The sequence below is a fragment of the Aureimonas altamirensis genome (assembly GCF_001463885.1).
GTDB classification, from domain to species: Bacteria; Pseudomonadota; Alphaproteobacteria; order Rhizobiales; family Rhizobiaceae; genus Aureimonas; species Aureimonas altamirensis.
In genome coordinates this window covers 113484-170698 of sequence record NZ_BBWQ01000015.1, presented here as the reverse complement: position 1 = coordinate 170698, position 57215 = coordinate 113484, and the positions used below count along the sequence as shown (strand labels likewise).

The window sequence follows — 57215 nt, the reverse complement described above, 5'->3', positions numbered from 1 at the left end:
TCCGGCACGCATCTCGTGGGCCGCTCGTTCAAGTATCATCGCCCGCGCGGCATCCTGACCGCCGGCAGCGAAGAGCCGAACGCCCTTGTCGGCGTCGGCCGGGACGAGACCCGCTACACGCCCAACCTGCGCGCAACGCAGGTCGAGCTGTACGAGGGCCTGAAGGCCGAAAGCCAGAACCGCTGGCCATCCCTGGAATGGGATGTGGGAGAGGTCAACGACGCGCTCGGGCGGTTCTTCGCGGCGGGCTTCTACTACAAGACATTCATGTGGCCGCGTGCCGCCTGGGACAAGCTGTACGAGCCCATCATCCGCAAGGCGGCGGGGCTTGGACGCGTGGCGCGGGCGCCCGACGCGGACCGCTACGCGCAACGCTACGCCCATTGCGACGTGCTTGTGGTGGGTGCCGGCCCCGCCGGGCTGGCGGCGGCGCTGGCCGCCGCCGAACAGGGCAAGCGCGTGATCCTGTGCGACGAGCAGGCCGAACTCGGCGGCAGCCTTCTGCATGAAAACGCCGCCGTCATCGACGGCATGGCCGCCGATGAATGGCTGGCGGAATCGCTGCGCGAACTGTCGGGGCGCGGCAACGTCACGCTTCTGCCGCGCACGACAGCCTTCGGCTTCTACCCGCACAATTTCGTCGGCCTGAACGAGCGGGTGAGCGACCATCTGGCAAACCCCACGCCCAACCAGCCACGCGAGCGCCTGTGGCAAGTGCGCGCCGGCCAGGTGATCTTCGCCACCGGCAGCATCGAGCGTCCGCTGACCTTCCCCGAAAACGACCGGCCCGGCATCATGATGGCCGAGGCCGCAAGGCTTTACCTCAACCGCTACGGAGCCATCCCCGGCGAGACGGCCACCGTCTTCGCCGCCAATGACAGCGCCTACCGCGCGGCATGGGACCTGAAGCAGGCCGGCGTGGAGATTGCGGCCGTTGCCGATCTGCGCGTCAATCCGACCGGCCCGTGGGTGGAGCGTATCCGCGCGGCCGGCATTCCGGTCTATGCGGAAACGGCCATCGTCGGCACGCGCGGCCGGCTGCGCCTCGGCAGCGCCATCCTTGGCCGCGTCGGCTGGCGAAGCGGAGAGACGGTGCCCTGCGATACGCTGATCATGTCGGCCGGCTTCACCCCCACGGTATCGCTGTTCTCGCAGACGCGCGGCAAGCTGAAATGGAGCGAGGCGCTGGGCGCCTACCTGCCCGCCCATTCCGTCGAGGGGGAAAGCTCCGTCGGCGCGTGCCGCGGCACCTTCGGCCTTGCAGCCGCCCTTGCCGAAGGCTGGGCCGCTGGTGGCGGCACGGGGCGCGAGTTTTCCGTCGAGGCCGACCCGGTGGGCGAGGACGGCTTCCGGGGCGCGACGCCGCATCGGCGCAAGCCGTCTTCCGTCAAGGCCTTCGTGGACTTCCAGAACGACGTGACGTCCAAGGATATCAAGCTGGCCACGCAGGAAGGCTTCCACTCGATCGAGCATGTGAAGCGCTACACCACGACGGGCATGGCGACCGACCAGGGCCGCCTGTCCAACATCAACGCGCTGGCCATCGTGGCCGACGAGCTGAAGCGGCCGGAACCAGCCATCGGCCTCACCACCTTCCGTCCGCCCTATACGCCCACGACATTCGGCAGCTTCGCAGGACAGTCGCGCGGATCGCTGTTCGATCCCGTCCGCCACACGCCGATCCACGATTGGGCGGCAGAGCATGGCGCCGTCTTCGAGGATGTCGGCATCTGGAAGCGGGCGCATTACTTTCCCCATGCCGGAGAGGACATGCATGCGGCCGTCGCGCGCGAATGCCGCGCCGTCCGAAGCAAGGTGGGCCTGTTCGATGCGTCCACCCTCGGCAAGATCGAGGTCGTCGGTCCGGACGCCGCCGAATTCGTCAACCGCATGTACACCAACCCCTTCGCCAAGCTCGCCACCGGGCAGTTGCGCTATGGCGTGATGCTGCGCGAAGACGGTTTCGTCATGGATGACGGCGTTATCGCCCGCATGGCGGAAGACAGGTTCCACGTCACCACGACGACGGGGGGCGCCCCCCGCGTGCTGCATGTGATGGAAGATTACCTGCAGACCGAATGGCCCGATCTCGATGTCTGGCTGACCTCGATCACCGAGCAATGGGCCACCATCGCGGTTCAGGGCCCGGATGCGCGCAAGGTGCTGGAGCCGCTGGTGGAAGGCATCGACATATCGCTCGCTGCGATGCCGCACATGAGCTGGCGCGAAGGCAAGGTGGCGGGTATCCCCGCGCGGCTGTGGCGCGTTTCCTTTACCGGCGAGCTCGGTTTCGAGATCAACGTGCCGGCCGGCTATGGCCGGGTGGTCTGGGAAGCGGTCCATGCGGCGGGAGAGCCATTCGGTATCACGCCCTACGGCACCGAAACGATGCACGTGCTGCGGGCCGAGAAGGGCTACATCATCGTCGGACAGGAGACGGACGGCACGGCCGTTCCAGACGACGTCAACCTTGGCTGGGCCGTCGCCAAGAAGAAGGAAGACTTCGTCGGCATGCGGTCGCTGATGCGGCCGGCGCTCCAGGCCACCGACCGCAAGCAGCTTGTCGGCCTTGTGACCGACGATCCGAAGGTGGTGCTGGAGGAAGGCGCGCAACTCGTCGAGCATGCCGGCGATCCGGCCGCGCCGGCGCGCATACCCGCCCTCGGCCATGTCACCTCGTCCTACCCGTCGGCCAGCATGGGCCGTTCCATCGCGCTGGCTCTGGTCAAGGGCGGGCGCGCCCGCCTGGGCCAGCGGCTGGACGTGCCGATGCCCTCCGGACGCATCGGCGTCACCATCGTGGACCCCGTCTTCTACGACGCAGCCAATGAGCGACTGAATGTCTGAGTCCCGTTTGCACAACCCGCTCGACGCGCTCGCCGCGACCAGCCGCCGCTCTCCTGCCGTGGCGCTGGACCTCGTCCAGGCGCGGGCGCGTTTCAGCTTCCGGGCGCGCAACGCCGCCGCCGTGGACGCCGCCGGCGCGGCCTTCGGCGTTGCCCTGCCCCGCCAGGCCTGCCGCTTCGAGGAGGCGGACGGCAAGCGCGCTCTGTGGCTTGGGCCGGACGAATGGCTGCTCGTCATGCCGATGGCGGACGGAACGCGCCATCTGGAGGTGCTGGAAAAGGCGCTTGCCGGCACGCCCTCTTCGCTGGTGGATGTCAGCCATCGCTCGCTGGCCTTCACGGTGGCCGGACCGCAGGCCGCGGCGATCCTCAATTCCGGCTGCCCGCTCGATCTGTCATCGGAGGCGTTTCCGGTCGGCATGTGTACGCGCACGGTGCTGGCGAAGACCGAGATAATTCTGCTACGCACCGCGGAAGACCGCTTCCTGGTGGATGTCTGGCGCTCCTTTGCGCCCTACGCCTGGTCGTGGCTGGAAGAAGCGCGGCGCGAGTTCGTCTGATCGTTCCGCGCCGACAAATTCCCGGATTGCTCGAGGTCGGTGCGCAATGGTGTCTCTGTTCGAACTCTTCAAAGTCGGCATCGGCCCGTCCTCGTCGCACACGGTCGGGCCGATGCGGGCCGCCGCGCAGTTCGTGGAGCGGCTCGGCGAACGGCAGGGGCATGGCGAAACGGCCCGGATCGAAGTCGTGCTCTATGGCTCCCTCGCCTGGACGGGGCGCGGCCACGGAACGGCGGAGGCCGTCCTGCTGGGCTTGTGCGGCCAGCATCCGGAAAGCATCGACCCGGACGCGGTCCATGGGCTGGTGGCCGCGATCCGCGATAAAAGGCGGCTTGCCCTGCCCGGTGGCGCCACCATCGAATTCGACGAGGAAAGAGACCTTCTCTTCGATTTCGTCACGGAAGCGCCGGTCCATCCCAACACGCTGAGCTTCGCCGCTTTCGATGCAAACGGCGGCCGGATCGCCGAAGAACGATGGTGCTCCATCGGCGGGGGCTTCGTGGTGCCGGAAGCCGAGGTGGGCCTGGTATCCGAAGAAGCGGCGCAGGTGCCCTTCGGCTTTTCCAGCGGCCGCATCCTTCTGGATGTCGGCCGTCGCACCGGCCTGTCCATCTCCGAGATCGTTCGCGCCAACGAACATGCCCTGCGCGACCCAAAGGCCGTTTCAGCCCATCTGGCCCGTATCGTGGACGTCATGATGGCCTGCATCGACAGGGGGCTTGCCACCGATGGCGAGTTGCCCGGAGGCCTGTTCGTGCGGCGGCGCGCAAGGGCGCTGAAAGCCAAGCTGGAGGCCGACCATCTGCGCAATGCCCGCCACCCGCACGAGATCATGGATTGGGTGAGCCTCTATGCCATCGCCGTCAACGAGGAGAATGCCTCGGGAGGGCGCGTCGTGACCGCGCCCACCAACGGCGCGGCCGGCGTGGTGCCGGCCGTCCTGCGCTATTACCGCGATCATTGTGCCGGCGCCTCGCATGCCGGCATGGAAACCTTCCTGCTGACGGCGACGGCGGTGGGCGCGCTCTTCAAGCAGAACGCCTCGATCTCCGGCGCGGAAGTCGGTTGCCAGGGCGAAGTGGGTGTCGCCTGCTCCATGGCGGCGGCCGGGCTGGCCGCCGCGCTGGGCGCGACGAACGAGCAGATCGAGAACGCGGCCGAGATCGGCATGGAGCATCATCTGGGCATGACCTGCGACCCGATCGGCGGCCTGGTGCAGGTGCCCTGCATCGAGCGCAACGCCTTCGGGGCCGTAGCCGCCGTGCAGGCCGCCTCGCTGGCCATGCGGGGCGACGGGCAGCACATCGTATCGCTGGACAAGGTCATCGTGACCATGCGCGAGACCGGCCGCGACATGGCGTCGAAGTACAAGGAAACCTCGCAGGGCGGCCTGGCCGTCAACCATCCGGAATGCTGACGGACACCCCATCCCGGCACATCCATTTTGCCTAAGTTTAGGGCATGTCGCGAAAGCGCCAATATTCGTCGCTTGCAGTAAAGTAACCGGATAAGAATGGCTCCAGATTGAGCCGATCCGCCGGGCGCTTTCTGGAGGCGAAGCCCATGCTAGACCGCATCGACACATCCCTTGCCGCCCTTATCGCCCGACGCGTTCCGGGCTACTCGCTGGAAGCGCCCTTCTACACCAGTGAAGAGGTGTTCGCGGCGGACATGGAGGCCGTGTTCGAAACGACATGGCTCTTCGTCGGGGTAGAGCCCGACGTGCCGGAGCCCGGCGACGTGATGACGGTCGATATCGGCCGCAACTCCATACTGATCGTGCGCGACGACGACATGAATGTCCGCGCCTACCACAATGTCTGCCGCCATCGCGGCGCCCGGCTCGTGCTGGAAGAGAAGGCGACGGTCGGAAACCTCGTCTGCCGCTACCATTCCTGGACGTACAATCTGGATGGCGACCTTATCCATGCCGAGCATATGGGCGAGGGCTTCGACCGCTCCTGCCATGGCCTGAAGCCGGTTCATATCCGCTCGCTCGAGGGGCTGATCTTCATCTGCCTCGCCGACGAGCCGCCGGCCGACTTCGACGCCATGGCCGACGTGATGGGTCCCTATCTCGCCCCGCACAATCTGCGCGATACGCGGATCGCCTACCAGCACGACTTGATCGAACCGGGCAACTGGAAGTTGACGATGGAGAACAACCGCGAGTGCTATCACTGCGGGGCGAACCATCCGGAGCTGACGGTCCCGCTTTTCGCCTACGGCTTCGGTTTCGCGCCGGAAGAGCTCGACGAGGTGGAGCGCGCCCAGGCCGAACGCTATGGCTGCATGGTCAATGACAGCCACGGCGAATGGGAAGCGGCGGGCGTGCCCTCCGCCTGCGTCGAGCATCTGGACGACATGGTGACGGGCTATCGCACCGAGCGCCTGCCACTGGACGGCGCGGGCGAAAGCCACACGATGGACACCAAGGCGGCATGCCGCAAGCGCCTCGGCACCATGCCGAGCGACAAGATGGGCGCGCTGCATTTCTGGACGCAGCCCAATAGCTGGCACCATTTCATGGGCGATCACGCGGTGGTCTTTTCCGTCATCCCGCTGGATGCCCATCGCTCGCTTCTGCGCACCAAATGGCTGGTGCACAAGGATGCCGTCGAGGGGGTGGACTACGATCTGGACAACCTCATCGGGGTCTGGATGGCGACCAACCAGCAGGATTCCGACCTGGTCGGCTATTGCCAGCAGGGCGCGATGTCGGCCGCCTACCAGCCCGGCCCCTACTCCCCGCATACCGAGATGCTCGTGGAGAAGTTCTGCAACTGGTACATCCAGCGCATGAAGGCCCATTTCACGCCGGGCCGCGCCGGCGTCGATGCGCCCCGCGCGGCTTGAGACGGGAAGGGCCTTGAGTTGAGCGCCATGGATACCGCCCCCCTGCCAGCCCCCACCGGCTATTACGAGTGGGACCCCAACGAGGACGACGTCCTCATCTGCCGCGCCGTGCGGGCCGAGACGCACGATGTGAAGACCTTCGTCTTCGCGCCGCGCAAGGGCCGGCATTTCACCTACAGGCCGGGCCAGTTCCTGACGTTCGAGTTCGAGATCGATGGCGAGACGATCTATCGCTGCTACACGATCTCGTCGTCGCCGACCCGGCCGGATACGGTATCCATCACCGTCAAGCGCGTATCCGGCGGCCCCGTCTCCAACTGGCTGCACGACCATTTCCGGCCCGGCATGATGGTGCGGGCAACCGGCCCGATGGGCGAATTCTCCTGGGCCGAGGCGCCCTCCCAGCCGAAATATCTTCTCCTGTCCGGCGGCAGCGGCGTCACGCCGATGATGTCGATGGCGCGCAGCGCCTACGACCTTGCCGAAATCCGCGATACGCTTTTCGTCCATGCCGCCCGCTCGCCGGCCGACATCATCTACCGCGACGAGCTGGATTTCATGTCGCGGCGCAACCGCTCCATCCGCGTCGCCCATATCTGTGAAGAGGACAGCCCCCACGAAGCGTGGAGCGGCCTGCGTGGCCGCCTGACGCGCCCGATGCTGGAGGCGGTCGCGCCCGACTTCATGGAGCGCATCGTCTTCGTCTGCGGCCCCGCACCCTTCATGACCGCCGTCCGGGAGATGCTGAAGACGGTGGGCTTCGACATGACCCGCCACTTCGAAGAGAGCTTCAACTTCGAGGAGTTGCCGACGCAGGACAGGGAGGCGGTGGAGGAAGCCGCCGAGGAGCTGTCGAGCCAGGTGGCCACCTACCGGGTGGAATTTGCCAAGACGCGCCGTGTCGTCGAATGCCCGGAAAACCTGACGATCCTGGATGCGGCGCGCCGCGCCGGCATGCGCCTGCCATCGAGCTGCGCCAAGGGCCTGTGCGGAACCTGCAAGTCGAAGAAGCTGTCCGGCGAAGTCGAGATGACGCATCAGGGCGGCATCCGCCAGCGCGAGATCGACCAGGGCATGGTCCTGATCTGCTGCTCCAGGCCGCGCTCCGACGTCGTCATAGACCGGTAGGGGATATCGCATGGGAGCCCCGCCCGATATCGCGTCACTCACCAGCTTCGGCTTTTTGACGTTGCCGAACTATTCGATGATCGCCGCCAGCTCGGCCATCGAGGCCTGCCGTATCGCCAATTACGTGGCGGGCGGCGAAATCTATCGCTGGCAGGTCCTGAGCCTGTCGGGCGAGCCGGTGGAAGCGTCCAACGGCCTGTCGCTGGCGCGCACCGGTGCGCTTTCGGGGCCATTCCGCCCGGACATCCTCTTCGTTTGCGGGGGCGTCGATATCCGCTCGGCGGTCGACCGCCGGACGCTGGAGGAGCTGCGCCGCATGGCGCGGCGCGGCCAGCCGCTGGGGGCCTTGTGCACCGGCAGCTTCGCTTTGGCGGAAGCCGGCGTGATGGACGGTTATCGCTGCGCCATCCATTGGGAAAACCTGTCGGCCATCCGCGAGGAATTCGCCGAGGTCGAATTCGTGGAAGATATCTTCGTCATAGACGGTGACCGCTTCACCTGCACCGGCGGCACCGCCCCGATGGACATGATGGCGGCGCTGGTGGAAGCGCGGCTGGGGCGCGGCGTCAAGCAGCGGCTGGCGGAACAGTTCATCCTGGAAAGGTTGCGCGGCGAAGGCGAAAGCCAGCAGCCCCCGGTGGCGCGCCACGGCCCGGCCCATCCCGCGCTCGATTACGCCGCCATGCTGATGCGGCGCACGATGGATGCGCCGCTTGCCGTCACCGCCATCGCGGCGCGCGTCAACCTGTCGTCGCGTCAGTTGGAGCGGCTGTTCCGCCAGCATACCGGCGTCGGCCCGGCGGAATACTATCTGTCGCTCCGCCTGTCCCATGCACGCGATCTGCTGCGTCAGTCCGACATGAGCGTCACGGCGGTCGGCATCGCCTGCGGCTTCGTTTCGCCGGCCCATTTTTCGGCGGCCTACCGGCGGCGCTTCGGCCATGCGCCGCGCAGCGAAAGGGCCCTGCCCCCGCAGCCCGACAAGCGGGCGCGACCTGCCCCGGGGGCGGCGCGCCCAACCGAGGATATCCTGTCATGATCGCCAATGCCGACGCGCTCCTGAAGCCGCTGACGATCAAGGGCCTCACCATCCGCAACCGGGTCATGTCGACCAGCCATGCGCCCGGTTACGGCAAGGACGGCAAGCCGCAGGAGCGGTACCAGCTCTACCACGAGGAAAAGGCCAAGGGCGGCATCGGCCTGACGATGTTCGGCGGCTCTTCCTCGGTTGCCATCGACAGCCCGGCAACGCCCTGGGCGCAGGTGTCCGTGGCGGATGACAGCGTCATCCCGTTTTTCCAGGAGTTTTCCGACCGCATCCACCGGCACGGCGCCAAGCTGATGATCCAGCTTACCCATATGGGACGGCGGACCAAATCCGATACCGACAACTGGATGCCCACCATCGCGCCGTCCATCCGCCGCGAACCGGCGTCGCGCTCCGTGCCGAAGGAAATGGAGCAGGAGGATATCGACCGCGTGGTGCATGCCTTTGCCCAGGCGGCGCGCCGCTGCCGCGAGGGCGGGCTGGACGGCTGCGAGATTTCGGCGGCGCATGGGCATCTGGTGGACCAGTTCTGGAGCCCCTCCTCCAACCAGCGCACCGACGCCTATGGCGGCAGCCTGGAAAACCGGATGCGCTTCGGCATCGAGGTTCTGGAAGCGATGCGCATGGCGGCGGGCGACGATTTCGTCATCGGCATCCGCATGTCCGGCGACGAGATGGTCGGCGACGGCCTGTCGCAGGACGACCTGACGGCGATTGCGGCGGAGTACGCGCGGCGCGGGCTGGTGGACTTCCTGAACATCATCGGCGGGCAGGCACGCGACCATATCGCCCATGCCGTATCCCTGCCGAACATGAGCTTTCCCGTTGCGCCCTTCCTGTACCTGCCGAGCGCCATCAAGCGCGAGGTGGACATACCGGTCTTCCACGCCCAGCGCGTCACCGATCTTGCCAGCGCGGCCCGCGCCGTCGCCGAGGGCCATGTCGACATGGTGGCCATGACGCGCGCCCATATTGCCGACCCCCATTTGGTCCGGAAGCTGCAGGAGGGCCGTGCCGACGATATCCGCCAATGCGTCGGGGCCGGCTACTGCATAGACCGCATCTATGTCGGCGGCGACGCCCTCTGCATCCAGAACGCCGCCACCGGGCGCGAGGCAACCATGCCGCACGACGTGGCACCCGGCACGACGCGCAAGAAGGCCGTGGTGATCGGCGGCGGCCCGGCCGGGCTGGAGGCTGCCCGTGTGCTGGCGCTGCGCGGCCACTCCGTCGTCCTGTTCGAGAAGCAGGCTTCCACCGGCGGGCAGATCTCCATTGCCGCCAAGGCCACGTGGCGGGAGGCCCTGTCCGGCATTTCGCGCTGGCTGAATGCCCAGGTGGTGAAGCTGGGCGTCGATATGCGGCTGGGACAGGAAGCAACGGAAGAGGCGGTGCTGGCGGAAAAACCCGACATCGTCATCGTGGCCACCGGCGGCAGGCCCAACCATGGCCATGCCAAGGGCGCCGACAGCTTCGCCGTGTCCACCTGGGATGTCCTGACCGGAGCGGTGGAGCCGACCGGCTCGGTCCTCGTCTATGACGAGCAGGGCCAGCACAATGCGTCCTCGACCGCCGAGCATCTGGCCAAGCGCGGCTGCCTGGTGGAAATCGCCACGCATGACCGGATGGTGGGCGAGGAAATCGGCACGACCAACCAGCCGATCCATCTTCGCGAGCTGTACAAGCTCGGCGTGGTGATGTCGCCCAACATGGAGCTGATCGAAATCTATCCAGAGGGCAACCGCCTGGTTGCGGCCTTGCGCAACACCTATACCGACACCGAGGAAGAGCGCGTCGTGGACCGGGTCGTGGTCGACTATGGCAGCCTGCCGATGGACCAGCTCTATTTCGGCCTGAAGGAAAAATCCCGCAACCACGGCCAGACCGACCAGGAGGCGCTTGTGGCCGGGCGGCCGCAGCCGGGCGACGGCGAAGGGTTCGCGCTCTATCGCATCGGCGATGCCGTGGCGGGCCGCAACATCCACGCGGCCATCTACGACGCGCTGCGCCTCTGCAAGGATATCTGACCATGGGCCGGGGGTACGCAGAATGACCTCCGCCCTGGGCATCGCCGTCATCGCCATGCTGGTCGTCGCCGCGCTGCGCCTTGCCCCGCGCATCGCCATATGGCGCCGGGGGGCACCGGCAGCGGTGGCGTGGGCTTCCGGCCTTGCGGCGATGCCGCGCCGCTATCTGCACGATGTTCATGCCGTGGTCGCACGCGACCCCTTCACCGCGCGGATGCACGCGCTGGTGGCGGGCGGGTTGCTTGCCGGTTCCGCCCTCGGTCTCATCGGCCTGGCGACGCCGCTGGGGACACTGCCGGCGTTCGGCTGGCTGACCGCCCTCGTCTTCGCGGCGATGCTGGCAGGTGCGGTCATGGTGGGCCTGCGCCGCCGTCCGCCCACGCCGAAGCGCCTGTCCAGGGGGGCGTTCCAGCTATTGCCTGTTCTGCTGCTGGCCTATGCGGCAGGTGGCGCCATGGCCGCACTGCCGCTGTCCCCGGCAGTCAACCTGTTCGGTTTTGCGCTGGCGCTGGCCGGCGGGCTCGGCCTTGCCTACCAGACAGGCGCGGGCCCGATGCGGCATGCCGTTGCCGGTGCGCTGCACCTGGCCGCCCATCCAAGGCCGGGGCGTTTCGACGGCGGGCTGTCCACCGCTCTCCAGGCAGTGGATCTTGCCGATGCCAAGCTCGGCATCGAAACGCCGGCCGATCTGCCGTGGAACCGGCTCTTGTCCTTCGATGCCTGCATCCAGTGCGGCCGGTGCGAAACGGCCTGCCCGGCCTTTGCGGCGGGCCAGCCGTTGAACCCGAAGCGCTTTATCCAGGATCTGGCCGCGGCGTCGACGCCGGGCGGCGACCCGTCCTACGCCGGCAGCCCCTACCCCAATGCCCGCCCCGTTGCCGGTATCAGCGGCATGCACGCGCCCATCATCGGCGCGGAGGGTCTGGTCCACCCGGATACGCTGTGGTCCTGCACGACATGCCGCGCCTGCGTGGAAGAATGCCCGATGATGATCGAGCATGTCGACGCCATCGTCGGCCTGCGGCGTTTCCAGACGCTGGAACTGGGCACCGTGCCCCCCAAGGCAGAGGAAAGCCTGGCCCGCCTGCGCACCGACGACGAAATCGGCGGAAGGCCGCTGGCGGCGCGGGGCGATTTTGCCGGCGGGCTCGCCCTGCCCCTCATGGCCGAAAGGAAACAGGCGCACATCCTGCTGTGGCTCGGCGAAGGCGCCTACGACCTGCGCTATCAGCGCACTCTGCGTGCGCTCGTGCGTCTGATGCATCGTGCGGGCGTGGATTTCGCCGTGCTCGGCGCGGAAGAGCGCGACTGCGGCGACACGGCGCGCCGGCTGGGCGACGAGGCCACCTTTCAGCGGCTGGCGCTCCTGAACATCGCGACCCTGTCGCGCTATCGGTTCGGCCGTATCCTGACGGCAGACCCCCATGCGCTGCATGTCCTGCGCAACGAGTACCCCGCCTTCGGCGGGCATTACGACGTCGTCCATCACACCGCCTTCCTGGACGAGTTGGCGGAAGGCGGCGCCTTGTCCCTGTCCGACCTGTCCGGGCAGGCCGTTACCTACCACGACCCCTGCTATCTCGGCCGTTACAACGGCGAGGTGGAGGCACCGCGCCGGCTTCTTTCGCGGATCGGCATCGAAGTGAAGGAAATGACCCGGCACGGACGCCGCTCCATGTGCTGCGGCGGCGGCGGCGGCGCGCCGCTGGCGGATGTGGAAGGAGACCGCCGCATACCCGATATCCGCATGGAGCAGGCCCGCGATACGGGCGCGGCGGTGGTGGCCGTGGCCTGCCCGCAATGCACGGCCATGCTGGAAGGCGTCGTCGGCGACCGGCCCGACGTTCTGGACATCGCGGAACTGGTGTTGCGCGCGGCGGAGCGCGCCGAAAACCGCATTCCGGTGCTTGCATGAAGCGGGAGCGGAAAGACCCGAGACTGGAGCTTGCACGGCAACTGGTGCCCGGCACAACGCGGCCGCGCTACGACAGGCGCGGCGGCGAGGCGACCGCGCGACGACGGGTAGATCCGAGGGCCGAGAAGATCGCCCAGATGGTGGCCGCCGCGCCGCGGCTGCGGCTGGATCGCGGCCAGCACGCCGGCCTTGTATCGGTTATGCCGCAAGCCGGCGCAGTGGACCCGGGCGCTGAGCGTATCGTGACGATCGAAAATCCCGATTTCTGGGTGCTCGTTTTCGCCGACCCCGGCGATGGACGGCTGTCGCCTGTCGACCGCCAGGTGCTGGGTGCGGCGCGGCAACTGGCCGGCGCAGGCGGCGGCGTCGCTCTGGCGGTCGAGGGGTCGCCCACCGACGCCGGCGTTGCGGGCGCGGACAGGGTGATCACGCTCGCACGGACCGCCCACCCGGAAGACAGGGCGCGGCTGGCGCTTGCCCTCATCGACGCCGTCCGGCCCCGTCATGTGCTGGCGGCCGAGACCGGCGATGGCGGTGACCTTGCCCGCCGCATCGCCGCCGAACGGCAGCAGGCCTTGTTTGCCGGCGTCGAGCAGATATCGGCGCGCGGTGTTGTCCGCGCTCTGCCCGGGCGCGGGCTCGATCAAGTGGCCGAAGCTGCGCCGATCATGACGATCGCGCCCGAGATGATCCTGCCGCACGGCGCCGACCGCCGCGAGGCGCGTCCGATGGCGATCAGCGATCTTCCTGATGGCCGGCAGATGGCAGAGGTGATCCGTCCGCAGGCAGGCTCGCTGCCGCTGGGCGAGGCCGGCTTCGTGGTTTCGGCCGGCAACGGAGTTCATGATTTCGACCTGTTCCGGCAGGTCGCTTCCTTGCTGGGCGGAACGCCGGGCGCAAGCCGCGTCGTCTGCGATGCCGGCCTCATGCCACGCACGGCACAGGTGGGCGCATCCGGAACCGTCCTTGCGGCAGACTGCTATCTTGCGCTCGGTATCGCAGGCGCGCCCCAGCATCTTCAAGGCATCGCCGGTTGCGAGCATGTCGTGGCGGTGAACACCGATCTGCACGCGGCCATGATAGAGCGGGCCGGCCTTGCCATCGTGGCCGATGCGCAGCCCGTGATGGAGGCGCTGAAGCGCCTGCTGGAAGCGGAGCGGCAGCCATGAAGGCGCTGGTACTGCTATCTGCCGGGCACAGCCCAACAACCGGCAACCCCGCTCCCCCAACGGCAGAGCTCTGCGCCATACGACTTGCGTCCGATCTGGGTGCGGAAACCACCGGGCTTCATGCCGGCCCGCACGCCGATGCCGTGCGACCGGCTCTCGGCCATGGCTTGAGTACAATCCGGCATCTGATGGTGCCGGCGCAGGCGGATGTCCTGCCCGTTCTTGCAGACGAGATTTCGCGCATCGGCCCCGATCTCGTGCTGGCGGGCAACCGCGCCACGGGCGGCGGCGACACGGGTCTACTGCCCTATCTTCTGGCCAGGGCGCTGGACTGGCCGATCCTGTCCGATGCGGTGCGCCTGTCCCCGGCAGGCGACGGGGAACTGGTCGTCGAGCAGGCGCTGCCCAAGGGACTGCGGCGCAGGCTGCACCAGCGGTTTCCGCTGTTGGTGACCGTACACCCGACGGCGCCCGCCGCCTTGCCCTACGCGTTCGGTCCGGCACGGCGCGGACACATCGACACGGTGGTTGCCACGCCTGGTTTCACCGAAACGGATGTCGACGGGGAGATGCGGCCGCACCGGCCCAGAGCCCGCATCATGCGCGGCGCGGTCAGCGGCGGCAGCGCAGCCGACCGCCTCAAGGCCGCGACGGCGTCCGCCGCCGGCGGCGGAGACTTGATGGTGGAACCCGATCCGGAAACCGCCGCACGCGCCATACTGGTCCATCTTCGCAAGATCGGCGTGTTGCCGGACTAGATGAATTCTATGCGGCAGAGGGGGCCTCCGCGTAGGCGGATGCCTCGCCGGCAACCAGATGCCCGCCCCCGACATCGTGGAGGACAAGGCGCTGTGGCGCATCGCCCGGCTTGCGCACCGCACTCGGGATGTCTCCGGACTGACGTGGAAAGGCGCTGCGACGGCGGGCCGGGTCCGGCACGGGCACGGCCTCCATCAGCCGGCGCGTATAGGCATGGCGCGGATTGCCGAACACCTGCGCGGCGGTGCCCATCTCCACGATCTGGCCGAGATACATGACGGCCACGCGGTCGGACATATTCTCCACCACGGCCATGTCGTGGCTGATGAACAGATAGGCGATGCCGAATTCGCCTTGCAGCTCCCGCAACAGCTCCAGCACCCGCTTCTGGACGGAGACATCCAGCGCCGAGACGCTTTCATCCGCGATGATGAGCTTCGGCCTCAGCGCCAGCGCCCGTGCGATGCAGATGCGTTGGCGCTGCCCGCCCGAGAACTGGTGCGGATAGCGGCGCATTCCATCGGTGGAAAGCCCGACGCGTTCGAAGAGGGTGGCGACACGGTCACGGCGCTCTTGCGGCTTGCCGATACCGTGGATGGCCAGGGGCTCGGCCACCAGATCGCCCACCGTCATGCGGGGATCGAGTGAAGCGAACGGGTCCTGGAACACCATCTGGACATCGCGCCGCAGCGCCTTGCGCTCTGCGACCGACAGGCCTTCCGCCGGCCGACCGTCAACGGATATCCGGCCGCAATAAGGAACCAGCCCGGCAATCGCCTTCGCGGTCGTCGACTTTCCGCAACCGCTTTCCCCGACGAGGCTCAGCGTCGAGCGTTCCGGAATGTCGAAGGAAACGCCGGCGACGGCATGCACCTCCGCCACGGTGCGGCCCAGCATGCCGCCTTTTATGGGAAAACGCACCGTAAGGTCGCGGATTTGCGCAACGGGCTGGCCGCCCTGCACGGCCAGGCGGGCGCTGCCATCGCCCATGCGCGGGACGGCCGCCAGAAGCTCCCGCGTATAGGGCGTCGAAGGGCTTGCGAAGAGCGGGCCGACATTGCCGCTTTCCACGGCCCTGCCTTGCCGCATCACAACCACCCTGTCGGCCATTTCCGCAACCACGCCCATATCGTGCGTGATCAGGATGACGGAGGTGCCCCGCGCCTCCTGGATCTCCTTCAAAAGGCCCAGCACCTGCGCCTGTATGGTGACATCCAGCGCCGTCGTCGGCTCGTCGGCGATCAGGACGTCCGGCTCCAGCGCCAGGGCCATCGCGATCATCACGCGCTGGCGCATGCCACCGGACAATTCATGTGGATACTGGTTCAGCCGCCGTGCGGCTTCCGGCATGCGCACGGCCTCGAGCGCTTCCAGTGCCAGCTTTCGCGCATCTCCAGCGCCGACGTCGCGATGCGCCTCGATCGCCTCCGATAGCTGGCGGCCGATCGACAGCACCGGGTTCAGCGAGGTCATCGGCTCCTGGAAGATCATGGCGATGCGATCGCCCCGGATGCGCCGCATGGCCCTGTCGGGCAGCCGCGTGATGTCCTCTCCGCCAAGGCGGATATGGCCGCTCGCCACGACGGGGCCGGGTTGCGGCAAAAGCCCCATGATGGCCAGCGACGTCAGCGATTTACCGGAGCCGGACTCGCCGGCGATGCACAGCGTCTCGCCGCGGTGCAGGTCGAAGCTCAGCCCTTCGACCAGCATGCGCGATCCGACCCTGATGCCGAGGCCGTCGACGGAGAGGATGGGGTCTCCCGTCACTCGAACACGACACGCGGAAAGTAGAACGAGACCACCCAGTTGGGCATGTCCACGATCTCGGAGATGCGCAGATCGCCGCAGGTGGACACCAGCATATAGGCATCCACCGGGTTCATGCCGTAGCGCGCAGCCAGAAGCTCGACCATGTCGGCAACGGCCTGACGCGCTCCCGTCATCAGGTCGGGGCCGACGCCTGTCGTCACCTCGTAGCCCTTGGCGTCCAGATGCCGCGTCACCGGGCCGGAGGTGGTGAAGCGCGGCATTGCAAGGTTGGCGCCCTTGACGAGATCCAGCGTCAGCACCGCATTCATCGGGCTTTCGATGGCCGTTCCGCAAACCTCGCCGTCGCCCTGGGCGGCATGGGTATCGCCGACGGAAAACAGCGCGCCTGCAACCTCGACCGGCAGATACAACACCGTGCCGGCGGACAGGTCGCGGATGTCCAGATTGCCGCCAACGCGGCGCGGCGGCACCACGGAGTGGTGCCCCGGTTCCGCAAGCGCATTGCCGATCGTGCCGGCAAAGGGCTTCAGCGGCACGCGCCCATGCGCGCCGAACGCCGCGGGCTCCATGGACTGGGCGTCGTAGCGCCAGATCGTCAGCGCCGGCTCGGTGAACTGGTCGGCCAGAAGGCCGAAGCCCGGAATATTCGCCGTCCAGCCGAAACCGGATGGCTTGAACCCCTCGATCGTCACCTTCACCGCATCGCCCGGCTCGGCCCCATCGATGTAGATGGGGCCGGATACGGGGTTGATCTTGCCGAAATCGAGCGTCGTCACGTCTTCGACGGTGGAGTCGGGCGTCAACTGCCCGGCCGAACTGTCCCGGCACTCGAACTCGATGGTCGCCCCCGGCGCCACGCGGAGCGCCGGTTCGATTGTGTTGTCCCAGCCGAAATGATGCTGGCGACCGTGGATCGTATAGTCGCAGGCCTTGCACATGCTAATTCGTCTCGACGTAACGGTAGTTCATCGGCGTGTTCACCGGGTCGATGTACAGCGCGTCGTCGCCGCCCATGCGGGCCGAGCGCATCGTGTAGCGCTTCTCGTTGAAAACAGGCACCCAGGGCGCATCCGCCATGACGCCCTCATAGACCTCGCCCCAGGCCTTGGCGCGCTCCTCGGCCTTGGCGGGGTCCACCATGGCGTCGGCGGCGGCGGCCTTTTCGTCCAGTGCCTCGTTGCAGTATTTGGCCCAGTTCCAGCCGCCTTCGAGCGCCCCGGCACAGCCGAGGATCGGACCATAGAAATTGGACGGATCGGGGAAATCGGCGATCCAGGCCATGCCGCCAGACCAGATCATCGGCGCGCCTTCGGCAGAGCCGCCGGCCGCGATCACGTTGGCCTGTGCAAGGCTCTGGATGGAAGCCTTGATGCCGATGGCGGCAAGATCCTGCTGGATGGCCTGCGCGATGCGCGGCTGCGGATCGACATTGGCCACGAACAGCTCGGTCTCGAAGCCATCCGGGTGGCCGGCCTCTGCCAGCAGCGCCTTTGCCGCCTCGACATCGTATTTGTAGCCTTCATACCCCTCGACATATCCGGGCATGGTCGGCGGCAGCGGCTGGTTGGCGGGCGTGGCGCGGCCATTGATGATCTGCACGATGCGATCCTTGTTGATCGCCATGTTGACGGCCTGCCGCACCTTGAGATCGTCGAAAGGCGCAGCCTTGGTGTTCATCGTGATGTAGCCGGTGTGTAGCTGCACGCCCTCCACCACCTGGGCGGCCTGCTCGGGATTGTCCATCACCTCGCGGAACTTGGCCGGCGGAATACCGTCGCCCGGTACGTCCACCTCGCCGTTCTGGACCCGCAGCAGGGAAACGACCGGCTCCTGCCCGATCTCAAAAGCGATCTCGTCCAGTTTCGGCGCGCCTTCGCGGTAGTAATCCGTGTTCTTCTGCAGAACCAGTTTCTGGCCGAGTGTCCATTCGGCAAGCTTGAAGGCGCCGGTGCCCACCGGGTTGCGGCCGAAATCGGCGCCGGACTTTTCCACTTCCTCCTTCGGTACGATAAAGGAGAAGTTCAGCGCCATGACGGACAGGAACGTCGCGTCCGGGCGCGACAACGTCACCTGAACGGTCTTCGGATCGAGGATCTCGACACCCGAAAGCGACGTCGCCTCGCCGGCCTGCATGGCATCGAAACCGTCGATGGAGGCAAGGAAGCCGGCGCCGGGAGACTGGGTAGCCGGGTTCACCGTACGCTCGAAGGAGTACTTCACATCGTCGGCCGTCATTTCGCGGCCATTGTGGAATTTGACGCCATCCCGCAGCTTGAAGGTGAAGACCTTGCCATCGGGCGAGATTTCATAGGACTCGGCAAGGCCGGGGCGCAGCGTGGCGGTGCCCGGCTCGTAATCCATCAGCCCGTCGAAGATCGCCTTGATCATCGAGAAGTTCTGCCAGTCGTAGCCGATGGCAGGGTCCAGCGTGGCGATATCGTCCTTGTAGGTGACGGTGATGGAGCCGCCATCCTGTGCGACCGCGGCAGAGGGGGCCGTCAGCAGCGCGGCGGAGATTGCAAGCGCCGCGGCGCCGGCCTTGAGGAAAGAAAGCATGGGTGAATCTTCCTTGTTACTGGAGCTTGATGCGAGGGTCGACAAAGGGTGAGACAAGATCGGCCAACAGATTGCCGAGCACGATGGCGAGCGCCGAAACCAGCGTCACGCCCATGATGATGGGCAGGTCGACGCGCTGGATGGCCTGCCAGGCCAGTTGGCCGATACCCGGCCAGCCGAAGACGCTTTCCACCACGACGATGCCGCTCATGAACAGGCCGATATCGATGCCGATCATCGCGATCACCGGCAGGATGGCGTTCGGCATGGCGTGCCGGGCAAGGATGGTGAAGCGGCGCAGCCCCTTGGCGCGCGCGGTGCGGATGTAGTCCTGCCGCAGCACGTCCACCATGGAAGAGCGCATCATGCGCGCATACCAGCCCGCGCCGAGAATGCCCAGCGTGACGGCCGGCAGCACGAGATGCGAAAAGGTGCCGTAGCCTCCGATGGGGAACCAGCCCAGCCGCACCGCAAAGACATAAAGCAGCAGAAGACCGACCACGAATTGCGGCGCCGACACGGTGACGAAGGACGTGACCATCAACGCATGGTCGCTGGCCTTGCCGCGCCGCACGGCGGCCAGGATGCCCATCGTCACGCCGAGCGCGATTTCGCATGCGATGGCCGCCACCATCAGCAAAAGGCTGGCCGGCAGGCGCGCCAGGATAAGGTCGGACACCTGCGAGCGTTGCAGATACGAGCGGCCGAGATCGCCCTGCACCAGATTGCCGAGATAGCGCAGATACTGCACCGGAAAGGGCTGATCGAGGCCGAGCTGGGCACGGATGTTGGCAACCTGCTGGGCAGAGGCGGTCCGCCCGGCGATCTGCCGTGCCGGGTCGGCCGGCAACAGGTACAGAAGCGCGAAGGTGATCAGGCTGACGCCGAGCAGGATAAGAACCGATTGGCCCAGCCTGCGGGCAAGATAGGGTGCCATCAGTCGCGCCCCTGTTCGGTTGGGTCGAGAGCGTCGCGCAGCGCGTCTCCGACAAGGTTGAAGGCCAGCGCAACCAGAAGGATCGCTCCGCCGGGGAAGAACACCAGCCAGGGAGCCGCCTGGAAATAGGTCTGGTTCTCGAAGATGATGTTGCCCCAGGAGGCGTCCGGCGGCTGTACCCCGACGCCGAGGAACGACAATGTCGCCTCCAGCAGCACCGTGGTGGAGATGCCGAGCGTGCCGTAGACGATGACCGTCGAGGTCAGATGCGGCAGGATATGGCGGAACAGGATGCGCGCCGACCCGGCCCCCAGCGTCTTTTCGGCCTGGATAAACTCGCGCTCGGCCAGCGAGCGCGTCTCCGAATAGACGACGCGCGCAACCTGCACCCAGTTCACCAATGCGATCACCAGCGCCACGATCCACAGGCTGGGCCGCAATACGGCGGCAAGGCAGATGGCCAGCAGCAGCGCCGGAAACGCCATCATCAAATCGGTGAAGCGCATCAGAAGCGTGCCGACGATGCCGCGATAATACCCCGCGACGACGCCGACCAGCGTGCCGATCGTCAGCGCGGCGCCATTGGCGACGATGCCGATCAACAGCGACGTGCGCGCGCCGTAGAGCAGACGCGACAACAGATCGCGGCCGAGCAGGTCCGTGCCCAGCCAATAGGTTTGCGACGGCGGCAGCGGCGCGCCCTCGATGGTGAGGCCATCGAAGAACTGCTCGTTGGGGTCGAAGGGGGCGATATACGGGGCAAGCAAAGCGGCGCCCACCACCAGAAGGATCACCAGTAGCCCCAGCACCGCCAGCTTGCGGCGGAACAGACGGCGCAGGACCCCCTCGCCGCCCACCGGCGCCGAGGGCGGTATGGTCGCCTCAGGCCCGATAAGGACGCTCATCAGAGGCCTCCTTGATGGTGCGATCCTTCAGCTCGATCACGCGGTGGGCGGCAAGTTCCATCGTCACCTGCCAGCTCATCGCCAGCGCCCGCAATTGCGCATAGGCCTGCTCTTCGCCGATGCCCGCCGCCGCAAGCGCAACGACGGCGCGCACGATGACCTGTCGTTCGGATACGCGCTCGCGCAGGCAGTCTATTTCCCGCTCCAGCCGCCGGCGCTCGTCGAAGGCGCGCCGGGCGATCAGCAGCGCGGCATAGACACCGGCATTGCCGACCGGCTTCACAAGCTGCGCGTCGGCGCGCTGCGACAAACCCCATTCGATGCGGCCCGGTGCTTCCGAGCCGATCAGCGCAACCAGCGGCATTGGCGCTTCGCCGGGCTTCCAGGGAAACTGCTCGTCGAAGCCGTGGTCCACGTCGAAAAACAGGAAGTCCGCGCCGGTCGCCGATGGCGGCAGGTCGGGCCAGGCATGCTCGACATTCAGGCCGATGGCGGCAAGCTGGCGGGTCAGGCCCTCCACCGCCGCATGCGGCCGGTGCAGGACGACGGCACAGGCGCCACCGAGGTTGATGCGCGGGCGCCGGGTCATCGCACCAGCCTCAATGCAGGTTGATACAGCGTGGCGGGGTCGTATCGCGACAGATAGGGGTCGGGCTCGACCGCGCCCGAACTGGTTTCCAGCATCTCGAAACGGGTGCCGGCGATCCGCCCGATCCTGGCCGGCAAGGCGCAATGCTGCGTCGGCATGTCGATGCGGATGGGGCCAAGCGCGGTCTGGTGCGTGCCCTTTGCCAGCGCCAGGCGCACTGCCGGCGGATCGTCCGTTCCGGCGGCCTCGATGGCGTCGGCCAGCACCGTTACGGCCGCATGGGCAGCCGCCTCGAAGGAAGAGCGCGGGCCGGCCCCACCGCGATACATGAAGGGCAGACAGGACAGATGGCCGTCGCCATGCGGCGCTATGGAGGGCAGTTCCTGCTCCGTCATGTTGCAGGACAGGATCGGCCGCAACTCGGGTGAAAAGCGCGCATCCTCCCGCCCCAAAGCCGCGTAGGCGGCATAGAAGGCATAGGAAGAGGCGCCGATGAGGTTGTTGAGGATGAAATCCGGCTCGCAGGCGCGGATTTCGGCGATCAGCCGCGCCACATCCGTATCGCCGAGCGGCAGATAGCGCTCTCCCTTCGGATGGCCGCCCGCATCGGCGACGAGGTCGCGCGCGATGCGGTTCATCTCCCATCCCCAGATGTAATTGGAGCCGACGAGAAACCCGTCCCGGCCGTAACGCGCGGCGACATGCCGGAACAGCGGCACCAGATGCTGGTTCGGCGCGGCGTTCATGTACACGACGTGGTCGTTGGCCTCGTAGCCCTCGTAGGGCGCCGGATACCAGAGAAGGCCATCATGCTTCTCCAGCATGGGGATGACTTCCTTGCGGCTCCAGGAGGTGATGCAACCGACGAGGTGTCGCACGCCGGACCGGTTCAACATGTCCACGCAAAGCGGGGCATAGGCATCGATGCGCCCTTCGGGGTCGGCCTCGACGGCGTCGAAGGCGATGCGGCGGGACGGATCGGCATTGACCGCCGCGATGGCGCCCAGCGCACCGTCGCGGCAGGCCTGCCCGAGGAGTTCGTAGGCACCGGAACTGGAAAACAGAACGCCAAGTTTGATGCGTGTCTTCAACGGTTGCGATCCGCCCATAAAAAAAGCCCTGCAGGGCCAGCGCGGAACGAAAATCCGTGCGGGACCAGTCAGGGCTTGCTTGCCATCCAGCGGTACGAGGCTGGTATCCGGGGCGATCCTGCTCCGGGCACAACCACGCGTCAAGATGGAATTTTGGGCAGGCTCAATTTGTTTGCATAGGGCGTCAAACGCCCTTGCGGTTTCCCCACATCAACACGTGGAGTTGCGGCAGTACGCAGGCCGAAAACCAGCCATCTTCCACAACGCGTGCGACAAGGTTACGCATCGCGGCCATCAGGCCATCGATGTCCGCCGCCGCGGCTTCATTGCCTATGGGGTTACCGGGCTGCAGAAAGACCGGCAGATGGGGATAGCGCGCGGACGCGGCGCGCGCATAGGCATAGTCGGCATCGTCGAACACCACCATCTTCAGGACCACGCGGGGCCCGTCGCCCGCCGCATGAAGGCAGGCATCGAACGCCGACCAGTCGGTGGCCATGCCGCTCGACGGCGGCTTGGGGCTGAGAACCAGCGTATCCAGTTGCCGGAACCAGTCCTTGGCAACAGAGCCCTGCGTTTCCAGTGCGAAGCCGTACCCCGCCGCGCGGCCAAGGGCGATCAGCGGCCCGAAAGGCTGGATCGCCGGGTTGCCCCCGGACAAGGAGACGGTCAACGGGCGACCGCCGGAAAGCTGGACGATCCGCGCAAAGATGGTCTCTGCCGTCATCGGCAGCCACTCATGCCGGTATTCGCTGTCCACCGCGTGCAACGTGTCGCACCAAGCGCAGCGATAATCGCAACCGCCGCTGCGCACGAACACCGTCGGCTGGCCGATCAGCGCGCCTTCGCCCTGTATGGTCGGCCCGAAAATCTCGCTGACGCGGATCATGCGCTCGGCACTCATGCGCGCGCCAGCGGGCGGTATTCGGCCCATGTCTTCGGTGTTTCGCTGACGCGGACCGCGCTTGTCTCGGGAAAGCGCTCGCTGCACCAATTGTAGAAATGCAGGGCCAGCGCTTCGGCGGTCGGGCTGTCGTGCCCCAGGACATCGTTGATGTGCCGATGGTCGAAGGTTTCGTCGACGTAACGCTTGAAGGCGGACAGGTCGCGATAGTCGCGCACGAAGCCGAAGGCGTTCAATTCCGACGCCTGAAGCTCGATCTCGACGATGTAATTATGGCCATGCAGCCGTGTGCAGGGGTGGTCCTCGGGCAGGCCGGCCAGCCGATGCGACGCCGAGAATTCGAACCGCTTGGTGATTTTGAACATCAGGCGCACCGCCTGGAGACGGCGTCGCGCCAGAAATCCGCATCGGCGTAGACGGTCGGATCGCTCACCCCCGCGATGTCGAAAGCCTCGCGCCGCTCCACACACGTTCCGCAGCGGCCGCAATGAACGTCGCCGCCCTTGTAACAGGACCAGGTCTGCGCGAAGGGCGTGCCGGCCTCTGCACCGGCGCGTACGATATCCGCCTTCGACCGTTCCACAAACGGCGCCAGCAGGCGCACCTGTGCGAAACCGTCAAGCGCCCGGGCCTGCATGGCGGCAAAGTTGTCGATGAAACCGGGCCGGCAATCGGGGTAGATGAAATGGTCGCCGCCATGAACGGCGATGGCGACGGCATCCATTTTCTGGGCGGCGGCCAGCCCGAAGGCGATGGTCAGCATGATGGCATTGCGGTTGGGTACGATGGTGGCCTTCATCGTATCCTCCGCGTAATGGCCGTCCGGCACATCCACGGCGTCGGTCAGGGCGGAACCGCTCAACACGGCGCCGATGGGCTGGATATCGATGAGGTGGAAGGGCTTCCCGAGCCGCTCCGCAGCCCGGCGCGCAAAATCGATTTCGCGCCGGTGCCGCTGGTTGTAGTCGAAGGTGACGATAGCGCCGAGGTTACCCTGTTCCGCCAGGACATAAGCCAGCGAAACAGAATCGAGTCCGCCAGAGCAGACGACGAGCGTGTTCATGTCGGTGTCCTTGTTTTGTCCGGGTAGGCTGCGACCGGTTGAAGGCCGCAGGCACTAACCGAACGGACACGGCATGTAAACGTCCGTTGCCGCCGAAACCTATCGAAGGAACTCGATCAGATCGGCGTTCAGGCGGTCCGGAACCGTAGCGAACAGGCCATGCGGCTCGCCGTCATACTCGATCAGCCGTGCGCCGGAAATCGCGCCCGCCGCTGCCCGGCCCGTCAGCTCGATCGGCACCGTATCGTCGCTCGTCCCATGGATCACCAGCGTCGGCACGGTGAAGGAGGCGAAGTCGGGGCGGAAATCGGTCCGGCTGAATGCATCGACGCAGTCGATGGTCGCTTTCGGGCTGGCCATGACGCCCAGCACGAAGGACCAGTCCAGGACGCCCTGGCTCACCGGCCGGCTGACCAGCCCGACACCGTAGAACTGCTTGGCGAAGCTCTGCAGGAAGGCGAAGCGGTCGGCGCGGATCTGGCTCTTCATGTCCTCGAAGACGCTGGCATCGACGCCATCGGGATTGGTGTCGTCCTTCAGGAGATAACCGGCCACCGAGGCGACCAGCACCGCCTTGCCGACACGCGATGCGCCATGGCGGCTGAGATAGCGGGCGATTTCGCCGCCGCCCATCGAGAAGCCGACCAGCGACACGTCGTTGAGGTCCAGCCCTTCCAGCACGGCCGCCAGATCGTCGGCGAAGGTATCGTAATCGTAGCCGGCGGACGGGTGGCCGGACTGGCCGAAGCCGCGGCGATCATAGGTGATCACGCGGAACCCCGATTCCAGCAAGGCAAGCACCTGGTATTCGAACATGTCGCCGGTCAGCGGCCAGCCGTGGATCAGAACCACCGGCCGCCCCTGCCCCATGTCCTTCACATGCAGGTTCGTGCCGTCTTTTGCCTCTATGAATGCCATGTATGAACTCCCTGTTGAGACACATCAACTGTCGATGGAAGATGACGTTCCGTCGCCAAATCGGGCAGGCGTTTGCCGCTGGCGTCTAGGAGTCCAGTTTGAGCTGCTGGCGCAGCGCGTCGATGCGCTTGGACGCCTCGGCCTTGTTGATGTCGGTATCGAATTGGTCCGGCGCATGCGCCTGCTCGGACAGCGTCTTGAGATAGGACGCCTGGGCGTCCGTCATCGGATCGTCGCCGGTCGTCCAGTCGGACGGGTCTTTTTCAAGGTTGGAATTGGGGCCGGGCTCGACCTTGGGATTGTCGTTGGCAGACATTGGGAAACTCCTTTGTTGTTCCCCTAATGTTCACCTGGCCAATTCCGTTCCCCATGCTGACGGTAGACAAGCACTCGCGACTTTCAGCCGGCTGCCATATCCGCCAGAAATTGCGCGCGTACCGCCTTGACGCCTTCGCTGTCGTCCTCATTCATCGTCTTCATCATCATGATCATCGCCGGACACAAATCCGGTGAATCCGGTTGCGGACTTGTCAGGGCGCCGAGCTGGGCCGTGGTCGCGCCGTGCGCAAGCATCAGGGCGATGATCTGCCTGAAATCCTCGTCGGTCGAATCGCGACGATAGGTCGGCATGCGCTTCGCACCTGCGATGGCACGGAAGAGCGACAGCGCCTGATCGTTGAAACTATCCATGATCGGCCCCTTCTGCACCCGAGCGGCAAGCGCCGATGGCCCCGCGGTTGCGAAGGCCGGGCATTTTTCCGGGTCGGCGCCCAACACAGCCTGGTATGTGCGGATTTGCGTATCGAGAAGGGCGGCCTGGTCCGCATCGCTGGCCAGCCTGACCATCGGAGCATATTTGTGCCGCAGCGCTTGCGTTACGGATGCAGACTGCTGCACAAGGTCGTCGATGGTCACGCCGGATGCCATCAGCTCGGTCATCTGCTGCATCATCGATGCGTAATCCTGAGGAAACTCCGTCTCCAGGAGATCGATGAACTCCGGGCTCTGATCCTTCAGCAACCGGCCGGCAATTTCAGGCGTCAGCAGCTGCCTTTGCAGAAGTCCGCCGATGTGGCCGCTGCCGACGACCGTTGCGGCCATGATAATCGGCATGATCGCAGCGTGGCGTACCGTCTTGAAGCCAAAACGGGCCATTGCCGCAACGATGACGCTGGCCAAGCCCGCAACCATCGCGCCGAATACCATACCGAGAAGCCAGTTCGGCGCGATCAGAATATAATATATCATATGACCCCCACATCTTTTGGATGTGGATTATCATGCGCAAGTGCAGATCGTCATCGGCTTTTCGTTGCGGACGCAACTTTTTCAGCGACTACCTCTGCGCCGTCTGCCAGTTTTCCGCGCGCTCGTATTCCACGTCCATGCGGGGCAGCATGGGGACGCCGCGTATATGGTCGGCAGCCTTTTCGGCCAGCATGATGGTCGGCGCGTTCAGATTGCCGGTGGTGATCGACGGCATGATGGACGAATCCACGATGCGCAGCCCATCCAGGCCGATGACCCGTGTCGTCTCGTCCACCACCGCCATCGGGTCGTCCACGCGGCCCATGCGGTTGCTGCAGGATGGATGATAGGCGCTTTCGACATGCTCCCGCACGAAAGCATCGATCTCGGCGTCGCTCTCGACATCCGCGCCGGGCGAAATCTCGCGGCCGCGATAGGGGTCGAATGCCGCCTGCGCGAAGATTTCGCGCGTCAGCCGCACACAGGCTCGCATCTCCACCCAGTCGTCCGGATGGCTCATGTAATTGAACAGGACCGATGGCTTGGCGGCAGGGTCGGCCGAGGCCAGCCGCACGGCCCCGCGCGATTTGGACCGCATCGGCCCGACATGCGCCTGGAACCCGTGCTCGGACGCCAGGCCCTTGCCGTCATAGGTGACGGCCAGCGGCAGGAAGTGAAACTGGATATCGGGATAGGCGACGCCCGGCCGCGAGCGGATGAAACCGCAGCTTTCGAAATGGTTGGTCGCGCCGAGACCGTTCTTCATCAGGAGCCACTGCGCGCCGATACGCCCCTTGGCAACCAGCCCCTGCGCCGAATAGAGCGTGATCGGCTCCCTTGAGGCGATCTGGAAGTAGAATTCCAGATGGTCCTGCAGGTTCTCGCCGACGCCGGGCCGGTCGGCCACAACCTCGATGCCGTGGCCGGCAAGCTCGGCCGCCGGGCCGACGCCCGACAGTTTCAACAGCTTCGGCGAATTGATCGACCCGGCCGACAGGATCACCTCCCGGTCGGCCCTCGCCACGTGGCTGGTGCCGTCGCGCCGCCATGAGACGCCGACGGCGCGCCGCCCTTCGAAGAGGATGCGCTCGACGAAGGCGTGGGTTTCGACCTTCAGGTTGGGGCGTGACATCGCCGGCTTCAGATAGGCGTTGGCGGTGGACCAGCGGCGGCCATTATGGACCGTCATGTCCATGCGCCCGAACCCCTCGAAGCGCGCGCCATTGTAATCGTCCGTCACCGGATAGCCGGCCTGCCGCCCTGCCTCCACGAAGGACGTGTAAAGCGGATTGGCCATGCGGCCGTAGCTGGTATGCAACGCGCCCTCGCCGCCGCGATAGGTGTCGCCGCCGTCTTCCCGCGCTTCCGCCCGGCGGAAATAGGGAAGGACATCGGCATAGGACCAGCCATCGGCGCCCTCGGCCTGCCAGCGGTCGAAATCCTGCGGGGCGCCGCGCACATAGACCATGCCGTTGATGGAGGAAGAGCCACCCAGCACCTTGCCGCGCGGCAGGTTCATCCGGCGCCCGCCCAGGCCGGGCTCGGGCTCGCTCTCGTAGCCCCAATTGTACTTGTCCATGTTCATCGGAATGGACAGCGCGCTCGGCATCTGAATCAGCACCGAGCGGTCCGAACCGCCGAACTCCAGCACCAGAACGCGCGTGGATGGATCTTCGCTCAGCCGCGCCGCCAGCACCGAGCCCGCAGAGCCCGCGCCGATGATGACGTAATCGAAATGTTCAACAGCCATGGCGCAGTCCTCAATAGGGCGACTCGACCGAACCGAGATTGACGTAGACGCTCTTCACGCGGGTATGCGCATCCAGCGCGGCGCGGCCGTTTTCCCGGCCGAGGCCCGAGCGCTTGACGCCGCCGAAGGGCAGTTCGATGGGCGTGATATTGTAGTGGTTGATCCACGTCGTGCCGGCGTCGAGCCGCGCGATAACGCGGTGCGCGCGGGCAATATCGCGCGAGAACACACCCGCCGCCAGCCCGAAATCGGTGTCGTTGGCCCGTGCGACCACCTCGTCCTCTTCGCGGAACGGAAGCACCGACATGACCGGACCGAAGATTTCGTCCCGCACGATGCGCATGTTGTCGCGGCAGGCATCGAAAACCGTGGGCGCCACGAAGGCCCCGGCCGCCAGCGCACCTTCCGTTACCCGGCTGCCGCCGGCAACCGCGCGGGCACCCTCGCGCCGGCCGATATCGATGTAGGACAGAACCTTCTGCATGTGCTGGTGCGAGATCAGCGCGCCGATCTGCGTGGCGGGGTCCAGCGGATCGCCGACCACCAGCCGCTCCGTCCGCTCTTTCAAGCGCTTCAGGAATTCGGCGTGCACGCCCTCCTGCACGAAGACGCGCGTTCCGTTGGAGCAGACCTCCCCGGCCGAATAGAAATTGGCCAGCATCGCCGCCGAAACCGCATCGTCCAGGCTGGCATCGTCGAAGATGACAAGCGGCGACTTGCCGCCGAGTTCCAGCGTGACCTGCTTCAGCGTGGCGGCCGCATCGGCCATGACCTTCTTGCCGGTGCCGACCTCGCCCGTCAGCGAAATCTTGGCGATCTCCGGATGACGCGTCAGAAGGCGCCCCGTCGACCCGTCTCCCTGCAGCACGTTGAAGACGCCGTCCGGCAAGCCGGCCTCGGTGAGGATCTCGGCAAGCCGCACCGCTGTCGTGGGCGTCAGCTCTGCCGGCTTGAAGATCATCGCATTGCCGGCCGCCAGCGCGGGCGCCGCCTTCCAGCAGGCGATCTGCATGGGATAGTTCCACGCGCCGATACCGGCGACGATGCCCAGCGGCTCGCGCCGCGTGTAACCGAAGGCCGTGGGGCCGAGATCGACATGCTCGCCGGCGAGGCCGGCGGCCAGCCCGGCAAAATACTCCAGGCAGTCGGCGCCGGAGGCAATGTCGACGGCGCGCGTTTCCTGTACGGGCTTGCCGGTATCCAGTGTCTCCAGTTCGGCCAGTTCGTCATTGCGCTCGCGCAGCAGGGCGACCGCGCGGTTCAGCACGCGGCCGCGCTCGGCCCCCGTCATGGCGCCCCATACGGCCTGGCCCTTGCGGGCAGCGGATACGGCGGCGTCCACCTCGTCCGCGCCGGCAATGGCCACCTCGGCAATGGCCTCGCCGGTGGCCGGATTGATGTTGGCGAAGCTGCGCCCGCGTCCGGAGCGCACCGAGCGCCCGCCGATATGGCTGGATACGAGCGGCAGGCTTTCGCCGATATGCGGCCGTGACAGCTCCGCCTGCGGAGCCGCCGGGCGCGCCGCCGCGATCTCGCGGTCGACGAAGTCGCTGGCCATGCGGCGCGCGGCCTCGCTATCGGTTTCCATCGTCTGCGACAGGGTGGAGCGGAGCCACAGGCCGTCGATGACCGCCGCGATGGACAGCGCCACACGCTCGGCATCCTCGCCGGATACGAGCTTGCGCAGATCGTGACGCAGATTGGACAGCATGCGCTGCTGATAGATGCGCTGCACCCGGCGCAGCTTGGCCGAATGCAGGACCTGGCCCCAGAAGGCAAGCCAGACGCTGCCGGTACGCTGGTCGAACTCTTCCGGCGCAAGATTGGCATCGATGACGGCCTGGATACGCTCCCGCGGGGAGCCGGCATCGCGCAGGCGGATCAAAACGGCATCGGACACGCGGTTGGCCAGATGGCGCAACGTCGCCTCGAGCAGGCCGTCCTTGTCGCCGAAATAATGCGAGACGAGGCTGGGGGCAAAGCCTGCGCGCCCTGCAATCTCCGACAGGCTCGCGGCAGCAAACCCGACGGCCGCCAGCGCGTCCACCGTGGCCTCTATCAGTTGGCGACGGCGCTCTTCCTCGACGCCGGAGCGCGCTGCGTTCAATGCTCTGCTCATGACAACTCCTTGCTGGGAGCCAGAATAGCAGGCGTTGAACGATCATTCAACAAAACTAACCCACCACCGCCGGAGGCGGGTTATGTCCGCTGTTTGCCTAACTTTGGGCAGCTAGGACTGCTGAATGGTTGTTCAGGCAGTTGACAGATAGCAGGATCGTGACAGAGTTGGCGCAGACAGGCATGCACTCTGCCGACGGATCGGACATAAGGGTCGACACGTCGTCATACCAAGTGATCCGAAGGAGAGACAATGGATTTCCGAACGCGTCGTCGCACCCCTGCCCTTCTGGCGGCCCTGGCCCTTGCAGCCATTCCGGCAGCGGCGCTGGCCGCCGAGCCGGACTCCTGCCGCACGGTGCGCCTGGCCGATGTCGGCTGGACGGATATCACCGCCACGACGGCCACCGCCTCGGTCGTTCTGGACGGGCTCGGCTACGAGCCGCAGACCAGCATCCTGGCCCTGCCCGTCACCTTCACCTCGCTTGCCAACGGCAATATTGATGTCTTCCTGGGCAACTGGATGCCCACCATGGAAGCCGATATCGGGCCCTATCGCGACAAGGGCGAGATCGAGGTGATCCGCACCAACCTCGAAGGCGCAAAATATACGCTGGCAGTGCCCCGCTATCTGTACGACGCCGGCCTGAAAAACTTTGCCGATATCGCCAAGTTCCGCGAGCAGTTGAACAATCGCATCTACGGCATCGAGCCCGGAAACGACGGCAACCGGCTGATCCTCGACATGATCCAGAAGGATACGTTCGGGCTTTCGGGCTTCGAGCTTGTGGAATCGTCCGAGCAGGGCATGCTGTCTCAGGTATCGCGCCAGACGCGGGGCGAGCAGCCGATCGTCTTCCTCGGCTGGGAGCCGCACCCGATGAACTCGAATTTCGAGCTCGCCTATCTGGAGGGCGGCGACGACGTCTTCGGCCCCAATTTCGGCGGCGCGACGGTGGATACCAACACGCGAAAGGGCCTTGTGGAAGCCTGCCCGAACCTCGGCCAGTTCCTGAAGAACCTGGAGTTCACGTTGCCGCTCGAAAACGAGATCATGGGCGCCATCCTGGACGACAGCAAGGAGCCCGAGCAGGCGGCGCGCGAGTGGCTGGCCGCCCATCCGGACACGCTTGGCCCATGGCTTGAGGGCGTAACCACCTTCTCCGGCGAGCCGGCACTGGAAGCGGTCAAGGCCAAGCTCGGCTCGTAATCAACGGCAGGTCGACAGGAATGTGACCATGCCGAAATTCCAGACGGTGGCGGCAAGCGCCAGCGCCGTCAGGACCGCACCGACGGCCATGAGCGTCGATGCGGTCCGGGCCGTCCAGAGGCGATATTGCAGAAGCAACATCGCCGCCAGCGGCACCAGGGATGCAAGCCACGCTCCCACCAGAACGGCCCGCTGCAGCGACGTGCCCGCAAAGGGCCTCGCGTCCCACCCATAGGCGCAGCCCACCGACAACAGCGCGTAGAGCGCCAGGAAGACCGCCCCCCACCAGGCGAAGCCGCCCGCCAGCATCCAGAAAACAGCGCGCGCGTTGCGTTCGGGCCCGGTCATGGCAGCGGCACCTTTTCCACCAGCATGGGTATGACGGCGAGCAGAATGCTCGACAGGATGGCGATCAGCAGGGTGAAATCCTGCCACAGCCTCGCGATGGTGATCGGTGCGGCGCGGGACGCCGATACCAGGCCCGAGCGCCCCCGCAAAAACGCGGCGGCGCAAAGCAACCCGCCCACGAAGGCCTGCATCAGCCCATAGCAGACAAGCGCCAGGTTGGCGGCCGCGTAGGCATGGGCGAACGGATCGGGCAGATGATAGCGGATCAGCGCCGCCAGGATGGCGATCATCGCCAGATTGCCTCCGAAGCCGACCGCCAGCCAAAGCTGGCGCGTGTCGCGCTTGTCCCGGTTTGCCGCAGCCGCCATGCGCACCGCCACCATGGACACGCCGGCCGACACGATGACGAAGGCGACGAGCCCGAACCCGCTGTTCATCAGTTGCGGTGGCGGCCAGCCGGGCGCGACCAGCCACAGGAAGAGCGCACCGAAGGCCAGCGAGGAAAACAGCGAAAGATTTGCGATCAGCGTTGCGCCCATCGCCCACACGCTGGGCGGATCGGCGGTTTCGCCGGCCGTCAGCGCGGTCTGTCCCCGTCCGATGGGCAGCCGGCCGTAATCCACGCGGGCACCCTGCCCGCGCGTCCATAGCATCAGGACGGCAATCGTTGCGACGAAGGCCAGAGGCGTAAGCCAGTAGAAGCCGAACAGCAGCGACAGGAAGATGGTGGAGGTGACGAGCGCGCTCCACAGCGGCAGGAATGTCGGCCGCGGCAGGATGATGATGCTCTTGATCGCCCCGGTCACGGGGTGGATGCCCAGCGTTTCCTGCCAGCCATTGCGGGCAAAGCCCAGATATCCCTCGCCGCGCGCCAGCTCCGCCCCGAGTTGCGGCGTCAGCGGATCCCGGCTGTCCACATGCGGAAGCGATGCGAAGGCATAGGATGGCGGCGGCACCGGCGTTGCCCATTCCAGCGTGGTCGCGCGCCAGGGGTTGCGCCGCGTGCGCCGGCCGAAGCCGACCTGCGTGACGACATCCACCAGAAACAGCGCAAAGCCCATCGTCATGATGAAGCCGCCGATGGAGGACAAAAGGTTCAACGCCGTCCAGCCAACCACATCCGGATAGGTGTCGACGCGCCTCGGCATGCCCCGAAGGCCCGTCAGGTGCATCAGGAAGAAGGTCAGGTTGAAACCGGTGAAGATCAGCCAGAACGCCGCCTTGCCGAGCCCGAAGGATGTGGTGCGCCCCGTCACGTGCGGCAGCCAGTAATAAACGGCCGCAAGCATGGGAAACACGAACCCGCCCACCAGCACGTAATGCAGATGCGCCACCACGAAATGGGTGTCATGGACCTGCCAGTCGAAGGGCACCACCGCCACCATGACGCCGGTGAGACCGCCGCAGACGAACACGACGAAGAAGCCGAACAGATACAGCATGGGCAGCGAGAATTGCGGCCTGCCCGATAACAGGGTCGCAAGCCAGGCGAATATCTGCACCGCCGTCGGCACCGCCACCAGCGCGCTCGCCGCCGAAAAGAAGGCCAGCGCCAGATGCGGAATGCCCACGGCGAACATGTGGTGGACCCACAGGCCGAACGACAGGAAGCCCACCGCCACCACGGCAACCACGATCCAGCTATAGCCGACCATCGGCCGGCGAGCGAGCGCCGGCAGCATGGTCGATATCGCACCGGCCGCCGGCAGGAAGATTATGTAGACCTCCGGATGGCCGAACAGCCAGAACAGATGCTGCCACAGGAGAGAGTCGCCGCCGCGCGTCGGGTCGAAGAACGGGATATCGAAGGCGCGCTCCACCTCCAGCATGATCGAGCCGAGGATCAGCGGCGGAAAGCCGACCAGCATCATGCCGGCGGTGACGAGCAGATACCAGCCGAGCAGCGGCATCTTCACCAGCGACATGCCCGGCGCGCGCATGGTGAGGATGCTGACGGTGATCTCAACTGCGGCTGCGACGGCCGAAATCTCCACGAAGGTGATGCCGAGCAGCCAGACATCGGCGTTGATGCCGGGCGAGTAGACGCCGGAAGACAGCGGCGTATACATGAACCAGCCCGTATCGGGCGCAACGCCGGCCAGCATCGCCACGATAAGGATGGAGCCGCCGAACACGTAGCACCAGAAGCCATAGGCGCCGAGGCGCGGAAAGGCCAGGTCCCGCGCACCGAGGATCTTGGGCAGCATGTAGATCGCGAAGCCCTCGAACATCGGTATGGCAAACAGGAACATCATCACCGTGCCGTGCATGGTGAAAATCTGCCCGTAGATCTCCGGCCCGACAAAGCCGCTTCCGGGCGTTGCAAGCTGCGCGCGGATGATCATCGACAGGACGCCGCCGATCCCGAAGAAGATAAACGCCGCCACCATGAAGCGCCGGCCGATGATGGTGTGGTTGACGGCTGCCAGGCGGCCCCAGCCATGCTGCGTCCGCCAGATGGCATGCAGCGCCTTGTGAAGCTGGATGGGGCTGCCGGCAATCGGCGCCTGCGATGCGGCCCGCACGATGTCTTCCCGTTCGGCGCTCATCGGGCGGCCTCCCCGGCAAAGGCGGCGAAGTCGTCTGGCGCCAGGGCCTCGATGGTGAATGTCATTCCGGCGTGTCCGATGCCGCAATATTCGGCGCAGACGCCGCTGAAACGGCCCGGCCTGTCCGCTTCGATACGCAATGTGTTGCGGTGGCCCGGGATCGCGTCGAGCTTGCCTGCCAGTCGCGGCACCCAGAAGCTGTGGATCACGTCCTGCGATACGATCTCGACATCCACCGGCCGCCCGGCCGGAATGGTTGCAAGGTCGATCGTCTCGGCAAGCTCCGGCCGGTCGGGATAGCTGAAGCGCCATTGCCAGCGCTCGCCCCGCGCCTCGACGCGCCACACGTCCGGCGCGGGGTGCGCCAAAAGGCGCTCGCCGGCGATCAGGGCGTAGATCATCAGCGCCGTCAGCACCGTCATCGGCATCACCAGGCCGCCCCACAGGATGAAACGCGTGTGCCCGGCCTGCGCCCAGGCGGCGTCGCTGCCCCGGAACGCATAGGCGAAGAGACCGAGCACCAGTGCCATCAGCACCGTCGCCCCGGCCAGCATGACCCACCAGATGGTCGCGATGGTACCGGCCACCGGCCCTGCGGGATCGAGCGTCGACAACGGTCCGGCGCAGCCGGCCAGCGCCATGAGCGCGCCAAGGCTCCCCAAGCGCATGATGCGGCCTATGTTCAGGCCATCAGACGAAGGAGCCCGCGCATGTCCGACGAAACCAAAGCCGAAAACCCGGTCATTGCGGATATCAAGAAGTACGATCTGCAATCGGCCATCGCGGTGGCGGGCCACCCTCTGCATGCGATGAGCGTTCATTTCCCCATTGCCCTGGTGATCGGCACGCTGGTCCTCGATCTTCTCTACTGGTTCTTCGCCGACCCGTTCTTTCTGCGGGCCGGCACATGGGCGGCCGGAGCCGCCTTCCTGACGGGCGTCGGCGCGGGCATCGTCGGAACGGCGGAGCTGATCCTGGTGAAGGGCATCCGCATCCGCGCGGCAAGCTGGTCGCATGCCGTGGCGGCCATGACGCTGCTGTCCATCGCCGGCACCAATTGGGGCCTGCGCCTCGTCAACCCGGATGCGGTCCTGCCGCTGGGCCTTTTCCTGTCGGTGGTCGGCGCGGCGGTCACGGGCGTTGCCGGATGGTACGGAGGCAAGCTGATCTTCGATCATGGCGTCGGCATCCTCATATCCGACGACCACTGATCGAGGCCCAGCAGCTCGGCGAGGCCGCCCGGCCGCATCAGCCATTCCGGCAGCGACAGGGCGGCCAGCGAGGGTTTCCACAACACGACCGTTAGAATGCACGTCACGATCAGCACGCCGATGACGACGATGGCGATCATCTTCCAGGCCGGCAGGTGGTTGCCCTCCTTGAAGATTTCGATGACCGCGGTGCCGACGCGGATGTGCAGCTTGGCCAGCATGCCCACCAGCACCAGCTTGATGGCGAACCACGCGGTGAACGTCTCCATGGCGAAGATGAGTGCCGTGCCGGTGCCGATGGCGATGAAGGCGGCCGGCGAGACGATGGACACGAAGACGAAGCGGGTCACCTTCTGCACGCGGAACAGAGACTCCCCCGTTGCGCCGATTTCGCGCCGCGCCAGCATGAAGGGCGCCGCCATCAGCCCGGAACACCAGATCGACAAAGCGATGATATGCGCGACCTTAAGCCATACCACCGTCACGGGCGGGCATCCGCTTCGTCGCGGCCAAGCACGCGGGCAACGATGATTAGCGCCGCCAAAAGGTAGGGCAAGGCGCCCGGCGCCCACATGATAAGCCCCGCCAGTTGCTGATCGGCCAGGGCCGTCATGCCGAAAGCCTCCGGCGGCAGAAAATGCGCGGCATAGAGGGGGCGCGGCGCAAAGGTGATCAGAGCGCCGAGAAGCCCCATCTGCATCATCGCCGCCAGCATCATCAGGCCGGCCTCGATGCCGGCATTGCGCGGCTCCAGCACGGCGGCCCAGAACAGGAATGCGCTGGCGATCAGGCTGAGTTGCATGAGCCAGTAAAGGCCGTCATCGGCCAGGGCCGCGGCATAGGGCATCGGCGCATGCCAGAACCACAGAAGCAGCGCATGCATCAGCAGCCAGAAGCCCGGATGCGACAGGCGCATGCGGCCACGCAGCGGATTGGCCAGCGCAAACAGCGGCGCGGCAACGGCCACCAGCAGAACGTGATGGGCCACCCGCGCCGAAAAAAGAGCGGCGCTGAGCGCACAGAGCGGCGATACGAAAGCCACCACCAGCACCACCCAGCCGGCAGCGAACAAAGGCACGGAGCCGGGATGGCCGCTGTACCGCCGCAGCCACAGGAACAGAACCGGCAACGCGGCCAGGCTTGCCAGCAGGGCCGGGTCCAGCGCCCAACGCGTCATAAGCTCGGCCGGAACGGGCGGTGTGCCGCAGAACGGTATCGAAATCGTCGTCTCCATACGGGCGGGTCCCTCGGTGCTGCTTTTGCGTCTCCCGCAGGGGCAACTAGAGCGGCAGCACCGTCCGTCGCCATGCAAGGCTGGAACAATTCGATAAAAAATCGGTGGGGTTCTAGCGGTTAGATGGCTTTTAGGCGCTATTTGAACGTGAGGATTAGTTGACTTTTCCATTCATGATTTCATAACACCGGCAACGAGGTTACCGGGGCTCTTGCGGCCCGACCACTCCAGACCCATCGAAGGATGCGGGATCATGATCGAACGAATCCGCGCAGGCGCTCTCGCCCTGTCCCTCACCCTGGCCGCAGGCACGGCATTCGCCCAGCAGGACGGCACTCCGACGCCTCCCGCCGCGCCGCAGGCTCCGGCATCCGTCGAGACTGCACCCGCCCAGCCGGCGCAGCCCGTGCAGCCCGTGCAGCAGGCACAACCCGTACAGCAGGCGCCGGCACCAGCCGCCACGGCGCCGCAGGCAGGCGAGGCACCCGTGGCCGCCGAGCCCGCCACCCCCGGCGAGACGCCGTCGGCCGCCACCCCTGCAACGACGGTTTCCCCAGCCCCCGCTGCTGCGGCGACGCCGCTGGAGCCGGTGGCAGAGCAGAATCCCGCGCTGCCGCACGATTTGTCGCCCTGGGGCATGTTCATGGCGGCCGACTGGGTGGTGAAGGGCGTGATGATCGGCCTGGCCTTCGCCTCTCTCGTCACCTGGACCATCTGGCTGGCCAAGGCGCTGGAGCTGCGTCTGGCCACGCGCCGCGCCCGACGCTGCGTACGCCAGATCGAGGCCGCACCCGAACTTGCCAGCCTGGAGGCCGGCCGCTCGGGCGCGCTGCGGCGCGGCCCGGTTGCCGCCATCCTGCAGACGGCGCAGGACGAGCTTGCCCGCTCCGGCGGCCTGCCCGCCGACGGCGTCAAGGAGCGCGTTGCCATCGCCGTCTCGCGGATCGAGGCCCGTGCCGGGCGCTCCATGACCAAGGGTACGGGCGTCCTCGCCACGATCGGCGCGACGGCCCCGTTCGTCGGCCTGTTCGGCACGGTCTGGGGTATCATGAACTCGTTCATCGGCATCAGCCAGGCCAACACCACCAACCTGGCGGTCGTCGCGCCGGGTATCGCCGAGGCGCTTCTGGCAACGGCCATCGGCCTTGTGGCCGCCATCCCGGCCGTCATCATCTATAACAGCTTCGCGCGGTCCACCGCGGGCTACCGCGCGCTTCTGGCCGACGGGTCGGCAGCGGTCATGCAGCATCTGTCGCGCGGGCTGGACCGGCGCGACGCCGCTGTGACGCCCAGCCGGTTCCACGCGGCGGCGGAGTAAGCTGGATGGGCGTGAACCTGAAGGAATCGGGCGGCGACGACATCGGCGAGATGGCCGAGATCAACGTGACGCCTTTCATCGACGTCATGCTGGTGCTTCTGATCATCTTCATGGTGGCCGCACCCTTGTCCACGGTCGACGTGCCCGTCGACCTGCCGGTATCGAATGCCCGTCCGGCGGACAGGCCGGATGAGCCGGTCTACCTGACCGTGCAGGACGATCTTCGGCTCGTTCTGGGCGAAGCGGAACTGGAGCGGACCGATCTGCAGGCCCGGCTGGACGCACGCACGGAAGGCAACCGCGAGCAGCGCATCTTCCTGCGCGCGGACGGCGCCGTGGCCTATGGCGACCTCATGGAAGTGATGAACGCGCTGCGCGCCGCGGGCTATCTGAAAATCGCCCTTGTGGGGCTGGAAGATACAAACGCTGCAGCCGGCGCTGGAGAGCCCGCCCCGCAATGACCGGCAAAGGCCCTTACGCACGTTCGCTCGAAAGCCATGGGCGCCTGTCGGCGCTGCGCTGGGGCGTCGCCGGCGCCGTCGTGCTTGTGCTCCATTCCTCTGCTGCATGGTACGGCCTTGTCCGGACGCCGGCGGCAGCGCCGCCGCCCGGTGCCCCGGAAGCCGCGGTGCTGATCGATCTTGCGCCGCCGGCGGCCTCGCAGGCATCGGCGGCCGTCGAAGGCGATGTCGAGGAACAGCCGAACGAAGCCGAACCCCTGCCCGAGCCACCGGAACCGACGCCCCCCGAGCCGGTGGAAGAGCCGCAGCCCGAGCCGGAACCGGTTCCCGAACCAGAGCCTGAACCAGAGCCGGAGCCGGAACCCGAGCCTGAGCCGGAACCGGAACCCGAGCCAGAACCGGAGCCGGAAGTCGTTCCGCCTGAATTGCCGGAAATGGAAACCCAGTCGGACGCGATCCTGAACGCGCCACGGCCGACGGCCCGCCCGACGCCGCCACCTCCGGTGCGGCAGGCACAGCGAGAGCGTCCGCGCCAGGAAACCCGCCGCGAGACCCGGCGCGAGCAGCCGCAACGTCAGCAGCGGCGGCCGGCTGCCTCGGAGGCGTCTGCCGCCTCGCAGGGGCAGCGGAACCGCGAAGCCAGCCAGGGCTCACGCGCCTCGTCGGTGTCGCCGGCACGGTGGCAATCGCAGGTCCAGGCACGTCTGAACCGCTTCAAGCGGACACCGCCGGGCGGCGGCCGTGGCACGGTTGCCATTGCCTTCAGCATGGATGGCGGTGGCCGGTTGACGGGTGCCCGGGTGTCCCGCTCGGCGGGCAACCCGGTGCTGGATCAGGCTGCATTGCAACTGGTGCGCCGCGCCAGCCCCTTCCCGGCGCCGCCGGGCGGCAATCCGGTATCCCTGACCGTGCCCATTCGCTTCGACTGACGGCAAAACGTCCGCCGCCGTTTCCGGCGGCGGGCGTACGCTTGTAACGCCTTAACGGTTCAAAGCGGCTTCAGGCCGGCTTCGATCTCGGCCCGGCGTCCTTCCAGGAAGGGCGGCAGCGACAGGCTTTCGCCGAGCGTTTCCATGGGCTCGTCCGTTGCAAAGCCTGGCCCGTCCGTCGCGATCTCGAACAGGATGCCGTTCGGCTCGCGGAAGTAGAGGCTCTTGAAGTAGAACCTGTCCACCGGCCCGCTTTGCGGCAGGCGCAGATGCGCCAGACGCTGCGTCCATGCATCGTAATCCCCGTCCGGAATGCGGAAGGCAACGTGATGCACGCTGCCGGCTCCCGGCCGTGCCGCGGAGAGGTTCGGTTCCACGGCGACGTGCAGTTCCGCTGCCGGGCCGCCGTCGCCCATCTCGAACACAAGCGTCTGCGCGCCGTCGATGCCCTCGTATTCGCGCACCTTGCGCATGCCGAGAACCTCCTTGACCACCAGCTCCGTCCGGCTTGCATCCGGAACGCTCATGGTGATGGGGCCAAGGCCGCGGATCTGGAACTCGGCCGGCACCGTGGACGCATCCCACGGCGTGGACGAGCCTGCTCCGCCATCGTCGACAAGCGACAGCCTCTGGCCCTCGGGGTCTTCGAAGTCGATCGTCGACCGGCCGTCGCGCAGGACGATGCCGCCATTGGCGACGCCCTCCTCGGCAAAACGGGCGACCCAGTATTCGAGCGCCTTCTGCCCTGCGACGCGCAGCCCGGTGCGGTTGATGGAGTGGGTGCCGCGCCGCTCCCGCTCGACCGGCCAGTCGAAGAAAGTGATGTCGGTTCCGGGGTTTGCCTCGCCGTCCGCATAAAACAGATGATAGGCGCTGACATCGTCCTGGTTGACCGTCTTCTTCACCAGCCGCAGACCGAGAACCCGCGTGAAGAAATCGTGGTTGCCGCTGGCATCGGCCGTAACGGCGGTCAGATGATGAATTCCGGTAAGTTGCATAAGTCTGCCCTCCGATTCTGGCGGCCAATACCGCGCTGTCTTCGTTGGATGGCATATGGCCCCGGCGGCGGGCCCTTCACATTGTTCACCTTTTCAACACACTGTTCAACGGAGCTGATCAATCGCGACGGAAACGGGGTTCGCGCTTCTCGATATAGGCGGCCATTCCCTCTTTCTGGTCCTCCAGCGCGAACATCGCGTGGAAAAGGCGGCGCTCGAAACGCATCCCTTCCGAAAGCGATACCTCGTCGGCGCGGTGCACCGTCTCCTTCAGCATCATGGTCACCAAGCGCGACCGCTCGGCGATTTCGGCAGCCATGGCGATGGCCTCCGCCTCGAGGTCGGCAGCGGGAAAGACGCGGGCCACCAGGCCGCTGCGTTCGGCCTCGGCAGCGTCCATCATGCGTCCGGTAAGGCACAGCTCCATCGCCTTGCTGCGGCCGACAAGCCGCGTCAGCCGCTGCGTGCCGCCCATGCCGGGCATGACCCCCAAGCGGATTTCCGGCTGGCCGAAGCGGGCCTTGTCGCCGGCAAGGATGATGTCGCACATCATCGCCAGTTCGCAGCCACCGCCCAGCGCATAGCCGTTGACCGCCGCTATGGTGGGAATGCGTATCGCGGTGAAGCGGTCCCAGGTTGCAAACCAGTTTTCGCGGATCATGTCGCGAAACTCGGCCGGCTGCATTTCCTTGATGTCGGCGCCGGCGGCAAAGGCCTTGTCCGAGCCGGTGACGACGATGCAGCCGATATCCGGATCGCGGTCGAAGCCTTCGGCGGCTTCGGCGATCTCTTCGGCGACCGCGCGGTTCAACGCGTTCAACGCCTGCGGCCTGTCGAGGCGGATGATGGCCACGCGGCCCTGTGTCTCTGTCCTGATGGTGGCCATCTTGAATCTTTCCGTCTGCAGTCAGTGGGCCCCGCGCAGGGCCGCGGGCAACTGGGCCGGGCCGAGGTCGGGTAAAAAGTCCGGGTCCGCGACGCCGGGTACGGGGTCGAGGCCATCGGCTTCAAGCGCATTGTCCAGCCCGTTGGAGGCCCATTTCGGGTTGCGGTCCTTGTCGATCACCGCGGCGCGAACGCCCTCGAGATAGTCGGGGCTGGCCAGGCAGCGGCACGCGGCATGGAATTCGTTGACCAGGCATTCCGCAAGGTCGCCCGCCTGCCGGGCCCGGCGCAACAGCTCCATCGTCGCCAGCAGGCTGCGCGGCGAGCGCCTGTGTAGTGTGTCCAGCGTCCGCGACGCGAAATTCGTGCTGCGATTGCCGAGCGCCTCGATAATGTCCGGAACGGCATCGTGCCGGAACGCGCGCGAGATTGCGGCCTCATGCTCGGCGAACAGGCCGGGCTCCGGCCGGGTGGCGAAGCGCCCGATGGCTTCGTGCAGGCCATCCTCGCCATGGACGAGCGCCTGCCGCAGGGCGGGCAGGCTTTCGGCCGGCACATGCACATCGGCAAGCCCGGCATGGATCACGTCCGCCGCGCCGAACGTATCGCCCGTCAGGGCCAGGTAGCGTCCCGTTTCGCCGGAAGAGCGCGCCAGAAGAAAGGTGGAGCCGACATCCGGCACGAAGCCGATGCCGACTTCGGGCATGGCGAAGCGCGTCGCATCGGTGACGATGCGGTGCCGGACATGGATGCCAAGCCCCGCGCCGCCGCCCATGACAATGGCATCCATCAGCGCCACGACCGGCTTTGCCGACCGCGCCAGGGCCAGCACCAGCGCATATTCGCGCCGCCAGAATTCTTCCGCCTGCCCATCGCCGGAGCGCGCGCTGGCCGCGACGAAACGGATGTCGCCGCCCGCGCAGAACGCGCGCCCGCCGGCACCCTCCAGCAGCACCAGCTCCACCTCGATGTCGGTTTCGAAGGTGGCGAGCGCCCGCAGCGCCGCATCGACCATCTCGATGTTGAGCGCGTTCAGCGCGGCCGGGCGATTGAGCCTGATAATGCCGGCCCGCCCCTCGACAAAAGCGATAACGGGCGCTTGGTCGTCTTTTCCGGTCATCGACACTCCTCCCCTGTTTCGATCTCCGGACGGCAGGATTAGAGCCGGATGACTACGCTTTTTCAACAGTGGGGAGGGAGCGCCCTGGCCGGGCGTCGCGATTTTGCCGCATAAGCCCCACAGAAAAGTTACCCGTGGTCAGAGAATGTGCGACTGAATTCATCTGTGGTAAAGGAAACCTTTACGACCTCGCCCTACCCTGGAGCCTCGCTGACGATCTGATCCCGACCGGAGGAGACCTATGCTGGGAATCGCACCATCGAGAAGAGGCTTCATCAAGACCGCGCTCTTGTCCATGACGCTGCTGGCCGGCACCGGCGTGCCAGCCCTTGCGGACGCCGGGTTTCAACGCTGGATCGCCAACTTCGAGAAGACGGCCACTTCCAACGGCATCAGCCGGCAAACCTATCGCGCCGTGTTCGCCGGCGTGACCGAACCCGACCATGACGTGATCCGCTCGGCGCGCTTCCAGCCCGAGTTCCGCGACAATGCGTGGGACTACATGGATAATCGCGTCAACGAGGAGACGGTCGCCGACGGCCGTCGCCTGGCGCAGCAGCACAAGCGCCTTCTGGACGTGATCGAGCAGCGCTTCGGTGTCAGCCGCTACATCGTCCTGGCCATCTGGTCGATGGAATCCAGCTACGGCAAGGCGCTGGAAAAGCCCGGCTCGCTGAAGCACGTGCCGCAGGCGCTGGCCACTCTTGCCTATCTGGACGAGCGGCGGGCCGGCTTTGCCCGCCAGCAATTGATCGGCGCGCTGAAGATCGTGCAGGCGGGGCATGTGTCCCCGAAGGGGCTTACGGGCTCTTGGGCCGGGGCGATGGGGCATACCCAGTTCATCCCCACCAGTTACCTTGCCTACGCCGTCGACATGGATGGCGACGGGCACCCCAATATCTGGACATCGGTACCCGACGCGCTCGGCACCGCAGCCAACCTTCTGTCGAAGAACGGCTGGCGCACCGGGCGCACCTGGGGATACGAGGTGGCGGCCCCGCGCGGCACGAACCTTGCGGGGCTTGAGCGCGCCAACAAGACGCTGGCGCAATGGCAGCAGCTTGGCTTCCGCCGCGTCAACGGGCAGCCCTTTGCTGCACCGTCCGATAACGCCAACCTGCTCATGCCGGGCGGGCCCAATGGCCCGATCTTCCTGATGACGCGCAATTTCTTCGTCATCAAGCGCTACAACAATGCCGACCGCTACGCCCTCGCGGTGGGCCATCTGGCCGATCGCATCGCCGGCGGCGGCGAGTTCGCCCAGAGCTGGCCGCGCGGCTATACGCCGCTCAGCGTCGCCGAGCGGTACGAGTTGCAGCAGCGCCTGTCGCAGCACGGCTTCTACGATGGCGTGATCGACGGCAAGATCGGCTCCGGATCGCGCGGCGCCATCAGCGCCTATCAGCGCCAGCGCGGCGTGGCGGAAGACGGCAACGCGTCACGCGCGCTGCTGGACCTGTTGCGGAGGCACTGAGGCATGCGGCGCGCCAAGCCGGCCGGGCTGAAGACCGGGCTGTCCATGGCGCTCGCCGCTGCCGTTCTCGTGACCGGCGTGGGGTTGCCCGCGCCGGCCGCCGCGCAAGAGCAACGCCCCCGCAACATACTGGAAATGCTGTTCGGCACGCCGCGGCAGGCAGAGCCTCCCCGGACGATCCGGCGCCAGCAGGCCCCACGAAAGCAGACGCGCCAGCGGCGGCCGGCCCAGCCCTCGCGCAGCCAGGCCAGCCGCCCGGTTGCGCCGGCGCCGGTTGCGGTGGCCAAGGCCGAGGATGCGCGCCGTATCCTCGTGGTCGGGGATTTCATGGCCGCCTCGCTGGCACGCGGTCTGGCCGACACCTTTGCCGACGATCCGAACGCCCTGGTGATCGGCAAGGCCAATGGCTCGTCCGGCTTGGTGCGTGACGACTTCTACGACTGGAACGAGCAGCTTCCCAAGCTGATCGAGGGTGAGAAACCCCAGCTTATCGTCCTTATGCTGGGCGGCAACGACAGGCAGGCGATAAGAAGGCCGGAAGGCTCCATCCCCGTCCGCACGCAGGCGTGGACCGACGAATACGAAAAGCGCGCCGCAGCGCTGGCCGAGCTCGTCGCCGGGGAAGACATCCCCTTCATCTGGATCGGCCAACCCTCGTATCAGTCCGACAGGATGGCCGAGGACATGGTCTACCTGAACGGCATCTACCAGAAAGCCGCAACCGCGGCCGGCGGCGAGTTCGTCGATGTCTGGGGCGGGTTCACCGATGCCGGCGGCTCGTATATCTCGTCCGGGCCGGACGTGGAAGGGCAGCAACGCCGGCTGCGCAATTCCGACGGCATCACCATGACACCGGCCGGCGCGGCAAAGCTGGCCTTCTTCGTGGAAAAGCCGGTTCAGCGCATTCTCGGCCTGGCCGACCCGGCATTGGCGCCCACCGCCGGCGATACGCCCGGCCTTCTCGAAGCAGCACCGAAGGTGGACCCGGCCAACGCCACGCGCGTTGCGCCCGTATCCTTCGGCGACCCGGCCTTCGACGGCGCCGACGGCCTGCTGGCCGCACCGGCCCAGCAGCCGGGCCCCAGCGAAACGCCCTCCCCGCGTGAGAGGCTGGTGCGTTCCGGGGTCGCGTCCGAGCCTGGCGCCGGCCGCGCCGACAGCTTTGCCTGGCCGCGCGACGGTGGTTAGGTAGCGGCTGCCGCGATGCGCGGATATCGAGCCGGCCCACAGAGGAACCGGGCTTTGTTGCCGCGCATTCGGGTTGAGACGATCCATTCGCAAGGAACCGATGATGCTACGACAGACTCTTACGCCCGCCGCGATCGCACTGATGCTGACGACGGGCGCAATGGCTCAGTTTACCGGCCCATCCGATGTCGCACAGGCACAAAGCCGCGAATATCCCCCGACCACGGTTCGAGAGATCAAAGCCGACCCGAAGGACGATTTGAAGGCAACCCTGGAGGGGCGTATCCTGCGCAAGGTTGCGGACGAGGAGTATCTGTTCAGCGACGACACCGACGAAATCCGCGTCGAGATCGACGATGACGACTTCCCGCGCCAGCCCGTGTCGGAAACGACGCGCGTCCGGCTGGAAGGCGAAGTCGACACCCACCGCTACAAGGAAGTCGATTTCGACGTCGACAGGATGACGATCCTACCGTAACGGGCAGCGGGGTGGCCACGGCCACCCCTTTTGCCGTCAGCGCGGCAGGGTCGTTGCGCCGGTCAGCGCAAGGTCGATCGCGCGTGCGGCCTGGCGCCCCTCGCGGATGGCCCACACGACAAGAGATTGCCCACGCCGCACGTCGCCCGCCGTGTAGAGCTTGTCGACGGAGGTGGTGTAGTCGCTGTCATTGGCCTTGACCGACACGTTGCCACGGCGGTCCGCCACGGTTTCGAGCCGATCTCCCATCTCGGCCAGCAAGCCCTTCGGGTCGGGGCCGGCAAAGCCGATGGCGATGAAGGCGAGGTCGGCGCGGATGACGAATTCCGTCCCCTCGACAGGACGCCGCTTCTCGTCAACCTGCGCACAGCGGACGCCGGTCAGCTGGCCGTCTTCGCCGACGAAATCCAGCGTCGCGATCTGGAATTCGCGCACCGCGCCTTCCGCCTGGCTGGACGAAACACGCATCTTGGTGGCCCAGTAGGGCCAGCTCGACAGCTTGTCTTCCTTTTGCGGCGGCATGGGCCGGATATCGAGCTGCGTCACCTTGACGGCGCCCTGCCGGAAGGCGGTGCCGACGCAGTCGGAAGCGGTGTCGCCGCCGCCCACCACCACGACATGCTTGCCGGCGGCCCATATTTCTGGCGCGTCCCACAAGTTGCTCGCGATGTTCTCACCGCCGACGCGGCGGTTCTGCTGCACCAGATAGGGCATGGCGTCGTAGATGCCGTTGAGCCCGTTGGAGGGGATGCCGGCCTCGCGCGGGCGCTCGGCGCCGCCGCAGTACAGGACGGCATCATAGGTGGCCAGAAGCTCTTCCAGCGGCTTGTCCTTGCCGATCCAGACGCCGCAATGGAAGGTGACGCCCTCGCCGCTCATCTGCTCGACACGACGGTCGATCCAGTGCTTCTCCATCTTGAAGTCGGGGATGCCGTAGCGCAGCAGGCCGCCCGGACGGGACTCGCGCTCGTAGACATCCACGGCATGGCCCGCACGGCCAAGCTGTTGCGCCGCCGCAAGCCCGGCCGGGCCGGACCCGATGACCGCAACGCGCTTGCCGGTCTGCGTCAAGGCCGGCTGAGGCTGGATCAACCCCAGTTTGTAGGCCTTGTCGGCCAGCGCCTGCTCGACCGTCTTGATGGCGACGGGCATGTCCTCAAGGTTGAGGGTGCAGGCCTCCTCGCACGGGGCCGGGCAGATGCGCCCGGTGAACTCCGGAAAATTGTTCGTGGAGTGCAGGTTGCGGATGGCCGTTTCCCAGTCACCCGAATAGACGAGATCGTTCCAGTCGGGGATTTGGTTGTGGATCGGGCAGCCGGTCGGCCCATGGCAGAACGGTATGCCGCAATCCATGCACCGCGCCGCCTGCTTGCCCACCTCCTCGTCGGACATGGGCAACGTAAACTCGCGGAAATGCCGGATGCGGTCCGACGCCGGCTGATACTTCGCCGTTTGCCGGTCGATCTCCAGAAAACCCGTAACCTTGCCCATGCCCTGCTCCGTCCAGTCTCAATCAGTTCAACAACGCCGGGTTATTCAGCCGCGACCGCCATGCGCATGCGCTCCATCTCCTGCAGCGCGCGGCGATATTCGACCGGCATGACCTTCACGAATTTCGGCCGGTGGCTTTCCCAGTTGGCCATCATCTCCTGGGCCCGCGACGAGCCGGTGTAGTGGAAATGATTGGAGATCAACTGGTACAGCCGCTCGTCGTCGTGGCCCGTCATGTCGGACGAGACGTTGACCCGCCCCTTGTGCTGCAGGTCGCCGCCATGGTGATGCAGCTTCTCGAGCAGGTCGTCCTCTTCGGGAACGGGCTCCAGGTCCACCATCGCCATGTTGCAGCGCTCGGCGAAATCACCGACCTCGTCGTAGACATAGGCGACGCCGCCGGACATGCCGGCCGCGAAGTTGCGCCCGGTCTGGCCGAGGATGACGACGACGCCGCCCGTCATGTACTCGCAGCCATGGTCGCCGACGCCTTCCACCACCGCGATGGCGCCGGAGTTGCGCACGGCGAAGCGCTCTCCGGCAACGCCGCGGAAGTAGCATTCGCCGGAAATCGCCCCGTAAAGCACCGTGTTGCCGATGATGATCGACTCTTCGGGCACGATGCGGGTGTTGGCGCGCGGCTTGACGATGATGCGCCCGCCGGAGAGCCCCTTGCCGACATAGTCGTTGCCGTCGCCGACCAGCTCGAAGGTCACGCCGCGCATCAGGAAGGCGCCGAAGCTCTGCCCGGCCGTGCCCGTCATCAGCACCTTGATCGTGTCGTCCGGCAGGCCCTTGAGGCCGTACTTCTTGGCCACCGCGCCCGACAGCATGGCCCCGGCCGAACGGTCGACGTTGGTGATGGGGGTTTCCACCACCACCGGCTGGCGCCGCGACAAAGCGGGCTCGGCCTCGGCGATCAGCTTGCGGTCGAGGATATCGGCGATCGGATGCTCCTGCCGGCGCGTCCACAGAAGCTCTTCACGCGGGGCGTCGGGCTTGAAGAAGACCTTGGAGAAGTCGAGTCCCTTGGCCTTCCAGTGGTCGATCATCGGCTTCTTGTCGAGCCGGTCCGATTGTCCGATCAGCTCCGAAACGGTGCGCACGCCCATCGCGGCCATGATCTCGCGCACTTCCTCGGCCACGTAGAAGAAGAAGTTGATGACATGCTCGGGCAGGCCCTTGAAGCGCTTGCGCAACACGGGGTCCTGCGTGGCGACGCCGACCGGACAGGTGTTCAGATGGCACTTGCGCATCATGATGCAGCCGGCGGCGATGAGCGGCCCGGTTGAAAAGCCGAACTCGTCGGCGCCCAGCAAGGCGCCGATGACGACGTCGCGGCCCGACCGCAGCCCGCCATCCACCTGCAGCGCAATGCGCGAACGCAGCCCGTTCAGCACCAGCGTCTGCTGGGTTTCGGCAAGGCCCATCTCCCAGGGGGAGCCGGCATGCTTGATCGAGGTCAGCGGGGAAGCGCCCGTGCCGCCATCGTAGCCCGATACGATGATGTGGTCGGCGCGCGCCTTGGCGACGCCCGCCGCAACGGTGCCGACGCCGACCTCGGACACGAGCTTGACCGATATGTCGGCTTCCGGATTGACGTTCTTGAGATCGTAGATCAGCTGGGCCAGATCCTCGATCGAATAGATGTCGTGGTGCGGCGGCGGCGAGATCAGGCCGACGCCCGGCGTGGAATGCCGCGTCTTGGCAATGGTCGCGTCCACCTTGTGGCCGGGCAACTGGCCGCCCTCGCCGGGCTTGGCGCCCTGCGCAACCTTGATCTGCAGCATGTCGGCATTGACGAGATAGTCGGTCGTCACGCCGAACCGGCCCGAGGCGATCTGCTTGATGGCCGAGCGCTCGGGGTTCATGCTGCCATCGGGCAGCGGCTGATAGCGATCCGGCTCTTCGCCGCCCTCGCCCGTGTTCGACTTGCCGCCGATACGGTTCATGGCGATGGCCAGCGTCGAATGCGCCTCGCGCGAGATGGAGCCGAAGCTCATCGCCCCGGTCGAAAAGCGCTTGACGATGTCCCTGGCCGGCTCGACCTCGTCCAGCGGCACCGGGTTGACGCCGGATTCTTCGGCCATGCGGATGCGGAACAGGCCGCGGATGGTGGAGTTGGCGACCGCACTCTGGTTCACCAGCGCGGCATATTCCTTGTACTTTTCCCAGCTTTCCAGCCGCACGGCATGCTGCAGCGTGGCAACCGCTTCCGGCGACCAGATATGTGCCTCGCCCCGCGTGCGGTAGGCATATTCGCCGCCCACTTCCAGCGAGCGCGCCAGCACCGGATCGGCCGAAAAGGCCAGCGCGTGGCGGACGGCCGTCTCGCGGGCGATCTCTTCCAGGCCGACGCCCTCGATGGTCGTGGCCGTGCCGGCGAAATAGCGATGCACGAACTCGGTCTTCAGGCCGATGGCATCGAAGATCTGCGCGCCGCAGTAGGACTGGTAGGTGGAGATGCCCATCTTGGACATCACCTTCAACATGCCCTTGCCGACCGACTTGATGAAGCGATTGACGATTTCCTTCTGGTCCACCTCGGGCGGGAAATCGCCGCGCGCATGCATGCCGAGCAGCGAGTCGAATGCCAGATACGGGTTGATCGCCTCTGCGCCGTAGCCGGCCAGGCAGGCGAAGTGATGCACTTCGCGCGGCTCGCCGGATTCGATCACCAGCCCGGCCGCGGTGCGCAGGCCCTTGCGGATGAGGTGGTGGTGCACGGCGGCGCAGGCCAGCAGCGCGGGAATGGGGATGCGGTCCGGGCCGACCTGCCGGTCGGACAGGATGATGATGTTGTAGCCGCCCACCACGGCCGCCTCGGCGCGCTCGCACAGGCGCTCCAGCGCGCCGGCCATGCCATCCGCGCCCTGGTCGGACGGGTAGGTCATGTCGAGCGTCTTGGTGTCGAACCGGTCTTCCGTATGGCCGATGTTGCGGATCTTCTCCAGATCGCCATTGGTCAGGATCGGCTGGCGCACCTCCAGCCGCTTGCGGCGCGACGTGCCCTCCAGATCGAAGATGTTGGGGCGCGGCCCGATGAAGGAGACGAGGCTCATCACCAGCTCTTCGCGGATCGGGTCGATCGGCGGGTTGGTGACCTGCGCGAAGTTCTGCTTGAAATAGGTATAGAGCAGCTTCGACTTCTCCGACATCGCCGAGATCGGCGTATCAGTGCCCATCGAGCCGATGGCCTCCTGACCGGTGGTCGCCATCGGCGCCATCAGGATGCGCGTGTCTTCCTGCGTGTAGCCGAACACCTGCTGGCGATCGAGCAGCGACACGTCGGAGCGCGAGGCGCGGGGCGCAACGGGCTTCTGGTCTTCCAGGATAAGCTGCGTCTGCTTCAGCCAGTCGCGATAGGGGTTGGCCGTGGCGATCTCGGACTTCACGTCCTCGTCCGACACGATCCGGCCCTTCTCCAGGTCGATCAGGAGCATGCGGCCGGGCTGCAGCCGCCACTTCTTGACGATGCGCTCTTCGGCAACTTCCAGTGTGCCGGCCTCGGATGCCAGGATGACGTAGTCATCGTCCGTGACGACGTAGCGCGCAGGGCGCAGGCCGTTACGGTCGAGCGTCGCGCCGATCTGCCGTCCATCGGTGAAGCACACGGCGGCCGGGCCGTCCCACGGCTCCATCAGCGCCGCGTGATACTCGTAGAAGGCCTTGCGTTCGGGCGACATCTGCTTGTTGCCGGCCCACGCCTCGGGAATGAGCATCATCATGGCATGGGCCAGCGAGTAGCCGCCCTGCGTCAGGAATTCGAGCGCGTTGTCGAAACAGGCGGTGTCGGACTGCCCCTCGTAGGAGATGGGCCACAACTTGGAGATATCGTTGCCGAACAGCTCCGAATCCACCGACGCCTGGCGCGCCGCCATCCAGTTGACGTTGCCGCGCAGCGTGTTGATCTCGCCATTGTGGGCAACCATCCGATAGGGATGCGCCAGCCGCCACGACGGGAAGGTGTTGGTGGAAAAACGCTGGTGCACCAGCGCGAGTGCGCTGGTGAAGCGCTCGTCGCGAAGGTCGGTGTAATAGGCGCCCACCTGGTAGGCCAGGAACATGCCCTTGTAGACGATGGTGCGCGAGGACAGCGACACGACATAGAAGTCGGTGTCGACGGCGTTCATCTCGTCATAGACGCGGTTGGACACGACCTTGCGGATGATGAAAAGCTTCCGCTCGAATTCGGCATCGCTGGCGCAGCTCGGCGAGCGGCGGATGAACACCTGCCGGTGCACCGGCTCGGTCGCGACGATCTCATCGGCCTTGGACAAAGATGAATTGTCCACCGGCACCTCGCGCCAGCCGATGACCTGCTGGCCCTCTTCGGCGGCGGCCTTCTCGAACACTTCCTTGAAATGCAGCCGGCGTGCCTCGTCCTGCGGCATGAAGACGAAGCCGACGCCGTAATGGCCGGGCTCGGGCAGGTCGACGCCCTGGGTCGCCATCTCGGCCTTGAAGAATTCGTGCGGAAGCTGAACGAGAATACCCGCACCGTCGCCGACCAGCGGGTCGGCACCCACCGCGCCGCGATGGGTGAGGTTTTCGAGGATCTTTAGACCCTTCTGGACCACATCGTGCGAGCGCTGGTTCTTCATGCTGGCAATGAAGCCGACGCCGCAGGCGTCGTGCTCGTTCGCCGGGTCGTAGAGGCCGGCTGCGCCGGGCAGGCCATAGCCTTCTCCGCGCGCCTTGCCGCTCAAGCTGGACGTCAATCTCTTCATGGCGTTCTCTCCCCTCGCCCGGCCGAGCGCCGCGCAAGCTTACATGACCGAGCGCCGCCAGATACGACAGCACCACTGACCTATCGCCCTTATTACAGGTTTCGATGCGGCTGACAATCTCTTACTTCAAACGGTTCAAAAATTAAAGATAAGTTCTAAAATAGCAATTAAATCGATTAGAGTACGCTTTACGCGGCGTATTGCGCGGAGTAATCACCACCCATGATATTTTCTTCCGACAATTGGTCCGGTGCACATCCGGCAATCTCCGCCTCTCTCGCGCGTCACGCGGAGGGTATGGCAGCCGCCTATGGCACCAGTACGCTCGATGCCGAGGTGGCCCGCCGCTTCGATGCGCTGTTCGAGCGCGAGGTCGCCGTTTTCTATGTCGGCACCGGTACGGCAGCCAACTCGCTGGCGCTATCGGCCTTCAATCGTCCGGGCGGCGTCGTGCTGTGCCACGGCGAAGCGCATATCATGGTCGACGAATGCGGCGCGCCCGAATTCTTCGCGCATGGCTCCCGGTTTGCGCCGGTTGCCGGCCCCGGCGGCATGATGGAGCCGGCTGCGCTCAGGCGAGCGCTGGCAGGCTTCGACCCTGCCTTCGTCCATGGCGGCAGGCCGGTTGCGGTATCGATCAGCCAGTCGGCGGAATCCGGTGCGCTCTATGCGCCCGCGACGGTGCAGGAAATCGCTTCCATCGCCCACGAGCACGGTCTGGCCGTTCATATGGATGGCGCGCGGTTTGCCAACGCCGTGGCGGCCCTCGGAATATCGCCGGCCGAAGCAAGCTGGAAGGCCGGCGTGGACGTGCTGTCTTTCGGCGGCACGAAGAATGGCTGCTGGTGCGCCGAGGCGATCGTGTTCTTCGACCGCGAGAAGGCAGCCGACTTCGCCTTCAACCACAAGCGCGCGGGGCAGTTGTTTTCCAAGTCGCGCTTCGTGTCCGCCCAGTTCGATGCCTATCTGGCCGACGGATTATGGCTGTCGTTGGCCGGCCATGCCAACGCCATGGCCGATGCCCTGCGCACGGGAATCGCGGCAGCAACCAATGCCCGTGCCGCCTGGCCGACTGCCGCAAACGAGGTGTTTGCGGTTCTGAAGCGCAGCGCCGCCGAGCGTGCGCGTGCGCAAGGCGCCCTGTTCTACGACTGGCATGTCGGCGGCGATACGCCCGTTGGCGAAGACGAGGTCCTGGTACGGCTGGTCGCGAGCTGGAGCACCACGCAAGAGGAAGTCGACAGCTTTATCCAGCTGGTCGGCTGACCCTTCGGAACCTCGCCCGGACATAATGGTTCTGCCTGATGGACACCATCTCATCAGGAGGTACTACAATGTCCAAGGATGCATTCGCCCAGGGCAAACTGGCCTTCGAGCACAATCTGCCCATGTCGTCCTGCGAGTTTCCGGTTGGATCCAGCCTGCGGGCAGACTGGATGTCCGGCTGGACGGAAGCCAGCAACCTTTCGCGCAAGACTGCGGCCAAGGCCGATCCCCATCCGGGAATGATGGGGGACGGAACCGAAGAGCAGAATTTGAACCAGAAGGGCAATCCCTCGGCCCGGATATCCGAGGGCGAGGTGCGTGACGCCTTCGGACGGCACTGACCCTTCCGCACCATAACAAAACGGCGGCCCATCGGGCCGCCGCTCCTGTATCTGAAGTCTCGTTTTCGCCTTAGGCGGCAGTCGCCTCAAGCGACTTCGCATTGGCGTTGCCGGCATTCGCGATCTCGATGCGACGGGGCTTCATCGCCTCGGGAATGACGCGTACGAGATCGATGTGGAGAAGCCCGTTCTTCAGCGTGGCACCCTTGACCTCGACATGCTCGGCAAGCTGGAAGCGGCGCTCGAAGGCACGCCCGGCAATGCCGCGATGGAGGAAGCGGTTCGCTTCACCTTCCGGCTCGCTCCGCTCGCCCTGAACGGTCAGCACATTCTCGCGCGACTCGATCGACAGCTCGCTGTCGTCGAAGCCTGCGACGGCCATCGTGATACGGTAGGCGTTGTCGCCCGTCCGCTCGATATTATAGGGCGGGTAGCTCTGGGAATTATCGACGCCGCCGGCATTGTCCAACATCTTGAACAGGCGGTCGAAGCCGACGGTAGAACGATACAGCGGTGCAAAATCGACGTTACGCATGGGTCTTGTCCTCTTGATCATAGAGCAACTTGCGTGATGGACGGATCGCGAGCCCCCGGATACGGCGGGCCCTTCCGGCCAGCGGCCCCATTCTGGCGACCGCATGATCGAGGTGGTTGCTGGCAAATCGCCTTTCAAGGGTTCGCGGCACGATTTTGCAATGAATGGCAGATGAACGCGCCCTTCCCATTCCGTTCAGGAGCATGGATGCAAAGTCGCCTCCGAAATGGAAATCCGGTCGCGGCGTCCCGTCCCTTCCGCCGCGGTCGTTCAGGCCGGAAACGTTCGTAGAGCGTTTCCGGCCTTTTTTCTGGAAACCCGGTCTTTCGTTATGGAAACGATGCGGAAACCAAATCCAGAGTAGTTCTTTACCCTGCCTTTCCAGCATAGATAGATGATGGACGATCGCCCGACATTCTTCGATACGCCCGGCAACCCGGCGCCCGACCGCCTCTCCGGCGGGTATGTCGCCACGCCGAACGGCCGTCGCCTGCGCTATGCCATTGCACGGCCGAAGGGGCCGTCTCGCGGAACCGTGCTGCTTCTGCCCGGCCGCAACGAATGCGCCGAGAAATATTTCGAGACGATGGGCGACCTGACCGCGCGCGCCTTCACCGTGCTGACGTTCGACTGGCGCGGACAAGGCGGCTCCGACCGCCTTCTGAAGAACCCGCAGAAGGGCCATGTCAGCCGGCTCGACCACTATTACGCCGATTTCGAAATCATCTTCCGCAATGTCGCGCTGCCCGACTGCCCGGGGCCCTACGTGATCCTTGCCCATTCGCTCGGCGCGCTGGTAGCGCTGCGCTACATGCCGCGCCTTGCCAACCGCATCGAGCGCATCGTCTGCTCGGCCCCCTTGATCGGGCTGCCGGCGCGCGGAAGCGCCATCGGCATGGTCGCGGCCGCCATGCGATGGACCGGCATGGGCCGGCTGTCCCTGCGCCGGCTGAAGCGCCTCGGCCCGGACTGGAACATCGCCACGAACCCGCTGACCAGCGACCCGGCCCGCTTCCAGCGCAATCGCGCCATGGTGGAGACGGCCCCGCATCTGAGCGTGAACGCGCTGACGGCAGGCTGGCTCCACGCCGCTTTCCGGGCAATGCGGCGGCTGGAGAATGCCGATTTCATCGCTGGGCTGCACGTTCCGACGCTGATCGTCACCGCCGGTGCCGACAGGGTGGTGGATACGGCCGCGGCGGAGCGTCTTGCCTGGCGCATGCGCTCCGGCCACCTTCTGTCGATCCCCCATGCGCGGCACGAGCTGCTCCAGGAGCGCGATGAGTTCCGCGCGCCCTTCCTGGCGGCCTTCGAAGGCTTCGTGGAAAGCTGCATGCCGATGCCCGACAGAAACGGCGTGCTGCCCGAACCCGCTGTCTGAGAGGTCAGCCGTTCAGCACGGCAAGCGCCGCGCTGTGCAGTTGCGGTGTCGCGGCCGCGATGACGTCGCCGCCATTCTCGGCCCGGCCGCCGTCGAAGGTGGTGACGATACCACCGGCCTGCTCAATGATGGGGATCAGGGCGACGATGTCGTAGGGCTGCAGGCCGGTCTCCACGCACAGGTCGATATGGCCGGCCGCCAGCATGGCGAAGGCATAGCAATCGAGCCCGTAGCGTGAAAGGCGGACCTTGTCTTCAAGCGCCCCGAACCGCTCTTTCATCCGGCTGTCGAACATGCGTGGATTGGTGGTGGTGAGCGTCGCGTTTTCCAGCGCGCCGACATCGCGCACATGCAGCGTCGCCTGGCCGGCGGGACCGTCCATGTAGGCGCCGTCGCCCACGGTCCAGAAGCGTTCGCCGATATAGGGCTGGCTCATGATGCCGGCCCGCGCCTTGCCGCCGACCGTCAACCCGACGAGCGTTCCCCAGACCGGCACGCCCGAAATAAAGGGGCGCGTGCCGTCGATGGGATCGATGACCCAAAGCGCGTCACCGTCGCCCTGCCGCCCGAACTCCTCCCCCAGGATGGCGTGGTCGGGAAATTCGGCTTCGATCAGCGCGGTGATCGCCCTTTCGGCCTGCCGGTCTGCCTCCGTCACCGGGTCGAACGCACCGGGCACCTTGTTGTCGACCGCCAGCTTCTGCCGGAAGCGCGGAAGCGTCTGGCCCGCCGCAGCGTCGGCGATACGGAACAGGAAGTCGGCGTCTGGCATGGTCATCATGATGGGCGGCCCCGAAGAGTGGTGAATGCTTCGCGCGTCAATAGTACGATTCTTGACAGATGTCGCATCGCATCATTATATTGCAACGCGACAAAGCGATTTGTCGGCGCCCTTTTCGGGCGTTTCCTCCCAAGACTTGGCCGCGCCACGCTTTCGCGTCGCGCGGTATTTTTTTGCCTATTCGGCTGCGGCCGGCCGCGACGCCTCGGCTGCGAGGTCGGCGGCGAAGGCTTCAACGAAACGGCGGAGATTGTCGTGCATGCGGGCGAAGCCGTTCGAGGGCACAAAGGCGGCCTCGTCGGCGTAAAGGCCCCGGCTGATCTCGATCTGGATGGCGTGGACGTTGTTGCGCGGCCTGCCGTAATGCTCGGTTATATAGCCGCCGGCATAGGGCTTGTTGCGCACGACGTCGTAGCCGAGGCTGCGCAGCTCTGTCATGGCCGCGGCAACGTAGCGCGCATCGGCGCTGGTGCCGAACCGGTCGCCGACAACCATGTCCGGCCGCCGGTTGCCGGGAAGCGGCCGCACCGAAGACGGCATGGAGTGACAATCCACCAGCACCGCCATGCCGAACCGCTGCACCGTCGCTTCCACGAGCTGCGCGAGCTGGCGATGGAAGGGAAAGTAAATGCGGTTTATGCGGCCGAGGCCCTCTGCGGCCGACAGGCGGCCATTATAGATTTCCTGGCGCTCTGCGACGATGCGCGGAATGGTGCCGAGCCCGCCCGCAACGCGTGGTGACACGGCGTTGACATGGGCCGGCAGCTCGCCGTCGAACATGGCCGGATCGAGCTCGTAGGGCTCGCGGTTGAGGTCCAGGTAGGCGCGCGGAAAGCGTGCCACCAGCAGCGGCGCGCCGATCTCGGGGACGAAGTCGAAGAGACGGTCGACGAACAGGTCTTCGGAGCGGCGGACGGCGTCGCCCTTCAACCGCGACAGGGCGATGAAGTCGGCGGGGTACGCCCTGCCGCTGTGCGGCGAGCAGAAGACCAGCGGCACGGTCTGGCGCGACGGCCCCAGAACCTCGAACGCCGGGCACGGCCCGGCCGAGGTTTCGAAGTAAGGCACGTCATTTCCCGCGATCGTCATACTCACCCACTGGCTTCGCACAGGCTACATCGTCTATCTAA

General features: G+C 66.1%; 48 protein-coding genes and 1 pseudogene (1 of these 49 only partly in view). 21 read left to right on the top strand and 28 right to left on the bottom strand.

All coding sequences use genetic code 11. The annotated features are described in order from the left end of the window. From AUL31_RS12135 to AUL31_RS12090, 10 genes are all read left to right on the top strand, one after another. Positions 1 to 2847, top strand: the 3' portion of a protein-coding gene (locus AUL31_RS12135) for a sarcosine oxidase subunit alpha family protein (protein ID WP_060606652.1). 123 nt of this gene lie to the left of the window's left edge; 2847 of the gene's 2970 nt are visible here — the last part of the coding sequence; the start codon falls outside the window, past its left edge; it ends in the stop codon at positions 2845 to 2847. Beyond that, positions 2840 to 3406 carry a sarcosine oxidase subunit gamma gene (locus AUL31_RS12130; protein ID WP_060606650.1) on the top strand — a complete coding sequence of 189 codons (567 nt, stop codon included), beginning with the start codon at positions 2840 to 2842 and terminating at the stop codon, positions 3404 to 3406. Before AUL31_RS12135 ends, AUL31_RS12130 begins: the two co-directional genes overlap by 8 nt. A gap of 46 nt (positions 3407 to 3452) precedes the next feature. After that, positions 3453 to 4823, top strand: a complete 1371-nt coding sequence (locus tag AUL31_RS12125; RefSeq protein WP_060606647.1) for an L-serine ammonia-lyase — start codon at positions 3453 to 3455, stop codon at positions 4821 to 4823. A 146-nt stretch (positions 4824 to 4969) separates the two neighbouring features. After that, a complete protein-coding gene (locus tag AUL31_RS12120) occupies positions 4970 to 6262 on the top strand; it encodes an aromatic ring-hydroxylating oxygenase subunit alpha (RefSeq protein ID WP_060606896.1) in 1293 nt (430 codons plus the stop codon). A 27-nt stretch (positions 6263 to 6289) separates the two neighbouring features. Then, the gene (locus tag AUL31_RS12115) at positions 6290 to 7390 is read left to right on the top strand and encodes an FAD-binding oxidoreductase (protein ID WP_060606643.1); all 1101 of its coding nucleotides are present in this window, start codon (positions 6290 to 6292) and stop codon (positions 7388 to 7390) included. A 10-nt stretch (positions 7391 to 7400) separates the two neighbouring features. After that, entirely contained in the window at positions 7401 to 8429 is a 1029-nt protein-coding gene (locus tag AUL31_RS12110; RefSeq protein ID WP_060606640.1) for a GlxA family transcriptional regulator, read from the top strand. Continuing rightward, positions 8426 to 10465: an oxidoreductase gene (locus AUL31_RS12105; protein WP_060606636.1), complete on the top strand. Its 2040-nt coding sequence runs from the start codon at positions 8426 to 8428 to the stop codon at positions 10463 to 10465. Before AUL31_RS12110 ends, AUL31_RS12105 begins: the two co-directional genes overlap by 4 nt. Positions 10466 to 10487: 22 nt before the next feature. Next, on the top strand, positions 10488 to 12380 hold the full coding sequence (locus AUL31_RS12100; protein WP_060606633.1) for a DUF3483 domain-containing protein: 1893 nt from the start codon (positions 10488 to 10490) through the stop codon (positions 12378 to 12380). Continuing rightward, complete coding sequence (locus AUL31_RS12095; protein WP_060606630.1) at positions 12377 to 13549, top strand: electron transfer flavoprotein subunit alpha/FixB family protein; 1173 nt, start codon at positions 12377 to 12379, stop codon at positions 13547 to 13549. Before AUL31_RS12100 ends, AUL31_RS12095 begins: the two co-directional genes overlap by 4 nt. Further along, positions 13546 to 14307 (top strand): adenine nucleotide alpha hydrolase family protein, encoded by a 762-nt coding sequence (locus tag AUL31_RS12090; protein ID WP_060606627.1) that lies wholly within the window; start codon positions 13546 to 13548, stop codon positions 14305 to 14307. The genes AUL31_RS12095 and AUL31_RS12090 overlap by 4 nt, the downstream gene beginning before the upstream one ends. 7 nt (positions 14308 to 14314) lie before the next feature. On the opposite strand, the gene AUL31_RS12085 is transcribed toward AUL31_RS12090, so the two are convergent. The 15 genes from AUL31_RS12085 to betB all read right to left on the bottom strand — a co-directional run bounded on the left by AUL31_RS12085 (position 14315) and on the right by betB (position 30158). After that, a complete protein-coding gene (locus AUL31_RS12085; RefSeq protein WP_280137907.1) occupies positions 14315 to 16075 on the bottom strand; it encodes an ABC transporter ATP-binding protein in 1761 nt (586 codons plus the stop codon). After that, positions 16072 to 17016, bottom strand: a complete 945-nt coding sequence (locus tag AUL31_RS12080; protein WP_060606624.1) for an acetamidase/formamidase family protein — start codon at positions 17014 to 17016, stop codon at positions 16072 to 16074. Before AUL31_RS12080 ends, AUL31_RS12085 begins: the two co-directional genes overlap by 4 nt. A gap of 1 nt (position 17017) precedes the next feature. Further along, positions 17018 to 18634 carry an ABC transporter substrate-binding protein gene (locus AUL31_RS12075; protein WP_060606621.1) on the bottom strand — a complete coding sequence of 539 codons (1617 nt, stop codon included), beginning with the start codon at positions 18632 to 18634 and terminating at the stop codon, positions 17018 to 17020. Between the two features lie 16 nt (positions 18635 to 18650). Next, positions 18651 to 19571 (bottom strand): ABC transporter permease, encoded by a 921-nt coding sequence (locus AUL31_RS12070; protein ID WP_060606618.1) that lies wholly within the window; start codon positions 19569 to 19571, stop codon positions 18651 to 18653. After that, positions 19571 to 20476 (bottom strand): ABC transporter permease, encoded by a 906-nt coding sequence (locus AUL31_RS12065; RefSeq protein ID WP_060606615.1) that lies wholly within the window; start codon positions 20474 to 20476, stop codon positions 19571 to 19573. The genes AUL31_RS12070 and AUL31_RS12065 overlap by 1 nt, the downstream gene beginning before the upstream one ends. Next, a complete protein-coding gene (locus AUL31_RS12060; protein WP_060606611.1) occupies positions 20454 to 21065 on the bottom strand; it encodes an ANTAR domain-containing response regulator in 612 nt (203 codons plus the stop codon). Before AUL31_RS12060 ends, AUL31_RS12065 begins: the two co-directional genes overlap by 23 nt. After that, the gene (locus tag AUL31_RS12055) at positions 21062 to 22156 is read right to left on the bottom strand and encodes a transporter substrate-binding protein (RefSeq protein ID WP_060606890.1); all 1095 of its coding nucleotides are present in this window, start codon (positions 22154 to 22156) and stop codon (positions 21062 to 21064) included. The genes AUL31_RS12060 and AUL31_RS12055 overlap by 4 nt, the downstream gene beginning before the upstream one ends. 184 nt (positions 22157 to 22340) lie before the next feature. Next, complete coding sequence (queE, locus tag AUL31_RS12050) at positions 22341 to 23081, bottom strand: 7-carboxy-7-deazaguanine synthase QueE (protein ID WP_409359966.1); 741 nt, start codon at positions 23079 to 23081, stop codon at positions 22341 to 22343. After that, positions 23057 to 23425: a 6-carboxytetrahydropterin synthase QueD gene (queD, locus tag AUL31_RS12045; protein ID WP_060606887.1), complete on the bottom strand. Its 369-nt coding sequence runs from the start codon at positions 23423 to 23425 to the stop codon at positions 23057 to 23059. The genes queE and queD overlap by 25 nt, the downstream gene beginning before the upstream one ends. Next, positions 23425 to 24123: a 7-cyano-7-deazaguanine synthase QueC gene (gene queC, locus AUL31_RS12040; RefSeq protein ID WP_060606606.1), complete on the bottom strand. Its 699-nt coding sequence runs from the start codon at positions 24121 to 24123 to the stop codon at positions 23425 to 23427. Before queC ends, queD begins: the two co-directional genes overlap by 1 nt. Positions 24124 to 24222: 99 nt before the next feature. Continuing rightward, positions 24223 to 25041 (bottom strand): alpha/beta fold hydrolase, encoded by an 819-nt coding sequence (locus AUL31_RS12035; RefSeq protein ID WP_060606602.1) that lies wholly within the window; start codon positions 25039 to 25041, stop codon positions 24223 to 24225. An 85-nt stretch (positions 25042 to 25126) separates the two neighbouring features. Continuing rightward, the gene (locus tag AUL31_RS12030) at positions 25127 to 25357 is read right to left on the bottom strand and encodes a DUF3072 domain-containing protein (RefSeq protein ID WP_060606599.1); all 231 of its coding nucleotides are present in this window, start codon (positions 25355 to 25357) and stop codon (positions 25127 to 25129) included. Between the two features lie 83 nt (positions 25358 to 25440). Then, complete coding sequence (locus AUL31_RS12025) at positions 25441 to 26289, bottom strand: hypothetical protein (protein WP_060606592.1); 849 nt, start codon at positions 26287 to 26289, stop codon at positions 25441 to 25443. An 88-nt stretch (positions 26290 to 26377) separates the two neighbouring features. Further along, positions 26378 to 28039: a choline dehydrogenase gene (gene betA, locus AUL31_RS12020; protein WP_060606588.1), complete on the bottom strand. Its 1662-nt coding sequence runs from the start codon at positions 28037 to 28039 to the stop codon at positions 26378 to 26380. 10 nt (positions 28040 to 28049) lie between these two features. Beyond that, a complete protein-coding gene (gene betB / locus AUL31_RS12015; protein WP_073469313.1) occupies positions 28050 to 30158 on the bottom strand; it encodes a betaine-aldehyde dehydrogenase in 2109 nt (702 codons plus the stop codon). Positions 30159 to 30410: 252 nt separating this feature from the next. On the opposite strand from betB, the gene AUL31_RS12010 reads away from it, so the two are divergent. Next, positions 30411 to 31367 (top strand): choline ABC transporter substrate-binding protein, encoded by a 957-nt coding sequence (locus tag AUL31_RS12010; RefSeq protein ID WP_060606585.1) that lies wholly within the window; start codon positions 30411 to 30413, stop codon positions 31365 to 31367. Here the strand turns inward: AUL31_RS12010 and AUL31_RS12005 are convergent, their stop codons facing one another. Genes AUL31_RS12005 through coxB form a run of 3 tightly spaced genes read right to left on the bottom strand, consistent with a single transcriptional unit; the run spans position 31368 to position 34932 of the window. Beyond that, positions 31368 to 31715, bottom strand: a complete 348-nt coding sequence (locus AUL31_RS12005; protein ID WP_060606581.1) for a hypothetical protein — start codon at positions 31713 to 31715, stop codon at positions 31368 to 31370. Further along, entirely contained in the window at positions 31712 to 34264 is a 2553-nt protein-coding gene (gene ctaD, locus AUL31_RS12000) for a cytochrome c oxidase subunit I (protein WP_060606578.1), read from the bottom strand. The genes AUL31_RS12005 and ctaD overlap by 4 nt, the downstream gene beginning before the upstream one ends. Then, positions 34261 to 34932, bottom strand: a complete 672-nt coding sequence (coxB, locus tag AUL31_RS11995; protein WP_060606575.1) for a cytochrome c oxidase subunit II — start codon at positions 34930 to 34932, stop codon at positions 34261 to 34263. The genes ctaD and coxB overlap by 4 nt, the downstream gene beginning before the upstream one ends. A 42-nt stretch (positions 34933 to 34974) precedes the next feature. On the opposite strand from coxB, the gene AUL31_RS11990 reads away from it, so the two are divergent. Next, positions 34975 to 35475, top strand: a complete 501-nt coding sequence (locus AUL31_RS11990) for a DUF2231 domain-containing protein (RefSeq protein ID WP_060606571.1) — start codon at positions 34975 to 34977, stop codon at positions 35473 to 35475. On the opposite strand, the gene AUL31_RS11985 is transcribed toward AUL31_RS11990, so the two are convergent. After that, complete coding sequence (locus AUL31_RS11985; protein ID WP_060606567.1) at positions 35439 to 35960, bottom strand: CopD family protein; 522 nt, start codon at positions 35958 to 35960, stop codon at positions 35439 to 35441. The two genes, AUL31_RS11990 and AUL31_RS11985, sit on opposite strands and share 37 nt — an antisense overlap. Beyond that, entirely contained in the window at positions 35957 to 36709 is a 753-nt protein-coding gene (locus AUL31_RS11980; RefSeq protein ID WP_060606565.1) for a cytochrome c oxidase assembly protein, read from the bottom strand. Before AUL31_RS11980 ends, AUL31_RS11985 begins: the two co-directional genes overlap by 4 nt. Before the next feature lie 253 nt (positions 36710 to 36962). Between AUL31_RS11980 and exbB the strand changes: the two genes are divergently transcribed. The 3 genes from exbB to AUL31_RS11965 are packed head-to-tail and all read left to right on the top strand — an operon-like array spanning position 36963 to position 39417. Next, positions 36963 to 38027 carry a tonB-system energizer ExbB gene (gene exbB, locus AUL31_RS11975; RefSeq protein WP_060606562.1) on the top strand — a complete coding sequence of 355 codons (1065 nt, stop codon included), beginning with the start codon at positions 36963 to 36965 and terminating at the stop codon, positions 38025 to 38027. Between the two features lie 5 nt (positions 38028 to 38032). Next, entirely contained in the window at positions 38033 to 38488 is a 456-nt protein-coding gene (exbD, locus tag AUL31_RS11970; RefSeq protein ID WP_060606559.1) for a TonB system transport protein ExbD, read from the top strand. Next, on the top strand, positions 38485 to 39417 hold the full coding sequence (locus tag AUL31_RS11965; RefSeq protein WP_060606556.1) for an energy transducer TonB family protein: 933 nt from the start codon (positions 38485 to 38487) through the stop codon (positions 39415 to 39417). Before exbD ends, AUL31_RS11965 begins: the two co-directional genes overlap by 4 nt. A 59-nt stretch (positions 39418 to 39476) precedes the next feature. Here the strand turns inward: AUL31_RS11965 and AUL31_RS11960 are convergent, their stop codons facing one another. The 3 genes from AUL31_RS11960 to AUL31_RS11950 form a co-directional block, all read right to left on the bottom strand. Further along, the gene (locus AUL31_RS11960; RefSeq protein ID WP_060606551.1) at positions 39477 to 40415 is read right to left on the bottom strand and encodes a ring-cleaving dioxygenase; all 939 of its coding nucleotides are present in this window, start codon (positions 40413 to 40415) and stop codon (positions 39477 to 39479) included. 118 nt (positions 40416 to 40533) lie between these two features. After that, positions 40534 to 41301, bottom strand: a complete 768-nt coding sequence (locus AUL31_RS11955; RefSeq protein ID WP_060606548.1) for an enoyl-CoA hydratase — start codon at positions 41299 to 41301, stop codon at positions 40534 to 40536. Positions 41302 to 41322: 21 nt separating this feature from the next. Beyond that, positions 41323 to 42420: an enoyl-CoA hydratase/isomerase family protein gene (locus tag AUL31_RS11950; protein ID WP_060606544.1), complete on the bottom strand. Its 1098-nt coding sequence runs from the start codon at positions 42418 to 42420 to the stop codon at positions 41323 to 41325. A 241-nt stretch (positions 42421 to 42661) separates the two neighbouring features. Between AUL31_RS11950 and AUL31_RS11945 the strand changes: the two genes are divergently transcribed. From AUL31_RS11945 to AUL31_RS11935, 3 genes are all read left to right on the top strand, one after another. After that, a complete protein-coding gene (locus AUL31_RS11945) occupies positions 42662 to 43894 on the top strand; it encodes a lytic murein transglycosylase (RefSeq protein WP_060606541.1) in 1233 nt (410 codons plus the stop codon). Between the two features lie 3 nt (positions 43895 to 43897). Continuing rightward, complete coding sequence (locus AUL31_RS11940) at positions 43898 to 45082, top strand: SGNH/GDSL hydrolase family protein (protein WP_060606538.1); 1185 nt, start codon at positions 43898 to 43900, stop codon at positions 45080 to 45082. Positions 45083 to 45185: 103 nt separating this feature from the next. Beyond that, entirely contained in the window at positions 45186 to 45560 is a 375-nt protein-coding gene (locus AUL31_RS11935; protein WP_060606881.1) for a YgiW/YdeI family stress tolerance OB fold protein, read from the top strand. A gap of 36 nt (positions 45561 to 45596) precedes the next feature. On the opposite strand, the gene AUL31_RS11930 is transcribed toward AUL31_RS11935, so the two are convergent. Next, on the bottom strand, positions 45597 to 47051 hold the full coding sequence (locus AUL31_RS11930) for a glutamate synthase subunit beta (RefSeq protein WP_060606534.1): 1455 nt from the start codon (positions 47049 to 47051) through the stop codon (positions 45597 to 45599). A 41-nt stretch (positions 47052 to 47092) separates the two neighbouring features. Next, positions 47093 to 51730, bottom strand: a pseudogene (gltB, locus tag AUL31_RS11925) (glutamate synthase large subunit); the annotation flags it as partial. Between the two features lie 273 nt (positions 51731 to 52003). Between gltB and AUL31_RS11920 the strand changes: the two are divergent. Together AUL31_RS11920 and AUL31_RS11915 are read left to right on the top strand one after the other, a co-directional pair. Further along, positions 52004 to 53047, top strand: coding sequence for a threonine aldolase family protein (locus AUL31_RS11920; RefSeq protein ID WP_060606528.1), 1044 nt, complete (start codon positions 52004 to 52006; stop codon positions 53045 to 53047). A 68-nt stretch (positions 53048 to 53115) separates the two neighbouring features. Continuing rightward, complete coding sequence (locus tag AUL31_RS11915) at positions 53116 to 53388, top strand: Rmf/CrpP family protein (protein ID WP_060606526.1); 273 nt, start codon at positions 53116 to 53118, stop codon at positions 53386 to 53388. Between the two features lie 70 nt (positions 53389 to 53458). Here the strand turns inward: AUL31_RS11915 and AUL31_RS11910 are convergent, their stop codons facing one another. Next, positions 53459 to 53923 (bottom strand): Hsp20 family protein, encoded by a 465-nt coding sequence (locus AUL31_RS11910; RefSeq protein ID WP_060606522.1) that lies wholly within the window; start codon positions 53921 to 53923, stop codon positions 53459 to 53461. Positions 53924 to 54317: 394 nt separating this feature from the next. On the opposite strand from AUL31_RS11910, the gene AUL31_RS11905 reads away from it, so the two are divergent. Next, the gene (locus tag AUL31_RS11905; RefSeq protein WP_060606519.1) at positions 54318 to 55304 is read left to right on the top strand and encodes an alpha/beta fold hydrolase; all 987 of its coding nucleotides are present in this window, start codon (positions 54318 to 54320) and stop codon (positions 55302 to 55304) included. Between the two features lie 4 nt (positions 55305 to 55308). Here AUL31_RS11905 and hisN read toward each other — a convergent pair whose 3' ends face one another. Then, positions 55309 to 56082, bottom strand: a complete 774-nt coding sequence (gene hisN, locus AUL31_RS11900) for a histidinol-phosphatase (RefSeq protein ID WP_060606877.1) — start codon at positions 56080 to 56082, stop codon at positions 55309 to 55311. Between the two features lie 180 nt (positions 56083 to 56262). Further along, on the bottom strand, positions 56263 to 57174 hold the full coding sequence (locus tag AUL31_RS11895; RefSeq protein WP_060606516.1) for an N-formylglutamate amidohydrolase: 912 nt from the start codon (positions 57172 to 57174) through the stop codon (positions 56263 to 56265). Between the last annotated feature and the right edge of the window lie 41 nt (positions 57175 to 57215).

Bases quoted from the DNA above. Each gene is read 5' to 3' on its own strand.
- AUL31_RS12005 (WP_060606581.1), bottom strand. From the start codon at position 31,715: ATGACCGGGCCCGAACGCAACGCGCGCGCTGTTTTCTGGATGCTGGCG.
- AUL31_RS12035 (WP_060606602.1), bottom strand. From the start codon at position 25,041: ATGGCATTCATAGAGGCAAAAGACGGCACGAACCTGCATGTGAAGGAC.
- AUL31_RS11955 (WP_060606548.1), bottom strand. From the start codon at position 41,301: ATGGCCACCATCAGGACAGAGACACAGGGCCGCGTGGCCATCATCCGC.
- AUL31_RS12075 (WP_060606621.1), bottom strand. From the start codon at position 18,634: ATGCTTTCTTTCCTCAAGGCCGGCGCCGCGGCGCTTGCAATCTCCGCC.
- AUL31_RS11980 (WP_060606565.1), bottom strand. From the start codon at position 36,709: ATGGAGACGACGATTTCGATACCGTTCTGCGGCACACCGCCCGTTCCG.
- exbB (WP_060606562.1), top strand. From the start codon at position 36,963: ATGATCGAACGAATCCGCGCAGGCGCTCTCGCCCTGTCCCTCACCCTG.
- AUL31_RS11945 (WP_060606541.1), top strand. From the start codon at position 42,662: ATGCTGGGAATCGCACCATCGAGAAGAGGCTTCATCAAGACCGCGCTC.
- AUL31_RS11915 (WP_060606526.1), top strand. From the start codon at position 53,116: ATGTCCAAGGATGCATTCGCCCAGGGCAAACTGGCCTTCGAGCACAAT.
- AUL31_RS12115 (WP_060606643.1), top strand. From the start codon at position 6,290: ATGGATACCGCCCCCCTGCCAGCCCCCACCGGCTATTACGAGTGGGAC.
- AUL31_RS12100 (WP_060606633.1), top strand. From the start codon at position 10,488: ATGACCTCCGCCCTGGGCATCGCCGTCATCGCCATGCTGGTCGTCGCC.
- AUL31_RS11930 (WP_060606534.1), bottom strand. From the start codon at position 47,051: ATGGGCAAGGTTACGGGTTTTCTGGAGATCGACCGGCAAACGGCGAAG.
- AUL31_RS12130 (WP_060606650.1), top strand. From the start codon at position 2,840: ATGTCTGAGTCCCGTTTGCACAACCCGCTCGACGCGCTCGCCGCGACC.
- AUL31_RS11905 (WP_060606519.1), top strand. From the start codon at position 54,318: ATGATGGACGATCGCCCGACATTCTTCGATACGCCCGGCAACCCGGCG.
- AUL31_RS11910 (WP_060606522.1), bottom strand. From the start codon at position 53,923: ATGCGTAACGTCGATTTTGCACCGCTGTATCGTTCTACCGTCGGCTTC.
- AUL31_RS12095 (WP_060606630.1), top strand. From the start codon at position 12,377: ATGAAGCGGGAGCGGAAAGACCCGAGACTGGAGCTTGCACGGCAACTG.
- AUL31_RS11990 (WP_060606571.1), top strand. From the start codon at position 34,975: ATGTCCGACGAAACCAAAGCCGAAAACCCGGTCATTGCGGATATCAAG.
- AUL31_RS11935 (WP_060606881.1), top strand. From the start codon at position 45,186: ATGCTACGACAGACTCTTACGCCCGCCGCGATCGCACTGATGCTGACG.
- AUL31_RS12025 (WP_060606592.1), bottom strand. From the start codon at position 26,289: ATGATATATTATATTCTGATCGCGCCGAACTGGCTTCTCGGTATGGTA.
- betB (WP_073469313.1), bottom strand. From the start codon at position 30,158: ATGAGCAGAGCATTGAACGCAGCGCGCTCCGGCGTCGAGGAAGAGCGC.
- AUL31_RS12090 (WP_060606627.1), top strand. From the start codon at position 13,546: ATGAAGGCGCTGGTACTGCTATCTGCCGGGCACAGCCCAACAACCGGC.
- coxB (WP_060606575.1), bottom strand. From the start codon at position 34,932: ATGCGCTTGGGGAGCCTTGGCGCGCTCATGGCGCTGGCCGGCTGCGCC.
- AUL31_RS12125 (WP_060606647.1), top strand. From the start codon at position 3,453: ATGGTGTCTCTGTTCGAACTCTTCAAAGTCGGCATCGGCCCGTCCTCG.
- AUL31_RS12065 (WP_060606615.1), bottom strand. From the start codon at position 20,476: ATGAGCGTCCTTATCGGGCCTGAGGCGACCATACCGCCCTCGGCGCCG.
- AUL31_RS12010 (WP_060606585.1), top strand. From the start codon at position 30,411: ATGGATTTCCGAACGCGTCGTCGCACCCCTGCCCTTCTGGCGGCCCTG.
- AUL31_RS12080 (WP_060606624.1), bottom strand. From the start codon at position 17,016: ATGTGCAAGGCCTGCGACTATACGATCCACGGTCGCCAGCATCATTTC.
- AUL31_RS12070 (WP_060606618.1), bottom strand. From the start codon at position 19,571: ATGGCACCCTATCTTGCCCGCAGGCTGGGCCAATCGGTTCTTATCCTG.
- AUL31_RS11965 (WP_060606556.1), top strand. From the start codon at position 38,485: ATGACCGGCAAAGGCCCTTACGCACGTTCGCTCGAAAGCCATGGGCGC.
- AUL31_RS11895 (WP_060606516.1), bottom strand. From the start codon at position 57,174: ATGACGATCGCGGGAAATGACGTGCCTTACTTCGAAACCTCGGCCGGG.
- AUL31_RS12105 (WP_060606636.1), top strand. From the start codon at position 8,426: ATGATCGCCAATGCCGACGCGCTCCTGAAGCCGCTGACGATCAAGGGC.
- AUL31_RS12030 (WP_060606599.1), bottom strand. From the start codon at position 25,357: ATGTCTGCCAACGACAATCCCAAGGTCGAGCCCGGCCCCAATTCCAAC.
- AUL31_RS12120 (WP_060606896.1), top strand. From the start codon at position 4,970: ATGCTAGACCGCATCGACACATCCCTTGCCGCCCTTATCGCCCGACGC.
- betA (WP_060606588.1), bottom strand. From the start codon at position 28,039: ATGGCTGTTGAACATTTCGATTACGTCATCATCGGCGCGGGCTCTGCG.
- queC (WP_060606606.1), bottom strand. From the start codon at position 24,123: ATGAACACGCTCGTCGTCTGCTCTGGCGGACTCGATTCTGTTTCGCTG.
- queD (WP_060606887.1), bottom strand. From the start codon at position 23,425: ATGTTCAAAATCACCAAGCGGTTCGAATTCTCGGCGTCGCATCGGCTG.
- ctaD (WP_060606578.1), bottom strand. From the start codon at position 34,264: ATGAGCGCCGAACGGGAAGACATCGTGCGGGCCGCATCGCAGGCGCCG.
- AUL31_RS12110 (WP_060606640.1), top strand. From the start codon at position 7,401: ATGGGAGCCCCGCCCGATATCGCGTCACTCACCAGCTTCGGCTTTTTG.
- AUL31_RS11940 (WP_060606538.1), top strand. From the start codon at position 43,898: ATGCGGCGCGCCAAGCCGGCCGGGCTGAAGACCGGGCTGTCCATGGCG.
- AUL31_RS11960 (WP_060606551.1), bottom strand. From the start codon at position 40,415: ATGCAACTTACCGGAATTCATCATCTGACCGCCGTTACGGCCGATGCC.
- hisN (WP_060606877.1), bottom strand. From the start codon at position 56,082: ATGACCATGCCAGACGCCGACTTCCTGTTCCGTATCGCCGACGCTGCG.
- AUL31_RS11920 (WP_060606528.1), top strand. From the start codon at position 52,004: ATGATATTTTCTTCCGACAATTGGTCCGGTGCACATCCGGCAATCTCC.
- AUL31_RS11950 (WP_060606544.1), bottom strand. From the start codon at position 42,420: ATGACCGGAAAAGACGACCAAGCGCCCGTTATCGCTTTTGTCGAGGGG.
- AUL31_RS12060 (WP_060606611.1), bottom strand. From the start codon at position 21,065: ATGACCCGGCGCCCGCGCATCAACCTCGGTGGCGCCTGTGCCGTCGTC.
- exbD (WP_060606559.1), top strand. From the start codon at position 38,033: ATGGGCGTGAACCTGAAGGAATCGGGCGGCGACGACATCGGCGAGATG.